Raw genomic sequence first — 57,671 nt, 5'->3', positions numbered from 1 at the left:
TCTCTTGACCGACAAGCGGCATTCCGACGTCAAGCAGGAAGAAATGCTCTATGACGGCGGCCTGGAAGCCTTCGTCTCCTATCTCGATCGCGCCAAGAAGCCGCTCGTCCAGAAGCCGGTGTCGATCCGCAGCGAGAAGGACGGCATCACTGTCGAAGTGGCGATGTGGTGGAACGACAGCTACCACGAAAATGTGCTCTGCTTCACCAACAACATTCCGCAGCGCGACGGCGGCACCCATATGGCCGGCTTCCGCGCGGCTCTCACGCGTCAGATCACCTCCTATGCCGATTCGTCTGGCATCACCAAGAAGGAGAAGGTGACGCTGACGGGCGACGACTGCCGTGAAGGCCTGACCGCCGTGCTGTCGGTTAAGGTTCCCGATCCGAAGTTCTCCTCGCAGACCAAGGACAAGCTGGTTTCCTCTGAGGTTCGTCCGGTCGTCGAAAGCCTGGTCAACGAAGCCCTCAGCACTTGGCTCGAAGAACATCCGTCCGAAGCCAAGGTTCTGGTCGGCAAAGTCGTCGAAGCTGCTGCGGCTCGCGAAGCCGCCCGCAAGGCGCGCGAACTAACGCGCCGCAAGGGCGCACTGGATATTGCCTCGTTGCCCGGCAAGCTTGCCGACTGCTCCGAGCGCGATCCCGCCAAATCCGAAGTCTTCCTCGTCGAGGGTGACTCGGCAGGCGGTTCGGCCAAGCAGGGCCGCTCGCGCGAAAACCAGGCCATCCTGCCGCTGCGTGGCAAGATCCTGAACGTCGAGCGCGCCCGCTTTGACAAGATGCTGTCGAGCCAGGAAATCGGTACGCTGATCACCGCACTCGGCACCGGCATCGGTAAGGATGAATTCAACGCCGAAAAGCTGCGCTATCACAAGATCATCATCATGACGGACGCAGACGTCGACGGCGCGCATATCCGCACCCTGCTGCTGACCTTCTTCTTCCGGCAGATGCCCGATCTCATCGAGCGCGGCCATCTCTACATCGCCCAGCCGCCGCTCTATAAGGTGACGCGCGGCAAGTCGGTGCAATATGTCAAGGATGAGAAGGCGTTGGAAGAGTATCTCATTGGCCAGGGCACCGAAGATACCAGCCTGCGCCTCGGCAACGGCGAAGTCCGTACTGGCCAGGATCTGCGCGAAGCGATCTATGATGCGCTGCGCCTGCGCACGCTGATCGATAATCTGCATTCCCGCTACAATCGCGCCGTGGTCGAACAGGCTGCAATCGCAGGGGCCCTCAACGCCGAAATGGTCAGCGATCCCACGCGGGCGGAAGCGCTCGTCAACGACGTTGCCAAGCGGCTCGACGTCATCGCCGAGGAAACCGAACGTGGTTGGAGCGGTGCTGTGACCGGCGAGGGCGGCCTGCGCTTCGAGCGCACGGTGCGTGGCGTCAAGGAAGTCGTCTTCCTCGACATGGCGCTCATCGGTTCACAGGATGCCCGCCTGATCGACCAGCTCGGCTCGCGGCTGAAGGAAGTCTATGTCACACCGCCGAAGCTTGTTCGCCGCGATGGCGAGACGGAGATTTCCGGTCCCCGCCAGCTACTGGACACGATCTTTGCCAGCGGCCGCAAGGGGCTGACGCTGCAGCGCTATAAAGGTCTTGGCGAGATGAATGCCGAGCAGCTCTGGGAAACGACGCTTGATCCGAACGTGCGCTCGCTGCTGCAGGTAAAGGTCACGGATGCGACCGATGCCGACGGTCTGTTTGCCCGGCTCATGGGCGATGAGGTCGAGCCGCGGCGCGAATTCATTCAGGATAACGCGCTGAGCGTTGCCAATCTCGACATCTGATCGTTTACATCACATGCAAAAAGGGCGCGCCGGACGTTTCGGCGGGCCCTTTTCTTTTCATCGGTTACTTGGCGATGAAGGTGCCGTTGAAAGCAAGTTCCGAAAGTGGTTTGCGCTGGCTCGGCACCTCGCGCTCGCGCAGCTTTTCCGGAAGCTGGTTCTTGTCACCGATCTTGCCAATCGCGACGGCCGCTTCGACGCGGAAGCCATCCGGAATACCGAGGACTTCATAGGATTTCTCGACGTGGAAGCCAGTCATGCCATGGGCTTCATAGCCGGCTAAATGTGCCTGTATTGCCAGGAAACCCCAAGCCGTTCCGGCGTCGAAGGAATGGCTGTAGCTCGGCTTCTGTTCGGCCGAACCAAGCTCGCCGCTGTGGGTGCGGGAAATGACGAAAAGCAGCGCGCCGGCGGATTTCACCCAACCTTGATTGAAGTCGATCAGGACGCTCAAAAACCGATCCCAATGTTCCGAGCCGCGCAGCGCATAGAGGAAGCGCCAGGGCTGCAGGTTCGAGGCGGAAGGTGCCCAATGCGCTGCTTCCAGAATGGTCAGCAGGTCTGCTTCCGGCATCGCCTCGTTGGAATAGGCGCGCGGCGACCAGCGGTCGAGAAAGAGCTTATCGATCGGATATTGGGATTCGCGGCTGTTGCTTGATGTCATGAGGGCTTCTTTCCTTGGAGATGATTGGCCGTGGGCGGTCGAAGCTGGCCGTTGGCTGGTTATGAAAGGGACGGAAACTTAAACTGGAGCAGTCCAGCTCACGTCAAGCTCCTCGCGGAAGGCGAAGCGCTTGAGGTGGTCGGCAACGACGTTCTGCATGCGCTCATGGTCTTCAGGCTTTTCGACCGTCAGCGTCATGACGAGGGTGCCGGGCTCGGCTGCCAGATCGAGGAAAGTTTCCGCGCTGAACGGCACCTTGCCGACAGCCGCATCGAATTCCACGCTGAAGCGATGGCTCCAATGCTTGCAGAGCTGCTGGAGATAGCGACTGGCATGGTCGGTCCTGACGTGGGAAACGGATTTTGCCATGGGATTTCTCCGATAAACCTGTTCGCAAACGCGTTGTTTGATACATAGAGGCATCTACATTCGCCAGGTAGACAGTCTGTTTCAAGTTTGCGTTATTCCGGTGAAATTCTGTTTCGCTATGCTGAGCGTCGATAGGAACGTGTGCGACGCGGAGATAGAGTCTTGCTGGTAAATGGAAAATGGACTGAGGATTGGCAGCCTGTCCAGGCCAAGGATGAGAAGGGCGGTTTCGTTCGCCAGATTTCGAGCTTCCGCAACTGGGTGACGCCGGATGGCCGGCCGGGGCCGACGGGCGAGGGCGGTTTCAAGGCGGAAGCTGGCCGCTATCACCTCTACGTCGCGCTGATCTGCCCCTGGGCGTCGCGTACCCTGATCGGCCGCAAGCTGAAGGAGCTGGAAGAGGCTATTTCGGTTTCCGTGGTCGAGCCGGCGCTCTCCAATCAGGGCTGGCGGTTCGGCGATTATCCCGGCGCGACAAAGGACCCTATAAACGGCGCTACCTATATGCATGAAATCTATACGAAGGCCGATCCTCACTTTACCGGCCGCGCCACGGTGCCAGTCCTATGGGACAAGCAGAATGGCACGATCGTCAACAACGAGTCCTCAGATATCCTGCGCATGCTGAATGACGGCTTCGGCGATCTTGCCCGCAACGAGATCGATCTCTATCCGGCCGGCAAGCGGGACGAGATCGACAGCTTCAATGCCCGGATCTATCCCGCGCTCAACAACGGCGTTTACCGCGCTGGCTTTGCAACGACGCAGACTGCTTATGAAGAGGCCTTCAATGAGGTGTTCGATTGCCTCGATCAGGTCGAGACGGAATTAGAGGGCAAGGACTTTCTCTTCACCGGGCATCCAACCGAAAGCGATATCAGGCTCTTCGTCACGCTCGTCCGTTTCGACGTCGCCTATCACGGCCTGTTCAAATGCAATCTCCGCCGGCTGTCGGACTATGCCAATCTCCAGTCCTTCTGTCGCCGGATGCTCGATTGGCCGGGTGTTGCCGAAACGGTGAATTTCGATCATATCAAGCGCGGATACTACTCGATTTCGACGCTCAATCCCACCGGTATCGTGCCGCTCGGACCGGCGCTGGACGAGCTGTTCTGATACTCGACCGAGTTCCAAAACCGGTCTAAGGTCCCCTCGTTCGATGGATCAGGGAGGATCGTCATGAACTGGGAAGAGTTCCGGCAGTGGTCGGAGAAAGCGGCACATTGGGGCGCGGATTACCGCGCGTCGCTTCGTGACAGGCCGGTCCGGGCGAAGATGGCGCCGGGCGAAATATCGGCGCATATAGCTGATTCTCCACCGGAATCGGGCGAAGCGATGGAGGATATCTTCAAAGATTTTGAGGATATCCTGGTGCCCGGCATGACGCACTGGCAGCACCCGCGCTTCTTTGCCTATTTCCCAGCCAACGCCGCTCCCGTCTCGGTGGTTGCCGAATATCTGGTCAGCGCCATCGCCGCTCAATGCATGCTCTGGCAGACGTCACCTTCCGCCACTGAGCTTGAAACGAAAGTTGTCGATTGGCTGCGGCAGGCCCTCGGTCTGCCGGAAAGCTTCACCGGCGTCATTCAGGATTCCGCCTCGACAGCAACGCTTGCCGCCGTCCTCGTGATGCGCGAAAGAGCGCTGGACTGGCAGGGCAACAAACGCGGACTTGCGGCCAACAAAGCGGTGCGCATCTATTCGACCGATCAGGTCCATACGTCCATTGACCGCGCCATCTGGATTGCCGGGGTCGGGCAGGAAAATCTGGTGCGGATTCCCTCTGGTGGTCCCAACAAAGCCATGGATCCGAAAGCACTTGCCGATGCGATCGAGCGTGATCGCGCTGCTGGACTGCTGCCGGCCGGCGTCATCGCCTGTGTCGGCGGCACCAGCGTCGGTGCCTGCGATGATATCGCCGCTGTCGTTAAGGTGGCCCATGCGCATGGGCTCTACGTCCATGTCGATGCCGCCTGGGCTGGCTCGGCAATGATCTGCCCGGAGTTCCGCACCCTGTGGCACGGCGTCGAGCATGCCGATTCCGTCGTCTTCAACCCGCATAAATGGCTCGGCGCGCAATTCGATTGCTCCGTCCAGTTCGTGCGCGAGCCGGAGACGCTGGTCCGCACGCTGGCGATCCAGCCCGAATATCTCCGCACGCATGGCCATGACGGTATCATCAATTACTCGGAATGGTCGGTGCCGCTTGGGCGCCGCTTCCGCGCGCTCAAACTTTGGTTCCTGTTGCGCTATCACGGCCTGGAAGGATTGCGGACGATGATCCGAAATCATGTGTCCTGGTCGCAGAATCTGGCTAAGCGTCTCGCCGCCGAGCCCGATTTCGAAATCGTCACCGAACCGTTCCTATCGCTGTTTTCCTTCGATCACAAGGCGCCCGAGGGTATCGATCAGGAAAGCCACACCCAGGGGCTACTCAATGCCATCAACAATGATGGCCGCATCTATCTGACGCAGACCCGCGTTGGCGGCAGGTTGGTCATCCGCTTTCAGGCCGGCCAGTTTGAGGCGACGGCTGATGACATCAATATGGCTTTCGATGCCATCGTCGAAATCGCCAGGTCATTATCCCCGAACTAGAAAAGCTGTTTTTCCGGCGCGAAGAGCCGAGCCGTGCTAGGCTCCTCAAAATCGATTGGTGACACTGGTGAATAACTCGTTCATATATGGTGCCGGCAATTTTATCGTAAGAGTAATATCGTCTTTGAAGATGCAGGGAAGGAAAATCCATGAAACTGTTGCGTGTTGGCGAAGTCGGCAAGGAAAAGCCGGCGCTTCTGGATAGCGACGGCAAGATCCGCGATCTGTCCGCCCACGTGGCCGATATCGGCGGTGAGGCCATTTCGCCGGCAGGTCTTGCGAAGATCGCAGCCCTCGATCCGAAAAGCCTGCCTGAATTGCCGGAAGGCCGCCTCGGTGCCTGCGTTGCGGGCACCGGCAAGTTCATCTGCATCGGCCTGAACTTCTCTGATCATGCCGCCGAAACCGGCGCGACCGTGCCGCCGGAGCCGATCATTTTTATGAAGGCAAGCTCGGCCATCGTCGGCCCGAACGACAATGTGCTGATCCCGCGCGGCTCCGAAAAGACCGACTGGGAAGTCGAGCTTGGCGTCGTTATCGGCAAGACGGCAAAATATGTCAGCGAAGCCGATGCGCTTGATTATGTCGCCGGTTACTGCGTTTCCCACGACGTCTCCGAGCGCGCCTTCCAGACCGAGCGCTCCGGACAGTGGACCAAGGGCAAGTCCTGCGACACCTTCGGCCCGATCGGCCCCTGGCTGGTCACCAAGGATGAGATTGCCGATCCGCAGAATCTCGGCATGTGGCTGAAGGTCAACGGCAAGATGATGCAGAACGGCTCGACGAGGACCATGGTCTATGGCGTTGCCCATCTCGTCTCCTATCTCAGCCAGTTCATGTCGCTGCATCCCGGCGACGTCATCTCCACCGGCACGCCTCCGGGCGTCGGCATGGGCATGAAGCCGCCGCAGTACCTGAAGCCGGGCGATGTCGTTGAGCTGGGCATAGAAGGCTTGGGCACGCAGCGCCAGACCTTCCTGGCCGACGCATAAGGCGTGCGAAGCTCAGGAACTTTAACCTTTTGAGATCATTCTTGATGCCGGGGAAGCAATTCTCCGGCGTTTTTTATCGATAAGAACCAATTGTAGTTATGTTGCTCTGCAGCAAAAACTGCTAGGTTGGATCATAGGAAGGATAATGATCGCGCACGAGGAGCCGTCATTATCCTGCTGCACAGCGCGACCGGAGGAGCGCAGCAGTGAAGGCAGCGACACGCAAGGCGCGTGCGCTTCAATGATTTAGGTGATCTGCGCGGCCGAATGCCCTCGCATCACGAAAGGTAAAGCCCCATGTTTTATCAGTTTTACGAACTCAATCACGCCGCTCTCGCACCCTTTCGCGCCGCGGCGGACATGATGCGCCTGGCCTATGCCAATCCCCTTAATCCCCTTTCGCATACGGTATTCGGCCGCACCTTGACGGCCAGTCTCGAAGTTTTCGAGCGCACCACCCGGCGCTACGGCAAGCCGGAATTCGGCCTTCCGGAGACGGTGATCGACGGCAAACCGGTCTCGGTTCACGAAAAGATCGTCTGGAAGAAGCCCTTCTGCAATCTCATCCATTTCGAGCGCAGCCTGCCCGCCGGCCACAGCGCCGATCCGCGCATCCTGATCGTCGCGCCGATGTCGGGCCATTATGCGACGCTGCTGCGCGGCACCGTGGAAGCACTGCTGCCGGGTGCCGATGTCTACATCACCGATTGGATCGATGCCCGCATGGTGCCGATGACTGAAGGCACCTTCGATCTCGACGACTATATCGATTACGTCATCGAGATGCTGCACCACCTCGGGCCGGATACGCATGTCGTCGCCGTCTGCCAGCCGTCGGTGCCTGTCCTGGCCGCCGCTGCTGTGATGGAAGCGGCGGGTGATCGCCTGGCACCCTCATCCATGACGCTGATGGGTGGCCCGATCGATACCCGCATCAATCCGACGGCGGTCAACCAGCTTGCCAAGGAAAAGCCGCTGGAATGGTTCGCCGACAATGTGGTCATGAACGTGCCCTGGCCGCAGCCGGGCTTCATGCGGCCGGTCTACCCCGGCTTCCTGCAGCTTTCCGGCTTCATGTCGATGAACCTCGACCGACACATGATCGCGCACAAGGACTTCTTTGTGCACCTCGTCAAGAATGACGGCGAACCGGCGGAGAAGCACCGCGATTTCTACGACGAATATCTGGCGGTCATGGATCTGACGGCGGAATTCTATCTGCAGACGGTCGATCAGGTCTTCATGAAGCATGCGCTGCCAAAGGGCGAGCTGATGCATCGCGGCGAGCGCGTCGATCCCTCAGCTATTCGCAACGTCGCGCTTCTAACCGTCGAAGGCGAAAACGACGATATCTCCGGCGTCGGGCAGACGCATGCGGCGCAGACCATCTGCAACAATATCCCCGACCATATGCGCATGCACTACCTGCAGCCGGATGTCGGCCACTACGGCGTCTTCAACGGCTCGCGCTTCCGCCGCGAAATTGCGCCGCGCATCCTGGCCTTTACCCGCGAACATGCCCGCACCGGCCGGTCGGTGGTCAAGCGGGTCATCAAGGGCGGAAAATCCGCTTGAAAGAAGTAAGATCAAATAGATAGGGCGGTTCGGAACTTGTTGATGAGCCGAACTGCCCTACTATGCAAAATATTAGCTTTTGTTGAATTATTCGCGCCGATTCAAGCACTTGTCCGATTCCATCACGCGATCCCATTGAAGCCTCACGAACAGGTTACCATCTCGATTCCGGCGGTACCGCAGAGATGATCGGGCCGTTTACCGCGCCGCGCGTCCTTGGAACGCGCTGAGATGCAGGTAGAGCTTTAAAAACCGCGCAGAAGCCTGACCATTGACCGGTGTCGGTCGAGGGGCAATGCGCCGTGCGAGGATACCTGACAATGAACCAATCTGCATTGCTTCGCCCGGATTGGACTCCGGCTACTATTGCCCTGATGGTGCTTGGCTTCGTGGTCTTCTGGCCGCTTGGCTTCGCCATGCTCGCATATATTCTCTTCGGAGAACGTTTGCGGGAATTCAAACGGGATGTGAATGAAAGGACCGACGGCATGTTTGCTGGCTGCGGACGCTATCGCAATCGTCATCGCCATTCCTTTTCCTCCACCGGCAACGTCGCCTTCGACGACTGGCGCCGGGCAGAGCTTGAGCGCCTCGAACAGGAGCGCCGCAAGCTGGACGAAATGCGCGCCGAATTCGATGCTTATGCTCGCGAACTGCGCCGCGCCAAGGATCAGGAAGAATTCGACCGCTTCATGCGCGAGCGCAACAGCGTCAAGCGCAATGACAATGGCGGCTCGCCAACCGAGTTCAAGACGCCGTGACGGGAGTTCCGTCACGAGGTCAAAACCGGCATCGCTCGATGCCGGTTTTTCTTTGCCAGAAATCCCCGCGAATCATATAAAACTGCCTCATGTTTCCGCTGCTCTCCAGACCCCGCAAACCGCAAGCCAAGGTGGCCGCACCGGAAACGCGTACGCTCGATGTTGCCGGCCGGTTGATGCCCCTGACGATCCGCCAGCACGAGCGCGCCACCCGCATCACGCTCCGGATCGAGCCTGGCGGGCGATCGCTGAAGATGACCATCCCGCGTGGCCTCGCGGCACGCGAGGTCAATGCCTTCCTCGATAGGCATCAGGGTTGGCTGCTGACCAAGCTCGCGAAATTCTCCGTCGACAACAGCCTGCGCGGCGGCAGCGAAATCCTCCTGCGCGGCGTGCGCCACCGGATCGAGCACACCGGAACCTTGCGGGGCCTCACCGAAGCCATCGTCGTCGAGGGCGTTCCGGTGCTGCGCGTCAGCGGCATGCCGGAACATGCCGGCCGCCGCATCGCCACTTTCCTGAAGAAAGAGGCCCGCGCCGATCTGGAAAAGCTCGTGACTGTCCACGCCAAGGCCATCCGCGCCAGCGTCACGTCCGTCACCATGAAGGATACCCGCAGCCGTTGGGGCTCCTGCTCCTCGCAAGGGAACCTGAGCTTCTCCTGGCGCATCGTCATGGCGCCGCCCCTGGTCATCGATTACCTCGCCGCCCACGAAGTCGCACATTTGCGCGAAATGAACCATGGCCCGCGCTTCTGGGCGCTCTGCCGCAAACTCTGCCCCGATATGGACGAGGCCAAAGCCTGGCTGAAGCGCCACGGCAGCCAGCTGCATGCGATTGATTTTGATTGAGCTGCATAGAGGTGCGCAAGGCAATCGCATATAGGCAGGTTGGCCCATCATCCGTCCTCTCACAGTTCGCTTCGCTCAACTGTTCGAGTCCACCTTCTCCCCGCACGCGGGGCGAAGGAGTTTTGCCAGATTGCCCCTCTTCCCGTCAAAACGGGGAGAGGGCTGGGTGAGGGGCACTTTCTATTTCATATACGATGGCCTTGGAGCCACGCAAAAATCCCGCCAACGTCGCCTTTAGGCTCGACTCTTGCGAAATTTCGTGTCACTCCGCTGCCATGAACCCCGATATCAAAATTTGTGGTCTGAAGACGCCGGAGGCGGTGGATCGTGCTCTTGAGCGCGGTGCTACCCATATCGGCTTTATCTTCTTTGAAAAAAGCCCGCGCTATATCGAGCCGGATCTCGCCGGCGAGCTTGCCGAGCGCGCGCGCGGCAAGGCGAAGGTTGTCGCCGTCACGGTCAACCCGACTAATGACGATCTCGATGAGATCATGTCGCTGGTGAAGCCGGATATGCTGCAGCTCCACGGCAATGAGAGCCCCGAGCGTGTCTTGACCATCAAAGCGGTCTATAATGTCCCGGTCATGAAGGCCATGTCGGTGCGAGACGCCGACGATCTAAAGCGGGTGGAATCCTATATCGGCATTGCCGACCGCTTCCTGTTCGACGCCAAGCCGCCTGTTGGTTCGGAGCTGCCGGGCGGAAATGGCGTATCCTTCGATTGGAGCCTGATGAGTTGGGTCGACGATCGGGTGGACTATATGCTGTCCGGCGGTGTCAACAAGGACAATGTCGCCGAGGCACTGGCCTCCACCAATGCCAGCGGTATCGATCTCTCCTCGGCGCTGGAAAGTGCGCCTGGTGTGAAGGATCTCGGCAAGATCGACCAGTTTTTCGACGCTTTTGCAGAAGCATGTCTGCCGGAACCGGCAGCAGGGAGTAGAAAGTGAACCAGACGCCTAAACTCAATTCCTTCCGCTCCGGCCCCGACGAGGATGGCCGTTTCGGCATTTACGGCGGACGTTTCGTAGCCGAAACGCTTATGCCGCTGATCCTGGATCTGCAGGAGGAATGGGCGAAGGCGAAGGACGATCCGGCCTTCCAGGCAGAGCTGAAGGCTCTCGGCACGCATTACATCGGCCGTCCCAGCCCGCTTTATTTCGCCGAGCGCCTGACGGCCGAGCTTGGCGGCGCCAAGATCTACTTCAAGCGTGAAGAGCTGAACCACACCGGCTCGCACAAGATCAACAACTGCATCGGCCAGATCCTGCTCGCCAAGCGCATGGGCAAGACCCGCATCATCGCTGAAACCGGCGCCGGTCAGCATGGCGTGGCCTCGGCGACGGTTGCCGCCCGCTTCGGCCTGCCCTGCGTCGTCTACATGGGCGCGACCGATGTCGAGCGCCAGGCGCCGAACGTCTTCCGCATGAAGCTCTTGGGCGCCGAGGTTGTTCCGGTAACGGCCGGCAGCGGCACGCTGAAGGACGCGATGAACGAAGCCCTTCGCGACTGGGTCACCAATGTCGACGACACCTATTATCTGATCGGTACGGCCGCCGGCCCGCATCCCTATCCGGAAATGGTTCGCGATTTCCAGGCCGTGATCGGCACCGAAGCCCGCGCGCAGATCCTGGAGGCCGAAGGCCGCTTGCCGGATCTCGTCATAGCGGCTGTCGGCGGCGGCTCGAATGCCATCGGCATCTTCCATCCGTTCCTGGATGACGAGGGCGTCAAGATCGTCGGCGTCGAAGCCGGCGGCAAGGGCCTGCAGGGTGATGAGCATTGCGCCTCCATCACCGCCGGTTCGCCCGGCGTGCTGCATGGCAACCGCACCTACCTGCTGCAGGACGGCGACGGCCAGATCAAGGAAGGTCATTCGATTTCGGCCGGCCTCGATTATCCCGGCATCGGCCCGGAACATTCCTGGCTGAACGATATCGGCCGCGCCGAATATGTGCCGATCATGGACCATGAGGCGCTCGAAGCCTTCCAGACGCTGACGCGCCTCGAAGGCATTATCCCGGCGCTCGAGCCGAGCCATGCGCTCGCCGAAGTGATCAAGCGCGCCCCCAAGATGGGCAAGGATGAGATCATCCTGATGAACCTCTCCGGCCGTGGTGACAAGGACATCTTCACCGTCGGCAAGATTCTGGGAATGTGAGTTAGACGCCATGACCGCACGTATGGACAAACGCTTCGCCGCTTTGAAGGCTGAAGGCCGCCCGGCACTCGTCACCTATTTCATGGGCGGCGATCCCGATTACGAGACCTCCCTCGGCATCATGAAGGCGCTGCCGGAAGCCGGCGCCGACGTTATCGAACTCGGAATGCCCTTTTCCGATCCCATGGCCGACGGTCCCGCGATCCAGCTTGCCGGCCAGCGCGCCCTGAAGGCCGGCCAGACGCTGAAGAAGACCCTGCAGCTCGCCGCCGATTTCCGGAAAGTCGATGCCGATACGCCGATCGTGATGATGGGCTATTACAATCCGATCTACATCTACGGTGTCGAAAGGTTTCTCGATGATGCGCTGGCTGCCGGCATCGACGGCCTGATCGTCGTCGACCTGCCGCCGGAAATGGATGACGAGCTTTGCATTCCGGCGATCCGCAAGGGCATCAACTTCATCCGCCTGGCAACGCCGACCACCGACGAGAAGCGCCTGCCGACGGTTCTGAAGAACACGACCGGCTTCGTCTATTACGTCTCTATGAACGGCATCACCGGTTCGGCGCTGCCGGATCCGTCGCTAGTGTCGGGCGCCGTCAAGCGCATTAAGCAGCACACCGAGTTGCCGGTCTGCGTCGGCTTCGGCGTCAAGACCGCCGAGCACGCTAAGCTGATCGGCGCTGCCGCCGATGGCGTCGTCGTCGGTACCGCGATCGTCAATCAGATTGCCACCAGCCTCACGAAGGATGGCAAGGCAACGGCAGACACCATCCAGGCTGTCGCCACCCTGGTGCGCGGCCTGTCGACGGGAACGCGTTCCGCCCGCCTTGTTGCCGCCGAATAGTTTCCCCATATAGGCCTCTCAGCAATCCCCTGCGGATTGAGGGAAAAGCCCTATGGGCATTTGGTGACGACTAGGATATCGATTAATTCGGTCGATTAGGAGTTTCGAATTGAACTGGATCACGAACTACGTCCGCCCGCGGATCAATTCCATGCTGGGCCGTCGCGAGGTTCCGGAGAATCTCTGGATCAAGTGCCCGGAAACGGGCGAAATGGTCTTCCATAAGGATCTGGAAGAGAACAAGTGGGTCATCCCCGCATCCGGCTTCCACATGAAGATGCCGGCCAAAGCCCGTCTTGCCGATCTCTTCGACAATGGTGAATACGAAGCCCTGCCGCAGCCGAAGGTCGCGCAGGACCCGTTGAAGTTCCGCGACTCGAAGAAATATACCGACCGCCTGAAGGACAGTCGCCTCAAGACCGAGCAGGAGGATACGATTCTTGCCGGCCTCGGCAAGGTCCGTGGTCTGAAGCTCGTGGCTGTCGTGCATGAATTCAACTTTATCGGCGGTTCGCTCGGCATGGCCGCCGGCGAAGCCATCGTGAAGGCTTTCGAGCGCGCTATCGCCGAAAAGTGTCCGCTGGTCATGTTCCCGGCTTCGGGCGGCGCCCGCATGCAAGAAGGCATCCTGTCGCTGATGCAGCTGCCGCGCACGACGGTCGCCGTCGACATGCTGAAGGAAGCTGGCCAGCCCTACGTCGTGGTTCTGACCAACCCGACGACCGGCGGCGTCACGGCCTCCTACGCCATGCTGGGTGACATTCATCTCGCCGAACCCGGCGCCGAAATCGGCTTTGCCGGCAAGCGCGTGATCGAGCAGACGCTGCGCGAAAAGCTTCCCGAGGGCTTCCAGACCTCGGAATACCTGCTGGAGCACGGGATGGTGGACATGGTCGTCAAGCGTCATGACATTCCGGACACTTTGGCGACGCTTCTGAAGATCCTGACCAAGGCGCCGGCAAACGACGTATCGGTCAAGAACAAGAATGGCGCGGCACTGGCGATAGCAGCGAGCGCCTGACATCATCGATTGCCGACGGGCGGAGGTGCGGGATGACGTCTATGGATCAGTCCGCAATGAGCGAGGCAGCACGCGAGATCGAGAAGCTCATGGGATTGCATCCCAAGGGCTTCGATCTGTCTCTGGAACGAATAACCCGCCTGCTCGACGTCCTCGGAAATCCCCACCAGAAATTGCCGCCGGTGATCCATGTCGCCGGCACCAATGGCAAGGGTTCGGTGACGGCCTTTTGCCGTGCGCTGCTCGAAGCGGGTGGCTATAGCGTCCATGTCCATACCTCGCCGCATCTCGTCAACTGGCACGAGCGCTACCGTATCGGCGTCAAGGGTGGCCGCGGCAGGCTCGTCGACGATACCGTGTTCGCCGATGTGCTCAGGCGCATCGCCAAGGCGAATGAGGGGCAGAAGATCACCGTCTTCGAAATCCTGACGGCCGCGACCTTTCTCCTCTTTGCCGAGCATCCGGCTGATGTCGCGATCATCGAGGTCGGACTTGGCGGCCGTTTCGATGCCACCAATGTCCTTTCCGATCCGGCCGTTTCCGTCATCATGCCGATCTCGCTCGATCACCAGCCCTATCTCGGCGACCGCGTCGAACTGATCGCAGCGGAAAAGGCAGGCATCATGAAGCCGGGCCATCCCGTCGTCATCGGCCATCAGGACTATGATGCCGCGCTCGACGTGCTGATCTCCACGGCCGAGCGGCTTCGTTGCCCGACCGCCGTCTTCGGCCAGGATTTTTCCGCCCATGAGGAATATGGCAAGCTGGTCTATCAGGACGAGTTCGGTTTGGCCGATCTGCCGCTGCCGCGGCTGCCGGGCCGTCACCAATATGGCAATGCCGCTGCCGCCATCCGCGCCGTCAAGGCCGCTGGTTTCGTCGTCACCGAAGCGATGATGGAAAAGGCGATGACATCGGTCGAATGGCCGGGCCGCCTGCAGCGGCTGACGGAAGGCGATCTGGTGGCAAATGCGCCCGAACGCGCCGAGATCTGGATCGATGGCGGCCACAATCCTGGCGCCGGCGAAGTCATCGCCGAGGCCATGGCCAATTTTGAAGAGCGTCAGCCGCGGCCCTTATTCCTGATCATTGGAATGATCAACACCAAGGATCCAATCGGCTATTTCAAGGCTTTTGCCGGTCTTGCGGAGAAAGTCTATTGCGTGCCGATTCGCGGCAGCGAAGCCATGGTCGATCCGGTCATCCTGGCGAATGCCGCCTACGATGCCGGTCTGATCGCAGAGCCCATGTCGACTGTGGGCGAGGCGCTGGATGCGATCAAGGCTATGACTGGGGCGAATTCGCCGGCACCGCGCATCCTGATCGGCGGTTCCCTCTATCTGGTCGGCGATGTTCTTGCCGACAACGGCACGCCGCCGCGGTAATTCCGGCGGGGTTGTTACTCACCACCTGCTCTCGTGCTTCGAGACGGCCCTGCGGGCCTCCTCACCATGAGGGCCGCTCCTCACCTGCTTGGCAACTCGCTCCACCTCATCCTGAGCCTGTCGAAGGATCAGGGCGGCGGCCCATGCGCGAAGCCTCGAAGGGAGAAGATGGCCTGTGCTCTCCGACCAACAAAAAACCCCGCCGAAGCGGGGCTCTTGTTCCATACAATCGATACCGATTAGGCTGCGCTGGAGATCCAGCTCTGCAGGGCCGTCTTGGGAGCGGCGCCGACCTTGATGTCAGCGACTTCGCCAGCCTTGAACATGGCGAGCGTCGGGATCGAGCGAACGCCGAACTGGGCGGCCAGTTCCGGATTCTCGTCGATGTTGAGCTTGGCAACCTTGACCTTGCCTTCGAACTGCACGGCGAGCTCTTCCAGAGCCGGGGCGATCATCTTGCACGGACCGCACCATTCGGCCCAGAAATCAACGACGACAGGCTCTGCAGACTGCAGCACTTCGGTGGCGAAGTTGGAGGTATCGACTTTAACGGTAGCCATAGGCTGCTCCTTACCAGGATTTACGGGTTGCTAGATATGTGATGGTGCGGTGCCCAGATTTCAATATCTGGTATTTCACTTTGTCTCGAGCTCCGCAAGCGCCAATGCAAGCACCTCGTCCGACAGCGTGTAGATCGAGGCATTTTCGGTATAGACCAGCATGCAGTCGATGCGCTTTCCCGGATAGAGCGGCGAAAGGATCTCGCGATAGATGGCAAGCTGCGCCTTATGCGCGAAGGGGATGTTGCTTTCCCAGTCAGGCGGCACGCGATTCGTCTTATAGTCGAGGATGACGACGCGGTCGTCCAGATCAGCCAACCGGTCGATGCGGCCGGAGACGGCATAGGATTGGTTGCCGAGCTTCAGCGTACCCATGATCGAGACTTCGGCTTGCGCATGGGTGCTGAAGGTGCCCTGCAGGTCAGGATGCGACAGCAGCGCCATGACGGACTTCACCAGCGCCTCTTGCTCGGCCTGAGGCCAGAAGCGCGCCGCTCGTTCGGCATAGCGACGGGCGGCATCGGCGCGCTCCTCGGGCGCGATTTCGGGCAAGGTCTGCAGCATGCGGTGAATGAAACGGCCTTTCTGAAGGGCGCGGTCGGTTTTGGTTTTCTCGCCGAAAAGCGCCGAAGTCACCAACAGATCGTCGGCTTCCTCGTCGATGACGGTGCCGACGCCGGAGGGGCTGAGCGGCCGCGGCAGGCTTTTTTGCGGCGGCAATGGCCGGCTGAGACCCGCCGGCAGGCCGACGCGCTCCGAACGCTTCTCATGCTCTCTTGCGGTCTCGAATTCGAGCTGGACCTGGGCAACCCGCCAGCTCAAGCCCTGCCAGTCGCCATCCGGGCCGGTGAAGGTCTTCTGCGTGCAGTGCAGTTCTTGCCCGCGCAGCGCCGCGGAAATCATCGCATGCCAGGTATCGGCATTCTCGCGGATGCCGCGGTAGCCGCAAATGATCAGCCGGTCGGCGGCGCGCGTCATGCCGACATAGAGCAACCGGCGATATTCCTCCTCCGCCAGTGCCTGCAGCCGCGCTGTATCGGCCTGCGTCAGGGAATTGGCGAGCGCCGAGATCGGCACCCAGACCGGCAGCGGGATTTCCTCCTTGCCAGTTTCGATCAACCGCATCTTCGGCAGATGCGTATGGGTAAAGGCCTTGCCGCCGCCATCGACGAGGAAGACGATCGGTGCCTCCAGCCCCTTCGAGGCGTGTACCGTCATGATCCGCACTTCGTTGCGGCCCTTGTCCTGCTCGCGCTTCACCGTCGGCGCTTCCAGCTCCAGCGTCGAGATGAAGGATTGCAGGCCGGGCAGGCCGCTCGTCTCGTGATCGAGTGTGAAGGTCAGGAATTCGTCGAGGATATCGCTGACCTCGGTGCCGAGCCGCGCCAGAAATTTCCGCCTGCCGCCGAAGCTGCCAAGCACGCGCGCATAGAAATCGTGTACGGGCAGGCTCTTGGACAGAGCAAGAAAGGTTCTCAGCCGTTCGACCACCTGCCCGAAGCGGTCATGGCCTTCGGCGGCAAATCTCTGCAGGTGGCTCCAGACGCCTTCCTCGTCATCGCGATAGGCGGCGATCGCAAAGACATCCTCTTCGCTGAGGTCGAACAAGGGGCTCTTCAGCAGCGCACAGAGCGAGAGATCGTCCTCCGGCAGCAACAGGAAACGGCCGAGCGCCAGAAGATCCTGAATGGCGATATGGCTCGTCAGCACCAGACGATCGGCGCCGGCGACCGGAATGTTGCCGCGCCGCTTCAGCGCTCGGGTCAGCGCGTTGACGAAGCTGTCGCGCTTGCGCACCAGCACGAGAATGTCGCCGGCCTCGATGAAACGCGCCTTACCCTTCTCGATGATCGTTTCCCGGCCGATGAGATTGCCGATCGTATGCGCCATCCGCCGCGCCAGGATGGCAGCAGGTGCGCTCTCCGGGGTCGAATCGAACGGTGCCGTCCAATCCTCTTCCTTGGCGGCCGGCTCCGGCGCAATCATTTCCCAGAGATCGACGGCGCCGGGGTGGCCGATGCGGCTGGAACGATGCACGACAGGCTCGTTAACGGCGCTAAGCCCCCGGGCATTCTCCGGACTGGTGAAGACATGATCGACGGCGCCGAGCACATCGGCCGTCGAGCGGAAGGACAGCGGCAGGCGGATCGATGAGAATTGCTGGCCGCTCGCCGCCACGCGCCGTCTTGTGCGATCGCTTTCCTCGGAAAACCGTTCGGGACGGGCGCCCTGGAACGAATAGATCGATTGCTTCTCGTCGCCGACGGCAAAGATCGTGCGCAGCGTCGGCCGGGCGCTGTCACCGGAGAAGAAATCTTCGGCCAGCGACTGGATGACGCTCCACTGGATCGGGCTCGTATCCTGCGCCTCGTCGACGAGAATGTGATCGATGCCCTGATCCAGCTTGTAGTGGATCCACGGCCCGACATCCTTCTTGGTCAGAAGGTCGGCCGTACGGGTGATGAGGTCTTCGAAATCGAGCTGGCTGCGCCGCTTCTTCAGTTCCTCATAGTCGCGGTTCAGACGATCGGCGAGAATAAGCGCGGCATGGGTGGCCCGATACATCCGCATCAGCTTCAGCCGGTCGCGGCTGGCAACGACATGGGCGCGCGCCTCAGCGACCGCTTCGGCGAGTGCCGGCGCATCGGCAAGCATGGCCTTGACGAAGAACTGGCTGTCCGATTTCGGTTCGCCCTTGGCGGTCAGCATGGCCTTTTCGAGGATCTCGGCACGGGCAAGCGGATCTGCCTCGCGTTTGGCGAGGCGCAGCGCATAAGCAACTTCCTGAGCCTTGGTGCCGCCCTTCTGATCGGCAAGCGTTAGGTAAAGCTCCAGCGTTGCACCAGACAGACCGGGCAACGGCCAATATTGCTCGGCAATGCTCGTTTCCGTCTCACCGGGCGGAAGGCCAAGCCGAGCAAGCAACGCAGTTTCGACGCCCCCGTTGCGTTCGGCCGTCTCGGTAAAGCGGCGGATCGCATTGCGATTGGCAATGATATCGCCAAGCAGCGTCTCAAGGCCGGATTCATCACCGAGATCGAGCACATAGTCGAAAGCACGCGCCAATTCGGCATCGCCATGCGGCGTCGTTGCCGTCAGCAAGGCGCGGCGGGCATCGTCGAGCAGCACTTCAGCGGCGCGATCGTCGAGCACGGAGAAATGGCCGGCGACATTGGCCTCGAGTGGGAACTGATGCAGCAAGGCCTCGCAAAAGGCATGAATGGTCTGAATCTTCAGCCCACCCGGCGTTTCCAGCGCCTTGGCAAAGAGCCGCCGCGCCTCGGCGAGCTTGAAGATGTCAGGCTCCTTGCCCTCGATATCGGCGATGCGTTTCTTCAATTCTTCGTCCGGCATCGTCGCCCAGGCGGCAAGCCGGTCGAAGACGCGGTTCGACATTTCGGAGGCCGCGGCCTTGGTATAGGTCAGGCAGAGGATCGCCGAGGGGCGGGCGCCGGAAAGAAGCAGGCGGATGACGCGTTGCGTCAGCACATGTGTCTTGCCGGAGCCGGCATTGGCCGAAACCCAGGCCGAGCGTTCGGGGTCGGAGGCGATCGATTGCTGAATCGTCGTCCAGCTGATCCAGACGCCGGGATCGTCGCTTTCGGGCAGGATGGCGATATCATCGGCGGGAAAATCACTCATCGCCGCCGCCTTCCTGCTCGGTCTCGGCCGTCGACCATTCCGAAACGCGGGCGAGGTGATCGTAGTCACCGCCATATTCGAACTGCTGGGCCGGGATCAGCCGCGAGGAAAACCCCTTCTCGCCCGATTGCAGCAGCGAGACGAATTTCACCAGCTGGTCCATCGATTCCTGCGCGAGATCCATAGCCGACTTGGTTTCCGTCTTGCCGCCGCGGCTGGAATGTTCGTTGTTGACCTGGTCGACCTTGAAGCGGTCGCCGGGCCGCAAGCGGACATAGAGCAGGTTTTCGGGCATGAGTGCGCCGATATTGCGGAAGGCACCGGCTTGCAACGCATAGGCTTCCAGCGCCAGCTGCGGATCGAGAAGCGCGCGCGCCTGTGGCGGTGAGGGATTGTAGCCGGTCTTGTAATCGATGAGATCGGCGCCCTTGTCGCTCTTGATGTCGATACGGTCGGCAACGCCGGTCAACCGAATGCCGATCGGCTCGATCTCGACGCCGGCCGGCACTTCCGTCGCCGTTTTGCGAACCGCCGACCGCCGGCCCGCTTCCCAGTCAAGGAAGGCGCGCGCCACCTCGCGAAAACGCGGGCGCCAGACGCTGTCGATATGGACGGGCAGCCGCTCGGCATCGAAGAGCTCGGCGATGATCCGATCCATGGCCAGCGCCGCATCCGCCGTGCCGGCCACATGCCCTTCGCGGACGAAACGATCGATGATCTTGTGATAGAGCGTACCACGTTCGGCTGGGCCGGGATCGCGATTGAACGGCTCCACAGGATCGAGCCGCAGCACGCGCCGGGCATAGATCGCATAGGGATCGCGCCGCAACCGGCCCACTTCGCTAAAGGAATAGCTCTTCGGCTGCAGCTCTGCAGGCGGCTTCGGTGCCGGGCGCAGCGCCGGCGCCTGGTTTTCTCCTTCGTCGATCATCCCTGCCCAATGGCGATACTGGTCGCCGCGCGCCTTCATTGCGTCCTCTAATTCTTTGCCGCCAAGCGCTATCAGCCGCTGCAGCCAGCGCGACGCGACTGTCGGTGTCGAGCCCTGACGCAGCGCGCGGGAATAGATCAGATCGCGCGTGCCGTTCGCCATTTCGAAATCGTGCGCGAGCTGGCCGATGCGGCGCTCCGGCGGCTCCAGGCCGATCTCTGTCTTCATGCCGCGCGAAATGAAGGGATTGTTTGCCGTCTGCCCCGGCCAGGATCCTTCGTTCAACCCGCCGAGGATCAGCGTGTCGACGCTCTGTAGGCGTGCTTCCAGCGTACCGAAGATGAAGAGGCGAGGATGGCTGAGCGCCCGCGGCTTCACCGCTTGGCCGACGCAGAGCGCGGCCATGATATCGATCCACTGCACGCCATCGGCCTCAAGCTGACCTTCGGTCTCAATGATATCCCGGAGTAGGCTGGCAAGCGTGTCCCCGGCTTCGCCCGCCCAAAGGCCTGCCAGGCTGCCACGCTCGTCGACGGCGACGGCTTCCAGGGCACGGCCGGTGCGCTCCGCCCAATCCGAAAGTGTGAGGAGGCCTTCTGACGCGGGCAGGGAAAGCGTCGATACCAGAGGTTCGCATGCCGCGGTCACTCGCTGGGCCAGCGCCCGCGCATGCTCGATGGTCTCAGGCGGCAGCGCTTTGCGCCATTGCGGCGTATGGCGGTCATTGGCCTGCTCCGCCACGCGGTCGTCAAGCAGGGCTCCCAGCCGACTGATCTCGACGTGATCGACGCCGCCCCTGAGCGCAAGAACCTCCAGCGCATCGACTCCTGGCTGGTGTATTTCCGCCGACAGGCCGAACAAGGCGAGGGGATGCTTGAGCAGTGAGACGACGGCAACGGGATCGCCAGGGCGAAGGGATGCCTCCAGCAGCAATTGCAGCAACGTACCCTGTGGCGTGGCATTCAGCGGCGTCCCGGCCGAATCGTCGGCGGTGATGCCGAAACGGGCAAGCTCGGCCGTCACACGCCGGGCGAGATTGCGGTCGGGCGTGATCAAGGCGGCCTGGCTTTCACCGCCGTTGCGCCCCGGCTTATCCAACGCCAGCCGCAAGGCGATGGCGATCGCGGTCGCCTCCTCGCGTTCATTGGCTGCTTCGATCAGCGCGACATCGGCAAATGCGCCCGAGATCGCATCGGGAGCGAGCGTCTTGCGCCAGCTTCCCCAGCCGCTCGTCGCCTTGGCCGGCGCCAGCGCTCGAGACAGGATCTGCGCCCGCATCTGCATGGTTTCAGACGCATCCGCGACAGTTTCGACATCACGCCGGGTGACCTGCAATCGTTTCAGCAGCAGCGAAAGACCATATTGCGGATGGCTGCGTGTGGTCGGATCGGCTCTCTCGCCAATCGATGTCTCCGGCGCCACCAGCTGCCAATCTTCCTCAGGCATCGAAAGATCGAGGCCGGGGAGCACGATGACACCTTGCGGCAGGGCGGCAACGGCTGCGATCAGCTCAGCCGTTGCCGGCACCGAGCCCGTCGAGCCGGCAATGATGACCGGGCCGGGATGGCGCATGGTGGACATGCGCTGCGCTTCCGCACGCAGAATGGCGTTGCGGTTGCGGGTGGGCGATGATTTGCCGAGTTCTTCGAGGCGCGCCGGCCAGAAGGCGCTTGCGATCGCCAGAAATTCGGCCGTCAGCTGCCACCAGAGCGCATGATCCTCCGCGCTGAGGCTGGCAAGCTCGCTCCATTCGCGATCCTCGGTCTCCAGCGAGTCGATGAGCTCGGCGAGATTGCGTGCGAGCCATATGGCATCCGCTGGGCTCGCGGGTGCGACTAGCGGCGAATCGGAGTGAATGTCGCGGACGATCTGCGGCAGCTTGTTGCGCCACGCAAGGATCAGCCGCGCCAGCTCAAGAAGTCGCGCCGTATTGGCAAGCGGTTGCGCGAGATCCGCCGTTTCGGGCAAGGCTTCTTCGAAATAGCCGCTGTCGTCATCGGTTTCTCCAAGAGGGCGAATGACCGGCAGGATGGCGGAGCGGCCGCCGAGCAGATCGACGAATTCCGAACGCAGCACGCGCGCCGCGCGCCGCGTCGGCAGGAAGATGCTGACCTTGGCGAGCGACAACGGGTCGCTCGGATCATGGTGGAAATGCTCGGTCAGCCGGCCATCGCAGAGAGCCGACGCCAGCGTTTTCAGGAAGGGCAGGCCTGCCGGAATCGTCAGAATGCGCTGCCGGTGTCCGCCTGCCATAGGCTCACGCAAACGCCCGGAAATTCCGGATCGCTTCCTCCGCCTCGCCGATTGCTTCCGGCGTACCGACTGTCAACCAGTGACCATCCATCAGGGTGCCGTAGAGCCGGCCGCGCTCGATGGCCTTGTCGAAGTAGATATTGACGTTGAAAGCATCATCAGGCGCATCATCGAGGAAAGAGGGGCTCATCGCAATTGCGCCGGCATAGACGACGCCCTCGCGTCCGACATCGCGGTAGCGGGCGAGCCTTCCGTCTTGCGCCATGGCGAAGTCATTCTTGCCGTTATGGCCTGTAGTCCGTTCTAGTTCGACGCAGAGCATAGCCATGTCCATGCGCTGCTCATCGTAGAATCCGGCTAACTTTTCCAGATTGGTGGGATGGCCTGGCTTCTCACCGATCCAGAACAGATCGGCGTTCATAACGAACACCGGATCGCGGCTCAGAAGTTTCAGGCCTTTGACGAGGCCGCCGCCATTGTTCATCAGCGCGTCCCGCTCGTCGGAAATCAGGATTTCAAGCCCGCGATAGCTGCGGAGATGCGCCTCCATCTGGTCGGCATGGTGATGGACGTTGACGACGGCCCGCTCGACCCCCGCCTGCACCAATGCATCCAGCGTATAATCGATCATCGGCTTGCCGGCGATCTTCACCAGTGGCTTCGGGATGGTGTCAGTGATCGGTCGCATGCGGGTTCCAAGCCCCGCGGCCAAAACCATGGCTTGCTTGATGGTCATTTCGTCTCGAACTTTCGATTCATATCTTCTTTCCATAGCACAAGGCCGGAAAGCCGTCGCCAGTCTTGGTTCGGTAGAGCAGTTCTGCTTTTCTTCGCCGCCACGCGTCGAGTCGTTTCCAGCCATTGCCGCCAATCCGGCCGTCAGAGCGATCGCATCTGAGCCAAGTGTCCTATCGAAGGTGTTGTCGCGAAGTCAGTACCAATTTTTAATGGATTGATACTCCACTTCTCGGCTAGCAGCGATGGATTATCCTCCGAGCCAAAAATCCAACGGTCGTATAAAGGATCGGATGCTTTGGTGAGATACTCCGGTGTAAGCGCCGAAATTTCCGGCAGGCCGAGATCCATTTCATCGCGCGTTGTCGCGCCAAAATTCAGAGTAACGGTACCAGAGGCTACGCTGAAAGCCCGCTCCATTGCGCCGTGGCGTGCGCGTTGCCATACTTGAGCGTTGACCACTCGATAAGAGGCAAAATACTGGGCATCGCCAAATCTATTCGACAGATCGCATAAAGCTTTCCGTAAAGCCTCGCTATCACCATCAACGTTTAGCCCTGTGACAACGAGCGTCCAGCCATTGATTGGTGGGCACACAAAAACGGGAACTCCCTTCGGGGGATAGGCATGAGTTTCTTCGAGCCCTCGTCGCCATGTCGCGGCCTGCACCTGGGTTAGTCCGAGTTGATTAATGACCGCAGTCGTATCACTGGTGCTAATTGCCAACCAACCAGTCTTGTAGCCGAAAGGCTCTGGCTTATCAGGACTGGCCAAATCGTCTCCAAAACCGCGCTTTACCAAAAACATAAAGCCGGAAAGCCAAGCAATCGAAAATAACGTCCGGCGTCCTAAAAGCATGTTCCGATTTTGCCTATTGCAAAGTCTCCATAACTCAAACCTGGCCAATGCCGGCCTTTTCGCACCATTCTCGCAGAGGTGCGAGCGCTTCGTGTTCGAGAGCGATGGCGAGGTAGGCGAGTGTGCGCGGCATGTGCTTCAGATATCCCGGCTTGCCGTCGCGCTGCAAGAGCCGGACCCAGAGACCGGCAAGCTTGCAATTGCGCTGTGCCGACATGATCGCCCAGCTCTTCAGGAATTTCGTCTCGTCGAAGTCGCCTTGGGCATGACGAAGTGCGAGATAGTCGACCAGAAGCTGGTCATGCAGGTCGCGTTCGATCGTCACGCGCGCATCCTGCACCAGCGAGGCGACGTCGTAGGAGGTCGGCCCGATCATCGCATCCTGGAAGTCGATGAGGCCGATACGCTTTATGCCCTGTTCATGCGCCCGCCAGATGATGTTTGGCGAATGCATGTCACGCAGCAGCAGGTTCTTTTCCGCATCTTCGAGCTGATCGATCAGCTTGTCCCAGATCGCGAGATAGTCGGCCCGTTCCTCATCGCTTGCCGGCGTGCCGCGCTTCCAGGGCAGATGCCAGTCGAGCAGCAGCCGCGCTTCCATCTTCATGGCGGTCCGGTCGAAATCCGGAATGTGATGGATGTGATCCGGCGTGACTGGAATATCGCCGGGAATCGAAAGGCTGTGTAGGTGCGCAAGGCAGGCAACGCTGGCCCGATAGCGCTCGGCAATCGGCTTGCCTTCGGCATCGAGAACGCCATCGGTGCCGAGGTCCTCGATCAGAAGAATGCCCTGGTCGTAATCGGCGGCAAAGATTTCCGGAGCGGCAAAGCCGTTTTGGCGGAGGATATTGGCGATCGCCACGAAGGGATAGGCATCCCAAGCGAGATGCGCGACCTTCGGATAGGGTTTCCCATCGAGCACCGGCGGCCCTTCCGGGAGGCGCGGCCAATCCATCAGGATCACGCGGCTGCCGCCATCCTTTGGATAGATGGACTCATAGGCACGCAGCGAGGCATCGCCCGTGAGGAAACGTCTGGCGGAACCGCGATAGCCATGCGAATCGAGAAAGGCGCGTATAGCCAGTACGCGCTCGATGCGTGCGATCCGCTTGGCCGGTGCCGTGATGATGGCGCGCCGTCCTTCGCCTTCATGCGTTAGCTTGAGGTCGATGCGCTCCTTCGGCAGCTCGCCTTCGGCCATTTCAGGCCATTCCACAAGGCAGATGCCGGTCTGGAGGGCCTCGTCGAAGCCGAGTTCCGTTAATTCGCTGGGATCGCCGAGGCGATAGAGATCGAAATGCGAGACGGGGATACGCAGCTCGTAGGATTGCACGAGCGTAAAGGTTGGGCTTGGCACGTCCAGTTCGGAATCGTCGGCCATGGCGCGTAGTAGCGCGCGTGCCAGCGAGGATTTCCCCGCGCCGAGATCGCCTGATAGCGCCAGACAGTCGCCGACCCTTAGGGCCAGCGCCAGATCCTCGCCGAGCTGCGCCGTGGCGGCGTCATCTGCGAGGAAAAGGGACATGCTGTTGTCGGAGGCTGTCATTCTGCTGCGACGGAGTGAGGCAGCTCGGCTGAAGGAATCCGGCAGGTGACCGTCGTTCCCTTGCCCGGCTGGCTTTCGATCGAAACCTCGCCTTCATGCAGGCTGACGAAGCTTTCGACGATGGAAAGGCCAAGGCCGGCACCGCTGCGCTTGCCGCCCTTGCCACCGGAGGCGAAGCGGTTGAAAACCGTGTTGATCAAATCCTCGGGAATGCCGGGACCCTTGTCCGAGACGGAGAAGACGAAATCCGTGCCTTCGCGTCCGCATCTCAACGAGATCGTCGATCCCTCGGGCGCGAAATTGGCGGCATTGGTCAGAAGTTTCAGCAGGATCTGCTTCAGCCGCTGCTGATCGGCAACGATAGAGCCGAGGTGCGCCGGCACGGTGATTTCAAGCATCACGCCGCTTTCCTGCAGCCGGTCGGCGATCTGCATCGAGACTTCGTCAAGCAGGTCGGAGAGCACGATCTCGGAATAGTTCAGCCGCATGATGCCGGCGTCGAGCGTGGCGAGATCAAGGATGTCGTTGACCAGCGTCAGCAGCACGGAAGACGAGGTCGAGATATGGTCGATATATTCGGCCTGCCGCTCGTTCAGCGAGCCGATGCCCGGCGTCTTCAGGAGGTCGGTAAAGCCGATGATATTGGTCAGCGGCGAACGCAGCTCGTAGGAGACGTGCTGGACGAAATCGTTCTTCAGCTCGTCCGCCTTCAGCAACGCTTCGTTCTTCTCGGTCAGGGCGCGCTCGGCGCGCACGCTGTCGGTCTTGTTGACAAATGTCAGCATGGTCTGTGCATTCGGCAGAGGAATGACGGCGTAGTCGAGTACAAGATTGGAGTAAAGTTCCAGAGTGCCCTGCGATGAGGGCCGCTCGTCGTTGAAACTGGTGATCTGCTCGGCAAACCGCTTCCACCCGTCCGGCCGGTCGTAAGAAGGCGCGCACGCCTCGGCCAGGGCTTGAATATGCGTCCCGGGCTTCGCCTGTGCCTCTGTGATGTTCCAGAGAATGCGGAAGGCCGGATTCGACAGGCGGATGCGGCCATCGGGACCGAAAACGGCGACGCCTTCGGACAGATGGTCGATGGTTTCGCCCTGAACCTTGACCAGGGTGTTGTAGCGGGTTTCGAGATCGACCTGTTCAGTCAGGTTCTCGAACACCCATGTCGCACCCCCTTGAGGATGCGCCGTGGCGAAGACCCGGAGAATCTGGCCGTTGGGCAGATGCCAGAGATCGGTCTGTGTATCGAGTGCGCGATAGACCGAAAGTACGCCGTCCTTCCATGTCTTCCAGTTCAGCTGCTCGGGCAGCTTCTTGGCGCTGCGCAGCCTGTCCAGAAGCTCGCTGTTGTCGGGTCGCTTTTCGAGGAACGCGATGTCGAGTTCCCACAACTGGACGAAAGCCTGATTGTAGAATTGCAGCCGCCGCTCGCCGTCGAAGATCGCAACCGGCGTTGCCAGATGATCGAGTGTTTCGGCATGGCTCTTCAGCGTGCGTGCGAGCTCCGCTCGAACGCCTTCTGCCTCGGAGACGTCGATGGCGATGCCGGCGGAACCGTTCGGAGCCTTCACATCGACGACATCGAAGAAAGTGCGGTTGCCATGCACGACGGTTGAAATCTTGTCGTGGAATGGCGACTCCGGCGTGGCTGCCGCACGAATGCGCTCGCGGGTCACGGTCGTCAGGAATTCCCGTCCCTCGCGCACCGCTTCATCGGTCGAAACCGCTTCCACGGCCTCGCCATAGGCCTGATTCACCCAGGTGAGCTTGCCTTCCGCATCGCGCTGCCAGACCGGCAGGTCGATGGCATCGAGCAAATTCTGGAAGGTAGAGATCGAGGTCATCAGCCGGTCGCGTTCGATCTTCAGCTCAGCGAGTTCGGCGCGCAGGTTGTTGAGCGCGATGAAGCGTACAAAAGCGCGCCCGCCGGAAATGCGGCCCTGCGCCTCCAGAATTTCGTCGCGATTGGTCTCGACCACCATGTCGAAGCTCTGGCCGCTGCTGCGCAGCGTGTCGATAGCCTTGTCAAGCTCGCCGGCCGACCATGATTTCAGCCAGCGACCGAAGGCGAGGAATTCATTGTCCTGCGGCGCGCCGGTCTCGACCGGAAGCTGTCCGAGCAGTTCGGGCCGCGCATTCGGGCCATCCCAGATGACGATGCGGCGGTTCTTGTCGGCAATCAGCGCCTGATATTGCGAAATACGCTGGTTGGCATCCGAAAGGGCCGTGCGGATCTCGCGGCTTTCGCTTTCCATGTTGCCGCGCTGTCGGACCATCCACATGGTCGAGAGGAGTGCGGCGGAGATCACGCCAATGATGACGGAGAAGATGGCCATTTCCGAAGAGGTGAAGAGGCGCATGCTCGCCTGCGCGGCATCATTGCTTTGAGCGAGAACGGGACCTGCCAGGCCGGTCACGAGACCGCCGAAAACGCTGAGCTGCAGTAAGCGGCTCAGGCGCACCAGCCAACCTTTGCCCAGCTTCGCTTTTGCCGAAAGCCAATATGCACCGCCCTGCCGCAACCGCGTCGCCACTCGATGTAGCGCTGGTTGATGCAGGTTGTCTTCCCCTTCAAACATAAGAGGTCTGTCTCCGTCCTATAATGTGCCGCATCCTGACAAGACATCCCATTTTCATGGCTCCGGGCACGCCCGGTTCGTCACGAATCAAGTGTAAAAACAATACTGCCTAGGAGAATCTGGGGGAAGGGAGCTGGCTAAAAAATAAGCCCCGGCATTTGTCAATGCCAGGGCCACAAGATGTTGTGGATACTGTTTTAATAATCAGTATCTGTAGTGGTCAGACTTGAATGGGCCCTTCGGCGTCACGCCGATATACGCAGCCTGCTCTTCCGAAAGCTCCGTCAGCTTCACGCCGAGCTTGGCAAGATGCAGACGGGCAACTTTCTCGTCGAGGTGCTTCGGCAGTACGTAGACTTCGTTCTTGTAGTGCCCGGGCTTGGTGAAGAGCTCGATCTGCGCCAGCGTCTGGTTGGTGAAGGAAGCCGACATCACGAAGGATGGGTGGCCGGTGGCGTTGCCGAGGTTCAGCAGGCGGCCTTCCGATAGCAGTATGATACGGTTGCCCTTGGCAAACTCGACCATGTCGACCTGCGGCTTAATGTTCGTCCACTTGAGGTTCCGCAGGGCGGCAACCTGGATCTCGTTGTCGAAGTGGCCGATGTTGCCGACGATCGCCATGTCCTTCATCGCGCGCATATGGTCGATGCGGATGACGTCCTTGTTGCCGGTCGTGGTGATGAAGATGTCGGCCGAGGAAACGACGTCCTCGAGCTGAACGACTTCATAGCCGTCCATGGCGGCCTGCAGGGCGCAGATCGGGTCGACTTCGGTGACCTTGACGCGGGCGCCGGCGCCGGAGAGCGAAGCGGCAGAACCCTTGCCAACGTCACCATAGCCGCAGACGACGGCGACCTTGCCGGCCATCATGACGTCGGTAGCGCGGCGGATACCGTCGACCAGCGATTCCTTGCAGCCATACTTGTTGTCGAACTTCGACTTGGTGACGCTGTCGTTGACGTTGATCGCCGGGAAGGGCAGCAGGCCCTTCTGGCTGAGCTGATAGAGGCGGTTGACGCCCGTGGTGGTTTCTTCGGTCACGCCCTTGATGGCGTCGCGCTGCTTGGTGAACCAGCCGGGCGTTGCCTGCAGGCGCTTCTTGATCTGTGCGAAGAGGATTTCCTCTTCTTCCGAATGCGGATGGGAGAGTACGTCCTCGCCGGCTTCGGCGCGGGCGCCGAGCAGGATGTACATCGTGGCGTCGCCACCGTCGTCGAGGATCATGTTGGAGAGACCGCCATCCGCCCACTGGAAGATCTTGTCCGTGTAGGTCCAGTAGTCCTCAAGGCTCTCGCCCTTGACGGCGAAGACCGGAACGCCGGAAGCGGCGATGGCCGCGGCGGCATGGTCCTGCGTCGAGAAGATGTTGCACGATGCCCAGCGCACCTGAGCGCCGAGGGCCACCAGCGTCTCAATGAGAACGGCCGTTTGAATCGTCATATGCAGGGAGCCAGTGATGCGTGCGCCCTTCAGCGGCTGCGCTTCGCCGAATTCGGCGCGGCAAGCCATCAGGCCTGGCATCTCGGTTTCGGCGATTGCGATTTCCTTGCGACCATAGTCGGCAAGGCCGATATCGGCGACGATGTAGTCCTTTTCAGCGCTCATCAATGAGTCTCCAGCCTGAACGATGCAATCGCGCCGCGGGCAGACGCCTCAGCCGAATGCAACAAGAATTGCACGCTATAGCGTGTAGGAATGATGCCGTGTAGCAGGCTTCAGGGTGGAAATCAATAATGATATAAAGAAGTCTTTATGTCTTTATATCCACAGGGGAGGAGGCGGAAAAGCCTAGATTTCCTCGCCGAACTTGTTGGCGACGAGCTGGTCGAGCGCCTCAAGCGCTTCGGCGGCCTGATTGCCGCTTGCCGTGACAAGCACGCTGCAGCCGGGGCTGGCGGCAAGCATCATGAGGCCCATGATCGAGGTGCCGCCGACGGTGGTGCCGTCCTTTGAAACGGTGATGGCGGCGTCGTAGGCTTCGACGGTCTGCACGAATTTCGCCGACGCACGGGCATGCAGACCCCGCTTGTTGATGATCAGGAGTTCCCGGGAAAGCTCGGTCATGGGGGCGGTGTTTGCCTCGTTATTTGCCACTGAGCACACGGCTGGCCACGTTGATATATTTACGCCCGGCCTCTGAAGCTTCCACCAGGGCCCTTTCCATGTTGTTGTCGCCGCGCACGCCTGCAAGCTTGATCAGCATCGGCAGATTGACGCCGGCGATAACCTCGGTGTGGCCGCTATTCATGACGGAGATTGCGAGATTGGAAGGAGTGCCGCCGAACATATCGGTGAGGATGATGACGCCGTGCCCGTCGTCGGCACCGGCAACGGCCTGCAGAATATCCTGCCGCCGCTTGTCCATGTCGTCTTCGGGACCAATGCATACCGTTTCTATGAACTTCTGCGGACCAACGACATGCTCGACAGCATGCCGAAACTCTTCAGCCAGCTTGCCATGAGTGACAAGCACAAGTCCAATCATGATATTACTGCTCCCATCGCATACGCAAACAGGTGGCCCATATCGCAATGCAGCAATGTCGTCCACCAGTGGGGGGACATCTTGGCGATGAAAAGACGAAGTGCAAGCTTAAAATACAGGATTTACGCGCCTATGCGGGCCTAAATGGCCGATTCACCAAAACTTGCGCCGGTTTTCGCCATTATTACGGCAAGCGGATTCGCAGAGGTTGCAGCCAATCGGATCAACGGCAACCGAGCAGACGCGGTAATATCGATCTGCTCATCCTCGGGTGGTAGTCTTTCCGCGGTTGTCGGGTCGACAGGGCGAACGGCAAAATGCATTTCGGCCTCGGAAATATAAGGCATGCGAACGATACCGGTGTAGCGGATTTCCATAAGCCCTGCGATCGAGGGCGGGCATTTCGCAATAATGGAGCCGTTCTGTTCGGCAATCAGCACGCGGTCGTCTGCGACCAGGCTTGCCGTCAATCCCAGCGGCTTGGCAGCCGCAAGGCAGGAGAAGGCGAGGGCGGATTTGCCGCTGCCCGAGGGGCCAAGGAACAGCAGCCCTATCCTGCCAATGACGATCGCCGTTGCGTGGGAATTGGTCGCCTCGCCCGTCATGCGGCCGCTCACGCCGTCGTCTGGGCTGGCAGCGATAGGATGAAGCGGGCGCCAAGCAGCGTCGAGCCATCGCTGTCGACGATATTCTCGGCGCGCAGCGAGCCACCATGCGCTTCGGCGATCTGCCGGCTGATCGACAGGCCGAGGCCGGAATTCTGCCCGAAACCTTCGGATTCGGGCCGGTCGGTATAGAACCGTTCGAAGATGCGGTCGATATTTTCGGCCTGAATGCCGGGACCATTATCCTCGATATAGATGACACAGCGCGTCCGCGTCCGCGTCAGCCGCACGGTGATCTTGCCGGTTTCCGCGGGGACGAAGGATCGTGCGTTTTCGATGAGATTGGTGACGATCTGGCCGATGCGCAGGTCGTGGCCGTCGACGGAGAAGTTCGCCTTATTGCCTGGCTTGCGGTCGATAATATAGTCGATCTCGACAGATTTCTTGCTGTGCCCGACCTGTCTGGAAATATCGATCATGTCGCGCAGCAATACTTCCAGATCGAGCGACTTGGCATCCGAACGTGCAAGCTCGGCATCGAGGCGCGATGCATCGGAGATATCGCTGATCAGGCGGTCGAGGCGGCGAACGTCATGCTGGATCACATCCATCAGCCGCTTCTTGGAATCGTCGCTCTTGGCGAGCGGCAGCGTTTCGACGGCGCTGCGCAGAGATGTCAGCGGATTCTTGAGTTCATGGCTGACATCGGCCGCAAAGCTTTCGATCGCATCGATGCGATCGTAGAGCGCCGATGTCATATCCCGCAGCGCGATCGACAGATTGCCGATCTCGTCCTGGCGAGCGGAAAAGTCCGGAATCTCCTCGCGCTCCTTCGCCCCGCCGCGGCGCACGCGGATGGCCGCAGCCGAGAGCCGGCGTAGCGGATTGGCGATGGTGGAGGACAAAAGCAACGATAGCACGACGTTGACGAGCGTCGCGACGCCGAAGACGCGCATGATCGCGAGGCGCTCGGCATGAACGATCTTGTCGATATCGCCGGCCTGGGTCGACAGCAGCAGCACGCCGAGCACGGCGCGGAAGCGCTGGATCGGCACGGCGACCGAGACGATCAGTTCGCCCTTCTCCGTGGTGCGGACCACGGCGCCGCGCACGCCGGTCAGCGCATTCATGACCTCGGGATAGATGGAGCCGTCGCCGCCGGGCGCTTCCTTATAGACAGGCAGGTTACCCGGCTGCAGCATCTTGTTGAGCAAGCCGCTGAACCAGTCGGACCAGCTCTGCTTCTCGTCGTCGACGGGTGGCAGATCGTAGCGCAGCACCTGGCCGCGGGAATAGAGATGGCGGCTGTCGAGCAGCAGGTTCGCGTCGGCATCGAAGATGCGTGCGCGCGTGCGCGTCGGCGAGATCAGCCGCGTCAGCACCGGCGCCACCTTTTCCGGATCGATCGGGAATTCCAGATCCTCGTCGTTCGGAACGGGCGTGATGCTCTGGCCGGCCTGCAGCTCCAGCAGCTTCTGCGGATCGATGGTGATGGAGTTGGTGTCGACCGATGCCGAAGCCGAGACGGCACCGGCGATGATCTCGCCCTGCGTCAAAAGGCTTTCGACACGGGCATCGATCAGGCCCTCGCGGAACTGATTGAGATAGAGAATGCCGCCGACCAGAACGACGAGGGCGGCCAGATTGAAGAACAGGATGCGTCGCGTCAGGCTTGAAAAGACGGCATTGCCGAAGATGCGGCGGATCAGGACGAAGGGATGGGTCCAGCGCCGGCGCGCGATTCGAGCGCCGCTCGGGCTTTCCGAGTCGTCTATATCCCTGTCCTGCACCAGCTGTGCCAAGCCTACGGCCCTTTCGAAGAACGGGGTCGGCGACCCCGTCCGCATGCTCTTAATCCATTGTCCGCCGTATGGTCCAGTTAACTATCCGTATGGTCTCGCTAACTATTATGCTGCTTCGCGGAAGCGATAGCCCACGCCATACAGCGTCTCGATCATATCAAATTCGAGGTCGACCATCTTGAATTTCTTGCGCAGCCGCTTGATGTGGCTGTCGATCGTGCGGTCGTCGACATAGACTTGCTCGTCATAAGCCGCATCCATCAGCGCGTCGCGGCTCTTGACCACGCCGGGGCGCTGGGCAAGCGAATGCAGGATGAGGAATTCGGTGACGGTGAGCGTCACCGGCTCGCCCTTCCAGGTGCAGGTATGGCGTTCCTGGTCCATCACGAGCTGCCCCCGTTCCAGCGAGCGGGCTTGCTGCACAGCACCCGGCTTGGCGGCGGCTGCGCCGCCGGCAGCGTTTGCGGCGTCTCGGGCGGAGGCACGGCGGAGAACAGCCTTGACGCGTTCGACCAGCAAGCGCTGCGAGAACGGCTTGGTGATGAAGTCGTCGGCGCCCATCTTCAGGCCGAAAAGCTCGTCGATCTCTTCATCCTTCGAGGTGAGGAAGATCACGGGCAGATCGGACTTCTGCCGCAGGCGGCGCAGGAGCTCCATGCCGTCCATGCGGGGCATCTTGATATCGAAGATCGCCAGTTGCGGCGGCCGGGCAAGCAGGCCGTCCAGCGCCGAAGCTCCGTCCGTGTAGGTTTCTACCTTATATCCCTCTGCTTCCAAGGCAATCGATACGGAAGTCAGGATATTGCGGTCGTCGTCAACGAGCGCGATTGTCAACATGGTGTTCGTCTCCGTCATCAGTGCGCGTCTCCCGGATTTGGAATCCAGCCCAGGCGGTCTGCCAGCTCGGTCGGCGGTAACCTGGCGCGCTTATGGGGATAAAGGTGGAACAAATTGTGGCAAAGATAAAGGGGAGGATTGTTGTGAGGAAAAACCCTTGCGCAGAGGTTGTGTGACATGACGTCCCTCCACCCTCTATTCAAACGATTTAAAATTGAGGAAATTTATCTAAATCGATTAAATAACTGATATCATTAAATATTTCTCGCTTCTAGCTCTTGTGCTTTTAAAAAGAGCCCTCTACGCTTTAGTTAGTTCTAACGGCCAAGCCCCTTTGTAGAGGAAAAAGTGATGGAGCAATTCGGCGTCCGCAATCCCGCGACTGAACTGGGATCGATCGGCCTGGGAGCCGCCGCCAGTGTGCGCTACAACCTCATGGAAGCTCACCTTTACGAAGAGGCGATTCGCCGCCGCGAAGCCGATCTGACCGCCCATGGCGCGCTCAGGGCCTTGACCGGCCAGCACACCGGCCGTTCTCCGAAGGACAAGTTCGTGGTGCGCAATGCCGCCACGGAAGACCAGATCTGGTGGGATAACAACAAGCCGATGTTGCCGGAGCATTTTGAGCTCCTGCATGAGGACATGCTGGCCCATGCCCGCGGCAAGGATCTCTTCGTGCAGGATCTGATCGGCGGCGCCGATGTCGACTATGCTTTGCCAACGCGCGTCATTACCGAATTCGCCTGGCACTCGTTGTTCATCCGCAACCTGCTGATCCGCCCGGATCGCGCGGCGCTGGAAAGCTTCGTGCCGCAGCTGACGATCATAGACCTGCCGAGCTTCCGCGCCGATCCGGAGCGCCATGGCTGCCGCACGGAAACGGTGATCGCCTGTGATCTCGTCAATGGCATCGTCCTTATCGGCGGCACCTCCTATGCCGGCGAAATGAAGAAATCGGTCTTCACCGTCCTGAATTACCTGCTCCCGGAACGCGGCGTCATGCCGATGCATTGCTCTGCCAATGTCGGTCCCGAAGGCGATGCCGCGATCTTCTTCGGCCTGTCGGGCACGGGCAAGACGACGCTGTCGGCCGATCCGACCCGTACGCTCATCGGCGATGACGAACATGGCTGGGGTGAAAACGGCATCTTCAACTTCGAAGGTGGCTGCTACGCCAAGACCATCCGTCTTTCGGCCGAGGCCGAGCCGGAAATCTACGCCACAACGCGCCGCTTCGGCACCGTCCTGGAAAATGTCGTGCTCGACGAGCATGGTAGGCCGGATCTTGATGACGGTTCGCTGACGGAAAACACCCGCAGCGCCTATCCGCTGCATTTCATCCCGAATGCATCGGAATCCGGCATCACCGGTCATCCCGAGACGATCATCATGCTGACGGCCGACGCTTTCGGCGTCATGCCGCCGATCGCCAAGCTGACGCCGGATCAGGCGATGTACCACTTCCTGTCCGGCTACACCGCCAAGGTCGCCGGCACGGAAAAGGGCGTCGTCGAGCCGGAAGCCACCTTCTCGACCTGCTTCGGCGCTCCTTTCATGCCGCGCCATCCGGCTGAATATGGCAATCTCCTCAAAGAGCTGATCGCCCGCCACGGCGCCCGTTGCTGGCTGGTCAACACCGGCTGGACCGGTGGCGCCTATGGCAAGGGAAGCCGCATGCCGATCAAGGCGACGCGCGCTCTGCTCGCGGCGGCTTTGAAGGGCGACCTCGATAATGTCGAATTCCGCACGGACGCGAATTTCGGCTTCGCGGTTCCGGTCGCGGTCGACGGTGTCGATACTGCGATCCTCGATCCTCGCTCCACCTGGGCCGATGGCGAAGCCTACGATGCCCAGGCCAAGAAGCTAGTACAGATGTTCGTCACGAACTTCGCCAAGTTCGAAGATCATGTGGACGGCAACGTCCGTGATGCCGCTCCGGGGATGCCGGTCGCTGCAGAATAATCATCCAGAGCGGAATGACTCACGTGAAACCCGGCGACCGATTCGCCGGGTTTCGTTTTATCCGGTAGTGGTTTTCAACCGCGCATCAATGTGGGATAGACAGGCGCGGAGAAAATCATGGCCAGCGAAGCGCTTTACATTAACGACCGGATCACGATTGCCGGCTGGGAGCTGACGGAACAATTCGTTCTGGCGGGCGGTCCCGGCGGCCAGAACGTCAACAAGGTCGCAACCGCAGTTCAGCTTTTCTTCAACGTTCAGAATTCCCCATCGCTGACGGATCGCGTCAAGGCGAATGCGGTTAGACTTGCAGGTCGTCGCGTCTCCAAGGAAGGTGTTCTGATGATCGAGGCCAGCCGCTTCCGCAGCCAGGATCGCAATCGCGAGGATGCGCGCGAGCGGCTGAAGGAACTGATCCTCGAAGCGGCCGCTCCGCCCCCGCCGCCGCGCCGAAAGACCAAGCCGACGAAGGGATCAATCGAGCGCCGGCTGAAGGAAAAATCCGGACGCTCCGAGGTCAAGAAGATGCGCGGCAAGGTCGGCGGCGACTAGGGTTGGCTTTCGGGCTGCAGTTTTGAGTTGGCTGAGTAAAATGAGGCTTGTCAGGCGCGTACGGCGTTGCTGTAGTTCTGTGCCTGGACTCTCATCCTGGCCTTCTCTCGGCATGCGGGAGAAGGGACGTCAGCGTGAAACAATAAGTCTCCCTTTGAGGCGGCTAAGTTGAGGCAGATTAGACCCCCTCGCCCTGCCGGCGGGGAGAGGGTTGGGGTGAGGGGCCATGCATGAAGGCGCGGCAATGGCGCACTGACCTGACCAGTGTTGCGCAAAGGAAGTATGGATGCTGCTCCCCAACGGAATTCGCCATCTGCCCGGATATCTCGGCCGTCCCGCCCAGGAAGCGCTCGTCGAGACGATTCGCGGTATCGTGGCCGAGGCGCCGCTGTACACACCGGTCATGCCGGGTACCGGCAAGGAAATGTCGGTGCGCATGACCAATTGCGGTTCGCTCGGCTGGGTGACGGACAAGCAGCGCGGCTATCGCTATCAGCCGACGCATCCGGTCACCGGTCGCCCCTGGCCGGCCATGCCATCGCAATTGCTGGATTTCTGGCACGATATAGCAGGCTATGAAAAGCCGCCGGAAGCCTGTCTCGTCAATTTCTATGGCGACAATGCCCGCATGGGCCTGCATCAGGATCGTGACGAACAGGATCTCAAGGCGCCCGTACTATCGATCTCGCTCGGGAACACCTGCCTCTTTCGCGTCGGTGGCCTCAACCGCAATGATCGCACGCTATCCTTCAAGCTGGCGAGCGGCGATATCGTCGTTCTCGGCGGCGAGGGAAGATTGTGCTTTCACGGTGTCGACCGCATCTATCCTGCAACCTCGACATTGCTGAAGAATGGTGGGCGGATCAACTTGACTTTAAGGCGTGTTCAGCCCTGAGCCTCAGAGTTTCCTCAACGCCACCTGCTCGATCAGATGATTCTTCCCCTTCTGCAGGATGAGGTCGGCGCGCGGCCGCGTCGGCAGGATGTTCTGGCGCAAATTCTTCAGGTTGATATTCTTCCAAAGCCCCTCGGCAATCGCCAAGGCCTCGTCCTCGCTGATCGAAGCATAGCGATGGAAGAAGGAGTTGGGGTCGCGGAAGGCCGTCTCGCGCAGCCGCATGAAGCGGGCGACGTACCAATTGTGGATGAGCTCCTCGTCGGCATCGATATAGATGGAGAAGTCGAAGAAATCCGAGACCATCGGCACGATCTTGCCGTCAGCAGGCAGATGCCGCGATTGCAGCACGTTGATGCCTTCGAAGATGAGGATATCCGGGCGATCGACCGTCTTGAATTCGTTCGGCAGCACGTCATAGACGAGGTGCGAATAGGAGGGCGCCTGCACATTCGGCTGGCCGGCCTTGATCGCCGAGAGGAAACGCAGCAGTGCCGCCGTATCGTAGCTTTCCGGAAAACCCTTGCGCTGCATCAGGTTGCGGCGCTGCAGCTCGGCGTTCGGATAGAGAAAGCCGTCCGTGGTGACGAGATCGACCTTCGGGCTCGATGGCCAGCGGCCCAGCAGCTCCTTCAGGATACGGGCCGTGGTGGATTTGCCGACAGCGACCGATCCGGCGATGCCGATGACGAAGGGCGTCTTGGCGATATCGGAAAGACTGAGGAAGCGATTGCGCTGCTCGAAAAGGATCTGCGAGGATTCCACATGCGAGGACAAAAGCCGTGACAGCGAAAGATAGATGCGCCGGACTTCGTCGAGATCGATCGGGTCGCCCATGGAGCGCAGCCGCGTCACTTCGTCGGCGGTCAGCGTCAGCGGTGTGTCGGCCCTGAATTTCGCCCATTCTTCCGAGGAGAAGAAATAGTAGGGCGAATAGGCTTTCGCCTGGAAAATATCGAGCGTCTCGTGTGTTGGCTCGGTCTTGGTCGCTATCGTCATCGGTTTTACCGGCTTGCCTTCTCTTGAAGGCCGGATTGACTGGTGCGCCTCTCAAGCTCACCCATGACATTCTCTAACGGAATGCCGGCAATCTTCAATACGACTAAAAGATGGTACAGCAGATCGGCCGCCTCATAGGTGAGGTTGTCGCGATCATTGACGACCGCCGCCATCACCGCCTCGATCGCCTCTTCGCCGAGCTTCTTCGCCGCTTTCGGCTGGCCGGCAGCAAAAAGCTTTGCCGTCCAGGATTCGCCCGGCGAGGCCTTGGAGCGTTCCTCGACGATCCGTTCGAGGTCGGAAAGGGTAAATCCGCTCATCGCTCGCTGTCTCCTAATCCAGCCGCATGGGAATGCCGCGCTCGGCCATGTAGCGCTTTGCTTCGCCCACCGAATAGGTGCCGAAGTGGAAGATCGACGCCGCAAGTACGGCCGTCGCATGACCTTCCTTGACGCCTGCGACGAGGTCGTCGAGATCGCCGACGCCGCCGGATGCAATGACGGGCACGCGCACCGCATCGGCGATCGCCCGCGTCAGCTCCAGATCGTAGCCGACTTTGGTGCCGTCCCGATCCATGGAGGTGACGAGCAACTCGCCGGCGCCGCGCTCCACCATCCTGCGGGCAAAATCGACGGCATCGATGCCCGTCGCATTGCGGCCGCCATGGGTATAGATCTCCCAAGCGCTCAGATTGTCGCCTCCGAGCGCCTCGGTGCGTCGCCGCTTGGCATCGATGGAAACGACGATGCACTGGTTGCCGAATTTGTCGGCCGCCTCGGCCACGAAATCGGGATTGTTGACTGCCGCCGAATTGATCGAAACCTTGTCGGCGCCGCAAAGCAGCAGCTTGCGGATATCGGCAATAGTGCGCACGCCGCCGCCGACCGTGACCGGCATGAAGCATTGTTCTGCCGTGCGGGCCACCACGTCGAAGATCGTGTCGCGATTGTCGGAAGAAGCAGTGATATCTAGGAAGCAGAGTTCGTCGGCGCCGGCAGCATCATAGGCCTTGGCGGCTTCGACGGGATCGCCGGCATCGACGAGATTGACGAAGTTGACACCCTTGACGACGCGGCCGTCCTTGACGTCGAGGCAGGGGATGACGCGGGCTTTCAGGGTCATTGCGCTGCCTCCTTGGCCTGTTTGATCAGCGCCAGTGCTTCCTTCGGATCGATCCGGCCATCATAAAGCGCGCGGCCGGAAATCGCACCTTCCAGTTTGCGGGCATCCGGCTGAATCATGCGGCGGATATCGTCCAGCGAGGCAAGCCCGCCGGAGGCGATGACGGGGATGGAAACGGCATTGGCCAGTTCGAGCGTCGAGTCCCAGTTGATGCCAGTCAGAACGCCGTCGCGGTCGATATCGGTGTAGATAATGGCGGCAACGCCAACGCCCTCGAATTTCTTGGCGAGTTCGATGACGCCGAGTTCGGAAGCCTCCGCCCAGCCCTCGACTGCCACTTTGCCGCCTTTGGCATCGATGCCGACGGCGATGTGACCCGGATAGCGCCTACAGGCTTCGACGACCAGCGCCGGGTCACGCACGGCAACCGTGCCGAGGATGACGCGGGCAAGCCCGCGCGACAGCCAGTTTTCGATATGATCGAGCGTGCGGATGCCGCCGCCGAGCTGCACCGGATTTTTCGTCGCCTTGAGGATGGCGTCGACCGCAGCGCCGTTCACGGTTTCGCCGGCGAAGGCACCATTGAGATCGACGACATGCAGCCATTCGAAGCCCTGGTCTTCAAAGGCTTTCGCCTGAGCGCCGGGATCGGGATTGTAGACGGTCGCCTGCTCCATGTCTCCGAGCTTGAGGCGCACGCATTGGCCGTCTTTTAGGTCGATAGCGGGAAAAAGAATCATGATGTCTATCCTTGGAGCGCGAGCCTTATGGCTTCCAGCGCAGGAAATTGGCGATCAGGGCAAGGCCGAGTTTCTGGCTCTTTTCCGGATGGAACTGAGCGCCGGCAATGTTGTCTCGACCGACGAAAGCGGTCATCGGCCCGCCATAATTCGTCGTCGCGATCACGTCGTCGCTGTGGTCGGCGGCCAGATGGTAGGAATGGACGAAATAAGCGTGCAGGCCGTCAGGCCCGGTCTCAATCCCGTCGAAGAGTGCGTGCGGATGGCGAATATCCAGTGTGTTCCAGCCGATCTGCGGGATTTTCAGGTCGAGATCGCTCGGCGTCATTTCCTTGACGTCGCCCTTAATCCAGCCGAAGCCTTGCGTGATCGTCTTTTCCAGCCCGCGCGATGACATCAGCTGCATGCCGACGCAGATGCCAAGGAAGGGGCGGGCCTTGTGTTCCACGACGTCGATGACGGCTTCCGTCATGCCGGGAACGGCATCGAGGCCGCGACGGCAATCGGCATAGGCACCGACGCCGGGAAGCACGATGCGATCCGCGGTGGCGACGCGCTCGGCGTCATCGGTGAGGTCGATCTCGGCGTCGATGCCCGCCTCGCGGGCCGCCCGCTCGAAAGCCTTGGTAGCTGAGCGCAGATTGCCGGAACCATAGTCGATAATCGCGACGCGCATGGTCAGCGTCCTCCATCATAGCCGGGAAGGCCGAAGCTCGGGCCTTGGCGGCTGGTATTCGTGTTGGTGGCCGAGATATCCCAATTTTTCACATGGATATTCGGGTTGGGCGCCTGCGCTAGTTCGGAAAAATGGATTTCCTCTGCTGTCGCCAAATCGTGTGCCGAGACGAGGTTTTCAACCGTCCAGCCGCGGGCGAGGAGATGATTGCTGATCGCGTGCCGGCCCTCAAGAGCCGCAAGGACATGCACGCCAAGCAGAAGTGCTGCCCCTGCGGCGAAAAAGCCCGGCTGCCGCATCAGCTCCAGCGCGATGCCCTGCAGCAGAAAGGCGGCGACCGCATACAGCCACAGCCGATGAAAGAGCATCCAGAGCGTCGGAAATAGAAACGCCGTCCATGAAAAGCCGTCGCGGATGAATCGCGTGTCATCGCGATACCGATCCGATGCTTCGGACCGGTTCGTCGCTCCGGGCGGAGTCAAAATCAGATAGCTTGCCATTTCCTCAATTCCCCAGTTCGGGGCTCAGGCGAGCGTGCCTTTCGTCGAAGGCACGCGGCCTGCCTGCCGCGGATCGATCTCGGTTGCGGTGCGCAATGCGCGCGCAACGGCCTTGAAGCATGTCTCGGCTATATGGTGATTGTTGGCGCCATAATGGTTGAGGATATGCAAGGTGATACCGGCATTCTGCGCTAAGGCCTGGAAGAATTCGCGCACCAGCTCGGTATCGAAGGTGCCGATCTTCGGGGCGCTGAAGGAAACGTTCCAGACGAGAAAGGGCCGGCCCGAGAGATCGACGGCCGCCTTCGTCATCGTCTCGTCCATGGCGAGGTCGATCGAGGCATAGCGGGTGATGCCGCGCCGGTCGCCCAGCGCCTTGGCAATGGCCTGGCCGATCGCGATCCCGGTATCCTCGACGGCATGGTGATCGTCGACATGCAGGTCGCCCTTGGTGTCGATCTCCATATCAATCAGCGAATGTCGCGACAGCTGTTCCAGCATATGGTCGAAGAAGCCGACCCCCGTCGAAATCGTCGATTTACCGCTGCCGTCGATGTTGACGGAAACGGAGACCGAGGTCTCGTTGGTTTTGCGGGAAACGCTTGCCGTGCGGCTCGCTGCGGTCTCTGCCATGGGCTGCTCCATCGGAATACGGCCGTTCCTTATCAGGCGTATCGGGAAATATCCAGAAGTTACGCGCGGGGCTTATGCGTTTAGCCGGCTTGACGGCATCATTCGGGCGCGGTTGCCATTTGCAATCGCAAAAACCCCTCTTACATAGGTGCTGACGGGGCCGATACGCGGCCCGGCAGAAAGCCCGCCGAAACGGGGGCAAACAGGTGTTAAATGACGACAATCGTGACTATTCGCAAGGGTGGCAAGGTGGTGATGGCTGGTGATGGCCAGGTGAGCCTTGGCCAGACCGTGATGAAGGGCAATGCGCGCAAGGTTCGCCGCATCGGCAAGGGCGATGTCATCGCCGGTTTCGCCGGCGCGACCGCCGATGCCTTCACTCTCCTCGAACGCCTAGAAAAGAAGCTCGAACAATATCCCGGCCAGCTGATGCGTGCCGCCGTCGAGCTTGCCAAGGACTGGCGCACCGACAAATATCTGCGCAACCTCGAAGCCATGATGCTGGTTGCCGACAAACAAGTGACGCTCGCCATCACCGGAAACGGCGATGTGCTTGAGCCCGAACATGGCGCCATGGCGATCGGTTCCGGCGGCAATTATGCGCTCGCCGCCGCACGCGCGCTAATGGATAGCGACAAGTCAGCTGAAGACGTCGCCCGCCGCGCTCTCGATATTGCTGCCGACATCTGCGTCTACACCAACCACAATGTGGTCGTCGAAACGCTCGATGCCGAAGCCTAAGACGTTCCTCTCTTGATAGTTTCCAGCCCTGATAGGGAACATACGAAATGACCACTTTTTCCCCCCGCGAGATCGTTTCCGAGCTCGATCGCTATATTGTCGGCCAGCACGAGGCCAAGCGCGCCGTGGCGATTGCCTTGCGCAACCGCTGGCGTCGCCAGCAGCTCGAGCCTGAACTGCGCGACGAAGTCATGCCCAAGAACATCCTGATGATCGGCCCGACCGGTGTCGGTAAGACGGAAATCTCCCGCCGCCTTGCCAAGCTCGCCGGCGCCCCCTTCATCAAGGTCGAGGCCACGAAGTTCACCGAGGTCGGCTATGTTGGCCGCGATGTCGAGCAGATCATCCGCGATCTCGTCGAAGTCGGCATCGGCCTGGTGCGGGAAAAGAAGCGCGCCCAGGTGCAGGCCAAGGCACATATGAGTGCCGAAGAGCGCGTGCTCGATGCGCTGGTTGGTGCCACCGCCTCGCCGGCAACGCGCGACAGCTTCCGCAAGAAGCTGCGTGATGGCCAGCTCGACGACAAGGAAATCGAGATCGAAGTGGCCGATACCGGCTCCGGCATGCCCGGCGGCTTTGAGATTCCCGGTATGCCCGGCGCCAATATCGGCGTGCTCAACCTCTCCGAAATGTTCGGCAAGGCGATGGGCGGCCGCACTAAGAAGGTGCGCACGACCGTCAAGGATTCCTACAAGGAACTGATCCGCGACGAGTCGGACAAGCTGATCGACAACGAGGCGATCCAGCGCGAAGCCGTGCAATCGGCCGAGAATGACGGCATCGTCTTCCTCGACGAGATCGACAAGATCGCCGCCCGCGATGGTGGCATGGGTGCCGGCGTCTCCCGTGAAGGCGTACAGCGCGACCTGCTGCCGCTTGTGGAAGGTACGACCGTTTCGACGAAGTATGGTCCGGTCAAGACCGACCATATTCTCTTCATCGCATCGGGCGCGTTCCATGTCTCGAAGCCTTCGGACCTTCTGCCGGAACTGCAGGGCCGCCTGCCGATCCGCGTCGAGCTCCGTCCGCTGACCAAGGAAGACTTCCGCCGCATCCTCACCGAGCCGCAGGCGAGCCTCATCCGCCAGTACAAGGCACTGATGGAAACCGAAGACCTGAAGCTCGACTTCACCGATGATGCCATCGACGCGCTCGCCGATGTCGCGGTGCATCTGAATTCGACCGTCGAGAATATCGGCGCCCGTCGCCTGCAGACGGTCATGGAGCGGGTGCTCGACGAGATCTCCTACAATGCCTCGGACCGCGCCGGCGTATCGGTGACCATCGATGCCGCTTATGTCCGCGAACATGTCGGCGACCTCGCCAGTAACACCGACCTGTCCCGCTTCATTCTGTAAGCGGGCCGGCAAAGGCGATCTAAACAGTAGACACTCGACAACGGGCCGTTAACTTTTTAGTTAGGGGCCCGTTTCCTTATGTCGGATGGCTTTATTCGGCCAAGATTATCCGCCAGTCCGTCGCACGGAAACATCGGTTGAAACTTCGACGGGGCAGCCATCGTGCGACGCATACTGATCACTCTCCTTCTGGCGGTCGCCAGCTTCTCCTGGATACCAGCCCATGCGGATGCGGCGACCACGGTGCCTCCGGGCAACCGCAATGCCGAGCAGCCGCCGGTTCCCGGCGCCTCCGTCCGGCGCACGCGCGGCACGAATTCGACCTTCGAACGCAAGTACCAAAAGGTCCGCGAACTGCTGGCGACCGATACGAAGCTGATGTCGAAGATCAAGTCGACGGCGCGGGCCTACGGCATCGATCCGATCCACATCATCGGCGCGCTCGTCGGCGAGCATACCTATAACGTCGATGCCTATGACGGCCTGCAGTCCTATTATGTCAAGGCTGCCTCCTATGCCGGCCAGAGCTTCCGCTTCGCTTACAACGGCGAAAACGTCGATGATTTCGTTGCCCGGCCGCAATTCGATGCCTGCAAGGGCAAGGGTGATTCCTACAGCCTCTGGACCTGCCGCGAGGATGTCTGGGAAGATGATTTCCGCGGCAAGACAGTTGGTGGCAAATCCTATCCCGACAATCGCTTCAGCGCCGTCTTCTTCCAGCCCTTCTATGCCGGCCAGACCTTCGGCCTCGGTCAGGTCAATCCGCTGACGGCGCTTGAACTCTCCGATCTCGTCAGCCGCACCTCAGGGATTCCGAAGCTGGATGAAAAGGATGCCGGCGGCGTTTACAAGGCGATCATGGATCCGGATCTGTCGCTCGCCTTTGTCGCCGCGTCGATCCGCAAGTCGATCGACGACTATCGCTCGATCGCCGGCATGGATATTTCGGGCAATCCGGGCATCACCGCGACGCTCTACAATCTCGGCAATTCCCGCAAGCGCGCTGCCGCCCTTGCCGCCAAGAACCGTGGTTCCTCGCAGCCGGTCTGGCCGGAGGAAAATTACTATGGGTGGCTCATCAATGATAAGCTCAGCGACCTAAAATCGCTTTTATAAGCGGGCAGCGCGACGTTTTATCGTCTGGATTTTGCCGGCGGCGTTCCCCATATCGGATGGGCACGCCGTTCCAGCGGCTTAGATTAAGCAACGGCTGCTTTTCGAGGAGAATTGATCTGATGGACATGATTCCGGAAGCCTTCTCCCCGCCGGCACCGATTCCGCGCACCGTGCCGCCCTCCCGTTTAACGATCATCCGCACGATCCTGCGCAATCCGCTCGAACTCTGGGGCGAGCCCTCCTACACGCTGCCCTGGATCAAGACCAAATTCTTCAACGAGCGGACGCTGATCGTCAATGATCCCGGCCTGATCAAGCATGTTCTGGTCGACAATGCCGCCAACTACCGCATGGCCGATATCCGCCAGCTCGTGCTCCGGCCGATCCTGCGCGACGGTCTGCTGACGGCGGAAGGATCGGTTTGGAAGCGCTCGCGCAAGGCGGTGGCGCCGGTGTTCACGCCGCGTCATGCCCAGGGTTTCGCCGGCCAGATGCTGAGCCAGAGTCTAGACTATGTGAAGAAATACGAGGATGTCAGCAAGGAAGGCGCGGTGTTCGATATCGCTGCCGACATGACGGAGCTGACCTTCGCCATTCTGGCGGAAACCTTGTTTTCCGGCGAGATCGTCACTGAAGGCGAGCATTTCGCCGATGAGGTCAATGAGCTCCTGCATCGCATGGGCAGAGTCGATCCCATGGATCTTTTGCGTGCCCCCGCCTGGGTGCCGCGCATCACCCGCATCGGCGGCCAGCGCGTGCTCGACAAGTTCCGCGGCATCGTCCGCACCACCATGGACCAGCGGCTGGAAAAAATGCGGAGGGACAGAGCCAGCGCACCCGATGATTTCCTGACGCTGCTTCTCGAAAAGGCCGGTCCGGATGGACTGACCATGGAAGAGATCGAGGACAATATCCTCACCTTCATCGGCGCCGGTCATGAGACAACGGCTCGTGCATTGGCCTGGACGCTCTATTGCGTCGCCAACAGCCCGCACATTCGCGAGGCCATGGAAGAGGAAATCGACCGGGTACTCGCAACCGATGCGGAGCCAGTCGCCTGGCTCGATCTCATGCCGCATGTCCGCGCCGCTTTTGAGGAGGCGATGCGCCTCTATCCGCCGGCACCCTCGATCAACCGCGCCGCGATCGCCGATGATGAATGGACAAGCGCCAAGGGCGAGCGCGTGACGATAGAGAAAGGCATTACCGTCCTGATCATGCCCTGGACGCTGCATCGCCATGAGCTTTATTGGGAAAAGCCGCGCGCCTTTATGCCGGAGCGCTTTCTTCCGGAGAATCGAACAAAGATCAATCGCTTCCAGTACCTGCCTTTTGGCGCAGGTCCCCGCGTCTGCATCGGCGCCACATTCGCGCTTCAGGAAGCGGTCATCGCCCTCGCCGTGATGATGCGCCGCTTCCGCTTCGATCTGACCGAAGAAACCAATCCCTGGCCTGTGCAGAAGCTGACCACGCAGCCGCGCGGCGGTTTGCCGATGCGGGTTACGAGACGATAGAACTGTTTTTGCCGCCTGCCAGCTAGCGGCTCGGCCCGGAAGGGTGCAATAACGGCATCGCATTGCATTCAAGAGCTGGATATTGCCGTGACATCTCATTTCCTGCTCGGCATCGATACGGGTGGAACCTACACCGATGCCGTTCTCTTCCATGAAACCGATGGCGTAATCGCCAAGGCGAAATCGCTGACCACGCGGCATGATCTGGCTGTCGGCATTGCCGGCGCCGTAGATGCCGTCATCGCCAAGGCCGGCATTCCCGTTTCGGCCATCGGCCTCGTATCGCTGTCGACGACGCTTGCCACTAATGCGCTTGTCGAAGGGCAGGGCGGTCGCGCCGGGCTGGTCATGATCGGTTTTGGCCCCGAGGATCTCAAACGTGATGGCCTTGCGGAAGCGCTGGGCTCCGATCCCGTGCTCTTCCTCCCCGGCGGTCACAATGTTCATGGCAATGAAAATCCGCTCGATTTGACGGCTCTGCGCGACGCGTTGCCGGAACTGGCGAAATCGGTCTCCTCCTTCGCTGTTGCCGGCTATTTCGCGGTCAGGAATCCGGCTCATGAAATCAAGGTGCGCGACTGCATCCGCGAGCTCTCGCATCTGCCCGTCACCTGCAGCCATGAGCTTTCTTCAAAGCTTGGCGGCCCGCGCCGCGCCCTGACGACGCTGTTGAATGCCCGCCTCGTGTCGATGATCGACCGTCTTGTCGGTGCCTGCGAAGGATTTCTGACGACGCGCGGCATCTCTGCGCCGATGATGGTGGTGCGCGGCGATGGCGCCCTCATTTCCGCCGATGAAGCCAAGCTGCGGCCGATCGAGACCATTCTGTCTGGTCCCGCCGCAAGTCTTGTCGGAGCTCGCTATCTTACCAGCCTCGACAATGCCGTCGTTTCCGACATCGGCGGTACCACCACCGATGTCGCCGTCATGGAAGATGGCCGGCCGCGGCTCGATGCCGATGGTGCTGTGGTCGGAGGCTACCGCACCATGGTTGAGGCAGTCGCCATGCGCACCTACGGCCTTGGTGGCGATTCCGAAGTCAAGATCAACGATCGCGGCCTTATCGCTGCTTTCGAACTCGGCCCGCGCCGCCTGCTGCCGCTGAGCCTTGCCGCTCATACGCATGGTGCCGTCGTGCTTGAGGTCTTGGAGCAGCAGCTGCGGGCGACGCATCTCGCCCGTAACGCCGGCCGTTTCGCGCTCCGCACCGGCGTACCCGATCATCTTGCAAGCGGCCTCACCGGGCCAGAGCAGACGCTGTTCGATCGCATCGGCAGCGTGCCTGTAGCACTCGATAAGCTTCTGGCGATGACGTCGCAGAAGGCGACGCTGGATCGGCTTGTCGCGCGCGGTCTTGTGCATTTGAGCGGCCTGACGCCTTCCGACGCCATGCATGTGCTTGGGAGGCAGGGGCAATGGAACGCTGAAGCGGCCCGCCTCGGGCTGGCCTTGGCGATGCGGCTGAAGGATGGCTCTGGCCGTCCGATCGCCGAATCCGTCGAGGAGCTGGCGAAGAAGATCGTCGATCGCCTCACTCGCCAGTCGGCCGACGTCATTCTTGCCGCCTGCTTGGCCGAAGATGGCGTAGCCGATCTCGATCCCGCAAAATCCATCTCCATCGATCGCGCGCTTCGCCGCGCGCCGGGGATCGCCCGCTTCGCCATTTCGCTCGATCGGCCGCTGGTCGGCCTCGGTGCTTCCGCTCCGGTCTATTACCCCGCCATTGCCGAGATGCTGGCGACCGAGAGTGCCATTCCCGGCGATTCGGATGTGGCGAATGCCGTCGGTGCTGTCGTCGGCCAGGTCCGCACCAGCGTCACCGTCTTCGTCACCATGCCGGAGGATGGCATTTATGTGCTGAATGGTGCCGGTGAGAGCCTGCGCTTTACCGACGAGAGCCACAGTTTCTCCGATGCCCGCGCGCGGGCGATGGAAGCTGCAACGGCGCAGGCAAGGCTGAATGGCGCGGTCGACCTCGTCGTGACAGTGGATGAGCAGGTGGATGCGCCCGAGGTGGAAGGCAGTCGCAAGCTGATCGAGGCCCGGTTCGTGGCAACCGCCACGGGCCGTCCCCGAATCGCCATGGATTGATTATTTCCATAAAGGCATAAATCTTTCGAACTATTGCCAAATTGACAGAAGTGAAACCGTGAGCAAAGTGGCAACATGTTAAAATTGAGCCGTAGCACGGCCTTGAGGAGTATATGGCATGAGCCGCATTGAAAAACACGGGCTTCAGATCGAACAGGTCCTCTACGATTTCCTCGTTAAGGAGGCGCTTCCAGGTTCGGGCGTGGATGCCGACGCCTTCTTTGCCGGTTTTTCCAAGATCGTCCATGATCTCGCGCCAAGGAACCGTGAGCTTCTCGCCAAGCGGGACCGCATGCAGGCAGCGCTTGACGATTGGTACCGCAAGAATGGCGCGCCCGTCGATCTCGCCGCCTACGAAGCCTTCCTGCGCGAGATCGGCTATATCGTGCCCGAAGGTCCGGCCTTCACGATCTCGACCGCCAATGTCGATCCGGAAATTTCAGAGATTGCCGGCCCGCAGCTCGTCGTTCCCGTCATGAATGCCCGCTATGCCCTGAACGCGGCCAATGCCCGCTGGGGATCGCTCTATGACGCTCTCTACGGCACCGATGCCATTCCGGAGACCGCTGGCGCCGAAAAGGGCAGGGGCTATAATCCCAAGCGCGGCGAGAAGGTCATCGCCTGGGTTCGGGATTTTCTTGATTCCACCGTTCCGCTTGATGGCGCAAGCTGGAAGGATGTCACAGGCTTCGCTGTGAAGGATGGCGCCTTGGCGGTTACGACCGAGGGCGGCGCCGTAAAGCTCGCCGATGGCAGCCATTTCGCCGGCTATCTCGGTGATGCCGCTACCCCCACCCATATCCTGCTGAAGCAGAACGGCATCCATATCGAAATCGTCATCGACACGAGCACCGCCATCGGCAAGTCCGACCCGGCCGGCATTTCCGATGTCCGCCTGGAATCGGCGATCACGACGATCATGGATTGCGAGGATTCGATCGCAGCCGTCGATGCCGAGGACAAGGCGGAGGTTTACCGCAACTGGCTCGGCCTGATGAAAGGCGATCTGACCGAGGAAGTCGCCAAGGGCGGCAAGACCTTTACCCGCCGGCTCAACCCCGATGTCACCTATACGGCGCCGAATGGCGGCACGTTCGATCTGCATTGCCGCTCGCTTATGCTGGTGCGCAATGTCGGCCACCTGATGACCAATCCGGCCATTCTCGACCGTGATGGCAATGAGGTGCCGGAGGGTATCATGGATGCCGCCATCACCGGCCTGATCGCGCTCTATGACATCGGCCCCAGTGGCCGCCGCAAGAATTCCCGCACCGGCTCCATGTATGTCGTCAAGCCAAAGATGCACGGGCCAGAAGAAGTCGCCTTCGCGGTGGACATCTTCTCGCGCGTCGAGGATCTGCTTGGGATGCCGCGCAATACCATCAAGATGGGCATCATGGACGAGGAGCGCCGCACGACGGTCAACCTCAAGGAAGCGATCCGCGCCGCCCGCGAGCGCGTCGTCTTCATCAATACCGGCTTCCTCGATCGCACCGGTGATGAAATCCATACTTCGATGGAAGCAGGCCCAATGATCCGCAAGGGCGATATGAAGCAGGCGGCCTGGATCGGCGCCTATGAGAACTGGAACGTCGATATCGGCCTGGAATGTGGCCTTTCCGGTCATGCCCAGATCGGCAAGGGCATGTGGGCCATGCCGGATCTGATGGCGGCCATGCTCGAGCAGAAGATTGCGCATCCCAAGGCGGGTGCCAACACCGCCTGGGTGCCATCCCCGACGGCCGCGACGCTGCATGCTACCCATTATCATCGCGTCAATGTTGCTGATGTGCAGAAGAGCCTGAAGAGCCGCGCCCGCGCCAAGCTCTCCGACATCCTCTCCGTGCCGGTCGCCTCGCGGCCGAACTGGACGCTGGAGGAAATCCAGCGGGAAATCGACAATAACAGCCAGGGCATCCTCGGCTATGTTGTGCGCTGGGTTGATCAGGGCGTCGGCTGCTCCAAGGTTCCAGACATTAACAATGTCGGCCTCATGGAAGACCGCGCCACGCTGCGCATCTCGGCGCAGCACATGGCCAACTGGCTGCATCACAAGGTCATCACGGAAGCGCAGATTCTGGAAACGATGAAGCGCATGGCGGCTGTGGTTGACCAGCAGAATGCCGGCGATCCTAACTACGTTCCCATGTCAGGCAATTTCGACGGCTCCGTCGCCTTCCAGGCCGCTCTCGATCTCGTCCTCAAGGGGCGCGAGCAGCCGAATGGCTATACCGAACCGGTCCTGCATCGCCGCCGCATCGAGCTGAAGGCAAAGCAGGCGGGGTAACTTCATCCCGTCGGAGGTCACCTCGATCGTTCGAGGCCTTGTCCTCTGCGCTGACGCTTTGACTGCAAGGCAACTTGCGATGAGGTGGAGGGGCTCTTGCGGCCAGCGGAAAAAGTGAGCCCTCATTCCGAGGCGCGCAGCCAAGGGCGGAGCCTTGAAGGATGAAGGCGAGTCCTGACGATTGGGATCGATCCAAATCCCTCAAGCAAAAAAGCCGCCGGATCAGTATCCGGCGGCTTTTTCAATTCGAATGTCCAGTGATTACTGGATAACGATAACCTTGGTGCTGCGGCCGGGAAGAACGCGGCTGTAGAGATCGATCACGTCCTGATTGATCAGGCGGATGCAGCCCGAGGAGGCAGCGGTGCCGATCGAAGCCCATTCCGGCGTGCCGTGCAGGCGGAACAGCGTGTCCTGGCCCTTTTCGTTGTAGAGATACATGGCGCGTGCACCGAGTGGGTTGGAAAGGCCCGGGTTCATGCCGCCATCGACATACTTGGCGATTTCTGGACGGCGGACAGCCATTTCCTTCGGCGGATGCCAATTCGGCCATTCCTGCTTCCAGGCGACGTATGCGGTGCCGGACCAGGAGAAGCCCTGCTTACCGACGCCGATGCCGTAACGCATCGCTTCGCCATTGCCGAGGATATAATAGAGGTGACGCTCGCGTGTATTGACGATGATCGTGCCTTCCGCTTCATCCGTCTTGTATTCGACGATCTGACGGCGGAACTGCGGCTTCACCTTCTGGATCGGGATCGCCGGCAGCTGAAAGCCATTGTCGGTCGTCACGCCGTAGTCGCCATCGAACGTCTTGATGGTTTCGGTGGCCGAATTTGCGGTGGCGGCCGGCGCTGCTGCGGCGGTGGTGGCATAGCCAGCCGATGCGAGCATTGCGACAAGGCCGAGTGCGGTCATAGCATTACGGATGCGCATGGAAGTCTCTTGAATTTTCGTGGCGGGAAATGGATGGCTGTAAACCATCTTTGTCTAAAGTTTATTTTCCATTAAACTTGGCTTTGCAAGCTGCTCTGGCCCTACAAAAATAGGGCCGGCGCGCAAATTAGAAGGACATGGTTTTTTTGCAACAACGCCAAGCCTGTCCCCGAGACAATTCATGACGATTTTGAACGTTTACAATAACAATCCGTTAATAGATGGCCGGCAGTCGGAACGGGCCATGCTTGTACGCAAAGGCGTGCAACTATTACTGCACGAAATGCGTCACGCCGTGCTACCGGAGCTGCCGCTCGCCAGCGGTCGCCGCGCCGATCTCGTCAGCCTTTCGGAGAAGGGCGAGATCTGGATCATCGAGATCAAGACCTCGATCGAGGATTTCCGCGTCGACCGCAAATGGCCCGAATACCGGCAGCATTGCGACCGGATGTTCTTCGCGACGCACAAGGATGTGCCGCTGGATATCTTCCCGGAGGATTGTGGGCTGTTTCTGTCGGACGGCTACGGCGCCCATATGCTACGCGAGGCGCCGGAGCATCGCCTGCCGCCGGCGACGCGCAAATCGGTAACGCTCAATTTCTCTCGCGCCGCCGCCCAGCGCTTAATGCTGGCAGAATGGGCGACGGGTAAAGATTTTGCCTTCTCCCCTCGGGGAGAAAGCGCCCGAAGGGCGGATGAGGGGGGTGAGACGCCTTAGCTTCGAGCGCCTTTGAAGCTTGCACTTACAGCGTCCTCTCCCGATACAATAGTATGCTCTATTTCGGCGCCCGCTTGGCAAGGATGCGCTGTAAGGTGCGGCGATGCATGTTGAGGCGCCGGGCCGTCTCGGAAACATTGCGCTCGCACATTTCATAGACACGCTGGATATGTTCCCAGCGCACGCGGTCAGCAGACATCGGATTTTCTGGCACTTCGGCCTTCTCGCCGGGGCGCTGCGTCAGCGCGGCATAAACGTCGTCGGCATCGGCAGGTTTGGCGAGATAGTCGAGCGCGCCAAGCTTGACGGCGGTGACCGCAGTCGCGATGTTGCCATAGCCCGTCAGCACCACGATATGCGTGTCGTCCCGCCGCTGACGGATGGCTTCGATCACATCGAGCCCGTTGCCGTCGCCGAGGCGAAGGTCGACCACGGCATATTTCGGCGGGGTCGCCTTGGATTTGGCAACGCCTTCCGCCACCGATTCCGCCGTCTCGACCACAAAGCCGCGTGCCTCCATTGCCCTCGCCAGCCGGCGTAGAAAGGGACCATCGTCATCGACGATCAGCAATGTAGCATCCGGGCCGATATGGGCCTCGGCATCCTTGGCCCCGACCGGCGGAGCAGCACTTTCCTTATCCGTCATGTTATCTTCTATCCCGGCGACCATCCGCCTGCGTATTCAACCGATTTTGACGATGGCAGTTTTAAGCCGCGAAAATCATTTTGTCGAATTACTGTCGATTAATACGCGCGGCCATTCGACGCGGACGCGCGCTCCCGGCGTTTCCGGATCGCGATTGCCGAAGGAAAGTGTGGCGCCCGAGCGCTCGAGCAACGTCTTGGCGATGAAGAGCCCAAGCCCAAGGCCGCCTGCCGTGTCATCCCGCTGGCGTGAGGTGACATAGGGTTCGCCGATCCGTGCCAGTATTTCAGGCGAGTAACCGCCGCCATCGTCCTCGATGATAATAGTCAGAGTTTCGGCGGTGTATTCCACCGTCACCGTCACAGTCTTGCGGGCATAATCGACCGCATTTTCGATGAGGTTGCCGAGGCCATACATCATGCCGGCATTGCGTGACAGAACAGGTTCGCCCGCCCGCGGGCTCTTCTCGATGAATTCCAGGTTGATCCCGAACTCGCGGTGCGGCGCGATCACTTCTTCCATCATCGACGACAGCGTCAGCCGCCTCATATGCGCTTCGTCCTCGGAGGAGAGCGTCGTCAGCCGCCTGAGAATATCGCGGCAGCGCTCGCTCTGGCTGCACAGCAGCGCCACATCCTCCCGGAAACGGTCGTCCTCGCGCAGTTCCCGCTCCATCTCCTTGGCGACGACGCTGATCGTCGCAAGCGGCGTGCCGAGCTCGTGTGCCGCCGCCGCCGCCAGCCCGTCGAGCTGCGACAGGTGCTTTTCCCGCTGCAGCACCAGCTCCGTCGCCGAAAGAGCATCCGCAAGCTGGGAGGCTTCCATGGAGACGCGATAGGCATAAAAGGCGGCAAAGGCCATGGTGGAGGCGATAGAGCACCACACGCCCAGCTGCATGACGCTATGCACGCTGACCGAAACGCCCTCATACCAGGGCAGGGGGAAGGGAGAGAATGCCAGACCGGTAATGCAGATCATTGCAAGTACGATGAGCGGCATACTGTAGCGGATCGGCTGCGATGCGAAGGAGATGATGACAGGCACGCAGACGAGCGCCGAGAAGGGATTGGCAAGCCCGCCGGTGATCAGCAGCAGTCCGCAGAGCTGCAGGAGATCGAGGCTGAGCAGCGCAAAGGCTGCCGGCGGCTCCAGTCGGTGCGTGGGCGGATAGCGCAGCGTCAGGAAGAAGTTGATCCAGGCAAGGCAGGCGATCAGTACGCAGCAGGGCAGCAGCGGCATGGGAAATTTCAGCCAGAAGGCGACGATCATCACGGTTACCGTCTGACCGCCGACCGCAAGCCAGCGCAGGCGCACCAGCGTCTGCAGTCTCAGCCGCCGGCTGGTATGATGGCCCTCCTGCGCCTTCATTTCGGCTTCGGAGAGCTTTTCCAGTCCCCGGAAGAAGCGTGCCATCGTCATGTCCCCCTTGGCTTGGCGCGTGTCGTCGGCAAGGCCTCGGCCGGATCTTCCGGCCAGGGGTGCCTGGGGTAGCGGCCGCGCATATCGGCGCGCACATCCTTCCAGGATCCGGCCCAGAAGCCCGGCAGGTCGCGTGTCGTCTGGATCGGGCGATGTGCCGGCGATGTCAATTCCAGCACCAGCGGCAATCTGCCGCCGCCGATGGCCGGATGCTGCTTTAGCCCGAACAGCTCCTGCACCCGAATGGTCAACAGTGGTTCCTCGCCATCATATTGAATGGGATGGCGGTGGCCGGTCGGCGCCTCGAAATGCGTCGGTGCCATTCGAGCGAGGTCGCGCTGCAGCTCGTGCGGCACGAGAGACATCAACCCGTTGGAAAGGCTGCCCGCGGAGATATCGGAGAGGCCGCGCGCGTCGGGCTGAAACGGCATGAACCATTCCTCAAGCCGAGCAAGCAGCGCCTCGTCGCTCATATCGGGCCACGGATCGCCGATCGTCCGATGCAGGAAGCCGATCCTGTCCCGCAGCTGCGTGGCTTCCTTGGAAAACGGCAGGACACCGATCCCGAGTTCCCGTATGCCGTCGGCCAGCGCCTTGGCCGCCGGCTCGCCGGTGGGCCGCGGCAGAGGCGTCTCTTCGAAGATGATGGCACCGAGCCTTGTCACCCGCCGCGCCCGCACCTGCCGGCTCGCTCTGTCGAAAAAGCTCTGGTCTTCGGTGCGAATTTCGCCCGGCAAATGCTCTTCGACATCGGCGCGGGAAATCTCCGCCGCAGCAAGAACGCGCGCGTGCGCCGCACGTCCCGTCAGGTCCGCGACGACAAGCATCTGGGAGCCGGCAAGCCGCTCGGTCTCCGGCAACTCTGCGCCGCGCCCATTGGCCATGACGAAACGTCCCCGCCCGCCACGCTGCAGCGCGATGCGGTCGGGAAAGGCATGCAGCAGCAGCGCGCCGACAAGCGGAGGAATAGAGGAAGGGGTGCCGCCGTTGCCACCGGCCGCTTGAGCGAGACGCCCGGCAAGACGACGCGCGGCCTCGGCCCGTTCACCCTTCTCGGTCTTGAAGCGCCGCAGCCGGTCTTCCACGTCGATGCTCTGCCCACCAAGCCCCTGTTCCGTCAGCAGTACCGCAAGCAGCGCCGCTTCGCGCGCCTGGCCGAATTCGCCAGCCGAAATCACCATCGCCGCCAGTCGTGGCGGCAGGGCGAGCTCGCGCATCAGCCGTCCGCGCGCCGTCAGCCCGTTTTCCGCGTCGAGCGCACCCAGCTGTCGCAGCAGGGCTCGTGCTTCGGCAAGCGTGGTCGCAGGCGGTTGATCGACGAAGGCAAGCGTCGCAGGATCTTGCACGCCCCAATGGGCCAAATCGAGTGCCAGGCCGGAAAGATCGCTCGAAAGGATCTGCGGCGGCGTGAACGCCGGAAGCGCCGCGGTCTGCCCCGGATGCCAGAGCCGGATGGCGATGCCCGGTTCGGTTCGTCCGGCGCGGCCGGCGCGCTGATCGGCCGAGGCGCGCGACACGCGCACCGTCTCGAGCCGCGTGATACCAGTGGAAGCCTCGAAAACGGGCAGGCGCTGCAATCCGCTGTCGATAATGATTCGCACGCCATCGATGGTGATGGAAGTTTCGGCGATCGAGGTCGCCAGCACGATCTTGCGCGTGCCCTGCGGCGCTGGCCGAATTGCCGCATCCTGTTCCTTCTGGCTGAGATTGCCGTAGAGCGGCGCAATCATCGTCTCCGGCCGGAAGCGGCCCTCCAGCCGCTCCACCGTGCGGGTGATTTCCGCCTGCCCGGGCAGGAAGGCGAGGATGGAGCCCTGTTCGCGCGCGTGCGCATCAAGTATTGCCCGCGTCACCGTATCCTCGATCCGCTCTCCCGCTGGCCGATCCTGATGACGGATATCGATCGGGAAGCTGCGACCCATGCTTTCGATCACGGGCGGGTGGTCGAGGAGTGCAGCGACACGCTCCACATCGAGCGTTGCCGACATGACGAGAATGCGCAGATCCTCTCGCAGCGCCGCTTGCACATCGAGCGCCAGCGCCAGGCCGAAATCCGCATCCAGCGAGCGCTCGTGGAATTCGTCGAAGATGACGGTGGAGATGCCTGAGAGTTCGGGGTCGTCGAGGATCATCCGCGCGAACACACCTTCCGTCACCACCTCAATGCGCGTCTTAGGAGAAATGCGGTTGTCGAGCCGCATGCGGTAGCCGACTGTATCGCCCACCTGTTCGCCGAGCAGTGAGGCCATGCGGGCAGCAGCGGCTCTTGCGGCCAGCCGCCGCGGCTCCAGAAGAATGATCCTGTCATCGCCGCGCCAGGCTTCGTCCAAGAGATAAAGCGGTACCAGCGTCGTCTTGCCGGCGCCGGGCGGCGCGGAGAGCACGGCACGCCGCTCTTCAGCGAGTGCCGCACCGATATCGGCGAGCACATGCGAGACAGGCAGCTCCGGCAATGAAGGTACTCTATATGTCACGCCTGCCCGCTCCGCATATGTTTATGGGCGAAAGCTGGCGTTTGCCGGTTCGACCCCGCCTGTGCCCGCCTTTTATCGAGAAGCACCATATCTGCTCCCTTCAATCTCTCGATGTCTATTAGGTCCTGGGTGTCCGGCTGGCAATGCGAGCCGGATCCAATGCTTGCAATAGGCGCAAGTGGCCCTTTAGGAGCGCTTATCTGGATGATTCCGGCAGATGGCGTAAAATGAATCCTGAAATCGTGACCAATCGCGAAAAAATCTCCAAGATTTTGATCGCGTTCACAAATCCGCTTTTTAATTCAATCACTTACAAAAATGTCAGAATTTTTACAGTTGGAGTGTTGACTATATCGGGTTGGGGGGTCTATAAGCCCGATCACTGACGAGGGCGGCGGCGCTGCTGGCGACGAAGTCTCTCGCTCTGGTGTTTCCTG

General features: G+C 60.8%; 48 protein-coding genes (1 of these 48 running past the window's edge). 22 read left to right on the top strand and 26 right to left on the bottom strand.

The window, feature by feature from the left end; all coding sequences use genetic code 11:
- Positions 1-1,798: the 3' portion of a DNA topoisomerase (ATP-hydrolyzing) subunit B gene (gyrB, locus tag FBZ97_RS20380; protein ID WP_113352863.1), read on the top strand. 632 nt of this gene lie to the left of the window's left edge; only the last 1,798 of its 2,430 coding nucleotides appear in the window; the start codon falls outside the window, past its left edge; its stop codon occupies positions 1,796-1,798.
- A 64-nt stretch (positions 1,799-1,862) separates the two neighbouring features.
- Here gyrB and FBZ97_RS20375 read toward each other — a convergent pair whose 3' ends face one another.
- On the bottom strand, positions 1,863-2,462 hold the full coding sequence (locus tag FBZ97_RS20375) for a nitroreductase family protein (protein WP_113389657.1): 600 nt from the start codon (positions 2,460-2,462) through the stop codon (positions 1,863-1,865).
- Positions 2,463-2,540: 78 nt separating this feature from the next.
- The gene (locus FBZ97_RS20370; RefSeq protein ID WP_145321709.1) at positions 2,541-2,831 is read right to left on the bottom strand and encodes a DUF2218 domain-containing protein; all 291 of its coding nucleotides are present in this window, start codon (positions 2,829-2,831) and stop codon (positions 2,541-2,543) included.
- A gap of 162 nt (positions 2,832-2,993) precedes the next feature.
- Between FBZ97_RS20370 and FBZ97_RS20365 the strand changes: the two genes are divergently transcribed.
- From FBZ97_RS20365 to FBZ97_RS20315, 11 genes are all read left to right on the top strand, one after another.
- Complete coding sequence (locus tag FBZ97_RS20365) at positions 2,994-3,947, top strand: glutathione S-transferase family protein (RefSeq protein WP_145321707.1); 954 nt, start codon at positions 2,994-2,996, stop codon at positions 3,945-3,947.
- Positions 3,948-4,010: 63 nt separating this feature from the next.
- Entirely contained in the window at positions 4,011-5,429 is a 1,419-nt protein-coding gene (locus FBZ97_RS20360) for a pyridoxal-dependent decarboxylase (RefSeq protein WP_145321705.1), read from the top strand.
- Positions 5,430-5,578: 149 nt separating this feature from the next.
- Complete coding sequence (locus FBZ97_RS20355; RefSeq protein WP_113333418.1) at positions 5,579-6,421, top strand: fumarylacetoacetate hydrolase family protein; 843 nt, start codon at positions 5,579-5,581, stop codon at positions 6,419-6,421.
- A gap of 297 nt (positions 6,422-6,718) precedes the next feature.
- Complete coding sequence (gene phaZ / locus FBZ97_RS20350) at positions 6,719-7,996, top strand: polyhydroxyalkanoate depolymerase (RefSeq protein ID WP_145321702.1); 1,278 nt, start codon at positions 6,719-6,721, stop codon at positions 7,994-7,996.
- 320 nt (positions 7,997-8,316) lie between these two features.
- Positions 8,317-8,757 carry a DUF2852 domain-containing protein gene (locus FBZ97_RS20345; protein WP_113333416.1) on the top strand — a complete coding sequence of 147 codons (441 nt, stop codon included), beginning with the start codon at positions 8,317-8,319 and terminating at the stop codon, positions 8,755-8,757.
- 89 nt (positions 8,758-8,846) lie between these two features.
- Entirely contained in the window at positions 8,847-9,608 is a 762-nt protein-coding gene (locus tag FBZ97_RS20340; RefSeq protein ID WP_113389652.1) for a SprT family zinc-dependent metalloprotease, read from the top strand.
- Between the two features lie 275 nt (positions 9,609-9,883).
- The gene (locus FBZ97_RS20335) at positions 9,884-10,558 is read left to right on the top strand and encodes a phosphoribosylanthranilate isomerase (protein ID WP_145321700.1); all 675 of its coding nucleotides are present in this window, start codon (positions 9,884-9,886) and stop codon (positions 10,556-10,558) included.
- The gene (gene trpB, locus FBZ97_RS20330; RefSeq protein WP_113352870.1) at positions 10,555-11,769 is read left to right on the top strand and encodes a tryptophan synthase subunit beta; all 1,215 of its coding nucleotides are present in this window, start codon (positions 10,555-10,557) and stop codon (positions 11,767-11,769) included. Before FBZ97_RS20335 ends, trpB begins: the two co-directional genes overlap by 4 nt.
- Positions 11,770-11,779: 10 nt before the next feature.
- Entirely contained in the window at positions 11,780-12,619 is an 840-nt protein-coding gene (trpA, locus tag FBZ97_RS20325; RefSeq protein ID WP_113352871.1) for a tryptophan synthase subunit alpha, read from the top strand.
- A gap of 109 nt (positions 12,620-12,728) precedes the next feature.
- Positions 12,729-13,640 (top strand): acetyl-CoA carboxylase, carboxyltransferase subunit beta, encoded by a 912-nt coding sequence (accD, locus tag FBZ97_RS20320; protein ID WP_069613931.1) that lies wholly within the window; start codon positions 12,729-12,731, stop codon positions 13,638-13,640.
- 32 nt (positions 13,641-13,672) lie between these two features.
- A complete protein-coding gene (locus FBZ97_RS20315) occupies positions 13,673-15,025 on the top strand; it encodes a folylpolyglutamate synthase/dihydrofolate synthase family protein (protein WP_246661816.1) in 1,353 nt (450 codons plus the stop codon).
- A gap of 239 nt (positions 15,026-15,264) precedes the next feature.
- On the opposite strand, the gene trxA is transcribed toward FBZ97_RS20315, so the two are convergent.
- From trxA to FBZ97_RS20250, 13 genes are all read right to left on the bottom strand, one after another.
- Entirely contained in the window at positions 15,265-15,585 is a 321-nt protein-coding gene (gene trxA / locus FBZ97_RS20310) for a thioredoxin (RefSeq protein WP_069613933.1), read from the bottom strand.
- 75 nt (positions 15,586-15,660) lie between these two features.
- A complete protein-coding gene (addA, locus tag FBZ97_RS20305; protein WP_145321698.1) occupies positions 15,661-19,227 on the bottom strand; it encodes a double-strand break repair helicase AddA in 3,567 nt (1,188 codons plus the stop codon).
- Complete coding sequence (gene addB / locus FBZ97_RS20300; protein WP_113389649.1) at positions 19,220-22,411, bottom strand: double-strand break repair protein AddB; 3,192 nt, start codon at positions 22,409-22,411, stop codon at positions 19,220-19,222. Before addB ends, addA begins: the two co-directional genes overlap by 8 nt.
- A 4-nt stretch (positions 22,412-22,415) precedes the next feature.
- Positions 22,416-23,147 (bottom strand): nucleotidyltransferase family protein, encoded by a 732-nt coding sequence (locus tag FBZ97_RS20295; protein WP_145321696.1) that lies wholly within the window; start codon positions 23,145-23,147, stop codon positions 22,416-22,418.
- A 143-nt stretch (positions 23,148-23,290) separates the two neighbouring features.
- The gene (locus FBZ97_RS20290) at positions 23,291-24,004 is read right to left on the bottom strand and encodes a hypothetical protein (RefSeq protein WP_145321694.1); all 714 of its coding nucleotides are present in this window, start codon (positions 24,002-24,004) and stop codon (positions 23,291-23,293) included.
- A 34-nt stretch (positions 24,005-24,038) separates the two neighbouring features.
- Positions 24,039-25,550 carry a tRNA (adenosine(37)-N6)-threonylcarbamoyltransferase complex ATPase subunit type 1 TsaE gene (gene tsaE, locus FBZ97_RS20285; protein WP_145321692.1) on the bottom strand — a complete coding sequence of 504 codons (1,512 nt, stop codon included), beginning with the start codon at positions 25,548-25,550 and terminating at the stop codon, positions 24,039-24,041.
- Positions 25,547-28,126, bottom strand: a complete 2,580-nt coding sequence (locus FBZ97_RS20280; RefSeq protein ID WP_113352878.1) for a PAS domain-containing sensor histidine kinase — start codon at positions 28,124-28,126, stop codon at positions 25,547-25,549. Before FBZ97_RS20280 ends, tsaE begins: the two co-directional genes overlap by 4 nt.
- Before the next feature lie 204 nt (positions 28,127-28,330).
- Positions 28,331-29,731: an adenosylhomocysteinase gene (gene ahcY / locus FBZ97_RS20275; protein WP_113352879.1), complete on the bottom strand. Its 1,401-nt coding sequence runs from the start codon at positions 29,729-29,731 to the stop codon at positions 28,331-28,333.
- Between the two features lie 183 nt (positions 29,732-29,914).
- Positions 29,915-30,190 (bottom strand): HPr family phosphocarrier protein, encoded by a 276-nt coding sequence (locus FBZ97_RS20270; protein ID WP_069613940.1) that lies wholly within the window; start codon positions 30,188-30,190, stop codon positions 29,915-29,917.
- A 19-nt stretch (positions 30,191-30,209) separates the two neighbouring features.
- Positions 30,210-30,611 carry a PTS sugar transporter subunit IIA gene (locus tag FBZ97_RS20265; protein WP_015338202.1) on the bottom strand — a complete coding sequence of 134 codons (402 nt, stop codon included), beginning with the start codon at positions 30,609-30,611 and terminating at the stop codon, positions 30,210-30,212.
- 140 nt (positions 30,612-30,751) lie between these two features.
- On the bottom strand, positions 30,752-31,216 hold the full coding sequence (locus tag FBZ97_RS20260; RefSeq protein ID WP_113395807.1) for an HPr kinase/phosphorylase: 465 nt from the start codon (positions 31,214-31,216) through the stop codon (positions 30,752-30,754).
- Between the two features lie 8 nt (positions 31,217-31,224).
- The gene (locus FBZ97_RS20255; protein ID WP_173002576.1) at positions 31,225-33,018 is read right to left on the bottom strand and encodes a sensor histidine kinase; all 1,794 of its coding nucleotides are present in this window, start codon (positions 33,016-33,018) and stop codon (positions 31,225-31,227) included.
- 105 nt (positions 33,019-33,123) lie between these two features.
- Positions 33,124-33,855, bottom strand: coding sequence for a response regulator transcription factor (locus FBZ97_RS20250; RefSeq protein ID WP_197044218.1), 732 nt, complete (start codon positions 33,853-33,855; stop codon positions 33,124-33,126).
- A gap of 351 nt (positions 33,856-34,206) precedes the next feature.
- Here FBZ97_RS20250 and FBZ97_RS20245 point away from each other — a divergent pair, with 351 nt between their 5' ends.
- The 3 genes from FBZ97_RS20245 (at position 34,207) to FBZ97_RS20235 (ending at position 37,264) form a co-directional block, all read left to right on the top strand.
- A complete protein-coding gene (locus FBZ97_RS20245; protein ID WP_145321690.1) occupies positions 34,207-35,817 on the top strand; it encodes a phosphoenolpyruvate carboxykinase in 1,611 nt (536 codons plus the stop codon).
- 117 nt (positions 35,818-35,934) lie between these two features.
- Complete coding sequence (gene arfB / locus FBZ97_RS20240; protein WP_069613945.1) at positions 35,935-36,369, top strand: alternative ribosome rescue aminoacyl-tRNA hydrolase ArfB; 435 nt, start codon at positions 35,935-35,937, stop codon at positions 36,367-36,369.
- A gap of 286 nt (positions 36,370-36,655) precedes the next feature.
- A complete protein-coding gene (locus tag FBZ97_RS20235; protein WP_113389644.1) occupies positions 36,656-37,264 on the top strand; it encodes an alpha-ketoglutarate-dependent dioxygenase AlkB in 609 nt (202 codons plus the stop codon).
- A 3-nt stretch (positions 37,265-37,267) separates the two neighbouring features.
- On the opposite strand, the gene coaA is transcribed toward FBZ97_RS20235, so the two are convergent.
- Genes coaA through hisB form a run of 7 tightly spaced genes read right to left on the bottom strand, consistent with a single transcriptional unit; the run spans position 37,268 to position 41,934 of the window.
- The gene (coaA, locus tag FBZ97_RS20230; RefSeq protein WP_069613947.1) at positions 37,268-38,263 is read right to left on the bottom strand and encodes a type I pantothenate kinase; all 996 of its coding nucleotides are present in this window, start codon (positions 38,261-38,263) and stop codon (positions 37,268-37,270) included.
- 5 nt (positions 38,264-38,268) lie between these two features.
- A complete protein-coding gene (locus tag FBZ97_RS20225; RefSeq protein WP_113352884.1) occupies positions 38,269-38,583 on the bottom strand; it encodes a phosphoribosyl-ATP diphosphatase in 315 nt (104 codons plus the stop codon).
- Between the two features lie 13 nt (positions 38,584-38,596).
- Positions 38,597-39,385 carry an imidazole glycerol phosphate synthase subunit HisF gene (hisF, locus tag FBZ97_RS20220; RefSeq protein ID WP_113250780.1) on the bottom strand — a complete coding sequence of 263 codons (789 nt, stop codon included), beginning with the start codon at positions 39,383-39,385 and terminating at the stop codon, positions 38,597-38,599.
- Complete coding sequence (gene hisA / locus FBZ97_RS20215) at positions 39,382-40,125, bottom strand: 1-(5-phosphoribosyl)-5-[(5-phosphoribosylamino)methylideneamino]imidazole-4-carboxamide isomerase (protein ID WP_113352885.1); 744 nt, start codon at positions 40,123-40,125, stop codon at positions 39,382-39,384. Before hisA ends, hisF begins: the two co-directional genes overlap by 4 nt.
- A gap of 25 nt (positions 40,126-40,150) precedes the next feature.
- Positions 40,151-40,801, bottom strand: coding sequence for an imidazole glycerol phosphate synthase subunit HisH (hisH, locus tag FBZ97_RS20210; protein ID WP_145321688.1), 651 nt, complete (start codon positions 40,799-40,801; stop codon positions 40,151-40,153).
- A 2-nt stretch (positions 40,802-40,803) separates the two neighbouring features.
- A complete protein-coding gene (locus tag FBZ97_RS20205) occupies positions 40,804-41,301 on the bottom strand; it encodes a DUF2628 domain-containing protein (RefSeq protein WP_113389641.1) in 498 nt (165 codons plus the stop codon).
- A gap of 24 nt (positions 41,302-41,325) precedes the next feature.
- Positions 41,326-41,934 (bottom strand): imidazoleglycerol-phosphate dehydratase HisB, encoded by a 609-nt coding sequence (hisB, locus tag FBZ97_RS20200; RefSeq protein ID WP_015338215.1) that lies wholly within the window; start codon positions 41,932-41,934, stop codon positions 41,326-41,328.
- Between the two features lie 213 nt (positions 41,935-42,147).
- Between hisB and hslV the strand changes: the two genes are divergently transcribed.
- From hslV to FBZ97_RS20170, 6 genes are all read left to right on the top strand, one after another.
- Positions 42,148-42,675, top strand: coding sequence for an ATP-dependent protease subunit HslV (hslV, locus tag FBZ97_RS20195; RefSeq protein ID WP_113333876.1), 528 nt, complete (start codon positions 42,148-42,150; stop codon positions 42,673-42,675).
- A 47-nt stretch (positions 42,676-42,722) separates the two neighbouring features.
- Positions 42,723-44,033, top strand: a complete 1,311-nt coding sequence (gene hslU / locus FBZ97_RS20190; RefSeq protein ID WP_145321686.1) for an ATP-dependent protease ATPase subunit HslU — start codon at positions 42,723-42,725, stop codon at positions 44,031-44,033.
- A 162-nt stretch (positions 44,034-44,195) separates the two neighbouring features.
- Positions 44,196-45,149: a DUF1402 family protein gene (locus tag FBZ97_RS20185; RefSeq protein WP_113389640.1), complete on the top strand. Its 954-nt coding sequence runs from the start codon at positions 44,196-44,198 to the stop codon at positions 45,147-45,149.
- A 119-nt stretch (positions 45,150-45,268) separates the two neighbouring features.
- Positions 45,269-46,663: a cytochrome P450 gene (locus tag FBZ97_RS20180; protein ID WP_113389639.1), complete on the top strand. Its 1,395-nt coding sequence runs from the start codon at positions 45,269-45,271 to the stop codon at positions 46,661-46,663.
- An 87-nt stretch (positions 46,664-46,750) separates the two neighbouring features.
- On the top strand, positions 46,751-48,754 hold the full coding sequence (locus FBZ97_RS20175; RefSeq protein WP_113389638.1) for a hydantoinase/oxoprolinase family protein: 2,004 nt from the start codon (positions 46,751-46,753) through the stop codon (positions 48,752-48,754).
- A gap of 118 nt (positions 48,755-48,872) precedes the next feature.
- A complete protein-coding gene (locus tag FBZ97_RS20170; protein WP_113352891.1) occupies positions 48,873-51,041 on the top strand; it encodes a malate synthase G in 2,169 nt (722 codons plus the stop codon).
- Positions 51,042-51,302: 261 nt separating this feature from the next.
- Here FBZ97_RS20170 and FBZ97_RS20165 read toward each other — a convergent pair whose 3' ends face one another.
- Positions 51,303-51,977: a L,D-transpeptidase gene (locus tag FBZ97_RS20165; protein WP_095436107.1), complete on the bottom strand. Its 675-nt coding sequence runs from the start codon at positions 51,975-51,977 to the stop codon at positions 51,303-51,305.
- Positions 51,978-52,158: 181 nt separating this feature from the next.
- On the opposite strand from FBZ97_RS20165, the gene FBZ97_RS20160 reads away from it, so the two are divergent.
- A complete protein-coding gene (locus tag FBZ97_RS20160) occupies positions 52,159-52,695 on the top strand; it encodes an MmcB family DNA repair protein (RefSeq protein WP_113352892.1) in 537 nt (178 codons plus the stop codon).
- A gap of 58 nt (positions 52,696-52,753) precedes the next feature.
- On the opposite strand, the gene FBZ97_RS20155 is transcribed toward FBZ97_RS20160, so the two are convergent.
- From FBZ97_RS20155 to hrpB, 3 genes are all read right to left on the bottom strand, one after another.
- Positions 52,754-53,341, bottom strand: coding sequence for an ActR/PrrA/RegA family redox response regulator transcription factor (locus FBZ97_RS20155; RefSeq protein WP_113333884.1), 588 nt, complete (start codon positions 53,339-53,341; stop codon positions 52,754-52,756).
- A 75-nt stretch (positions 53,342-53,416) separates the two neighbouring features.
- Positions 53,417-54,709 carry an ActS/PrrB/RegB family redox-sensitive histidine kinase gene (locus FBZ97_RS20150; protein ID WP_186449536.1) on the bottom strand — a complete coding sequence of 431 codons (1,293 nt, stop codon included), beginning with the start codon at positions 54,707-54,709 and terminating at the stop codon, positions 53,417-53,419.
- A gap of 47 nt (positions 54,710-54,756) precedes the next feature.
- Positions 54,757-57,234, bottom strand: coding sequence for an ATP-dependent helicase HrpB (gene hrpB, locus FBZ97_RS20145; RefSeq protein WP_113352894.1), 2,478 nt, complete (start codon positions 57,232-57,234; stop codon positions 54,757-54,759).
- Positions 57,235-57,671 lie beyond the last annotated feature (437 nt).

The sequence above is a fragment of the Rhizobium sp. ERR 942 genome, from assembly GCF_007828395.1.
Classification (GTDB): domain Bacteria; phylum Pseudomonadota; class Alphaproteobacteria; order Rhizobiales; family Rhizobiaceae; genus Rhizobium; species Rhizobium dioscoreae.
This window is presented reverse-complemented; position numbering and strand designations above follow the sequence as displayed.

Bases quoted from the DNA above. Each gene is read 5' to 3' on its own strand.
- FBZ97_RS20375 (WP_113389657.1), bottom strand. From the start codon at position 2,462: ATGACATCAAGCAACAGCCGCGAATCCCAATATCCGATCGATAAGCTC.
- FBZ97_RS20370 (WP_145321709.1), bottom strand. From the start codon at position 2,831: ATGGCAAAATCCGTTTCCCACGTCAGGACCGACCATGCCAGTCGCTAT.
- FBZ97_RS20360 (WP_145321705.1), top strand. From the start codon at position 4,011: ATGAACTGGGAAGAGTTCCGGCAGTGGTCGGAGAAAGCGGCACATTGG.
- FBZ97_RS20355 (WP_113333418.1), top strand. From the start codon at position 5,579: ATGAAACTGTTGCGTGTTGGCGAAGTCGGCAAGGAAAAGCCGGCGCTT.
- phaZ (WP_145321702.1), top strand. From the start codon at position 6,719: ATGTTTTATCAGTTTTACGAACTCAATCACGCCGCTCTCGCACCCTTT.
- FBZ97_RS20345 (WP_113333416.1), top strand. From the start codon at position 8,317: ATGAACCAATCTGCATTGCTTCGCCCGGATTGGACTCCGGCTACTATT.
- FBZ97_RS20340 (WP_113389652.1), top strand. From the start codon at position 8,847: ATGTTTCCGCTGCTCTCCAGACCCCGCAAACCGCAAGCCAAGGTGGCC.
- FBZ97_RS20335 (WP_145321700.1), top strand. From the start codon at position 9,884: ATGAACCCCGATATCAAAATTTGTGGTCTGAAGACGCCGGAGGCGGTG.
- trpA (WP_113352871.1), top strand. From the start codon at position 11,780: ATGACCGCACGTATGGACAAACGCTTCGCCGCTTTGAAGGCTGAAGGC.
- FBZ97_RS20315 (WP_246661816.1), top strand. From the start codon at position 13,673: ATGACGTCTATGGATCAGTCCGCAATGAGCGAGGCAGCACGCGAGATC.
- trxA (WP_069613933.1), bottom strand. From the start codon at position 15,585: ATGGCTACCGTTAAAGTCGATACCTCCAACTTCGCCACCGAAGTGCTG.
- addA (WP_145321698.1), bottom strand. From the start codon at position 19,227: ATGAGTGATTTTCCCGCCGATGATATCGCCATCCTGCCCGAAAGCGAC.
- addB (WP_113389649.1), bottom strand. From the start codon at position 22,411: ATGGCAGGCGGACACCGGCAGCGCATTCTGACGATTCCGGCAGGCCTG.
- FBZ97_RS20295 (WP_145321696.1), bottom strand. From the start codon at position 23,147: ATGACCATCAAGCAAGCCATGGTTTTGGCCGCGGGGCTTGGAACCCGC.
- FBZ97_RS20290 (WP_145321694.1), bottom strand. From the start codon at position 24,004: ATGCTTTTAGGACGCCGGACGTTATTTTCGATTGCTTGGCTTTCCGGC.
- tsaE (WP_145321692.1), bottom strand. From the start codon at position 25,550: ATGACAGCCTCCGACAACAGCATGTCCCTTTTCCTCGCAGATGACGCC.
- FBZ97_RS20280 (WP_113352878.1), bottom strand. From the start codon at position 28,126: ATGTTTGAAGGGGAAGACAACCTGCATCAACCAGCGCTACATCGAGTG.
- ahcY (WP_113352879.1), bottom strand. From the start codon at position 29,731: ATGAGCGCTGAAAAGGACTACATCGTCGCCGATATCGGCCTTGCCGAC.
- FBZ97_RS20270 (WP_069613940.1), bottom strand. From the start codon at position 30,190: ATGACCGAGCTTTCCCGGGAACTCCTGATCATCAACAAGCGGGGTCTG.
- FBZ97_RS20265 (WP_015338202.1), bottom strand. From the start codon at position 30,611: ATGATTGGACTTGTGCTTGTCACTCATGGCAAGCTGGCTGAAGAGTTT.
- FBZ97_RS20260 (WP_113395807.1), bottom strand. From the start codon at position 31,216: ATGACGGGCGAGGCGACCAATTCCCACGCAACGGCGATCGTCATTGGC.
- FBZ97_RS20250 (WP_197044218.1), bottom strand. From the start codon at position 33,855: ATGTTGACAATCGCGCTCGTTGACGACGACCGCAATATCCTGACTTCC.
- FBZ97_RS20245 (WP_145321690.1), top strand. From the start codon at position 34,207: ATGGAGCAATTCGGCGTCCGCAATCCCGCGACTGAACTGGGATCGATC.
- arfB (WP_069613945.1), top strand. From the start codon at position 35,935: ATGGCCAGCGAAGCGCTTTACATTAACGACCGGATCACGATTGCCGGC.
- FBZ97_RS20235 (WP_113389644.1), top strand. From the start codon at position 36,656: ATGCTGCTCCCCAACGGAATTCGCCATCTGCCCGGATATCTCGGCCGT.
- coaA (WP_069613947.1), bottom strand. From the start codon at position 38,263: ATGACGATAGCGACCAAGACCGAGCCAACACACGAGACGCTCGATATT.
- FBZ97_RS20225 (WP_113352884.1), bottom strand. From the start codon at position 38,583: ATGAGCGGATTTACCCTTTCCGACCTCGAACGGATCGTCGAGGAACGC.
- hisF (WP_113250780.1), bottom strand. From the start codon at position 39,385: ATGACCCTGAAAGCCCGCGTCATCCCCTGCCTCGACGTCAAGGACGGC.
- hisA (WP_113352885.1), bottom strand. From the start codon at position 40,125: ATGATTCTTTTTCCCGCTATCGACCTAAAAGACGGCCAATGCGTGCGC.
- hisH (WP_145321688.1), bottom strand. From the start codon at position 40,801: ATGCGCGTCGCGATTATCGACTATGGTTCCGGCAATCTGCGCTCAGCT.
- FBZ97_RS20205 (WP_113389641.1), bottom strand. From the start codon at position 41,301: ATGGCAAGCTATCTGATTTTGACTCCGCCCGGAGCGACGAACCGGTCC.
- hisB (WP_015338215.1), bottom strand. From the start codon at position 41,934: ATGGCAGAGACCGCAGCGAGCCGCACGGCAAGCGTTTCCCGCAAAACC.
- hslV (WP_113333876.1), top strand. From the start codon at position 42,148: ATGACGACAATCGTGACTATTCGCAAGGGTGGCAAGGTGGTGATGGCT.
- hslU (WP_145321686.1), top strand. From the start codon at position 42,723: ATGACCACTTTTTCCCCCCGCGAGATCGTTTCCGAGCTCGATCGCTAT.
- FBZ97_RS20180 (WP_113389639.1), top strand. From the start codon at position 45,269: ATGGACATGATTCCGGAAGCCTTCTCCCCGCCGGCACCGATTCCGCGC.
- FBZ97_RS20170 (WP_113352891.1), top strand. From the start codon at position 48,873: ATGAGCCGCATTGAAAAACACGGGCTTCAGATCGAACAGGTCCTCTAC.
- FBZ97_RS20165 (WP_095436107.1), bottom strand. From the start codon at position 51,977: ATGCGCATCCGTAATGCTATGACCGCACTCGGCCTTGTCGCAATGCTC.
- FBZ97_RS20160 (WP_113352892.1), top strand. From the start codon at position 52,159: ATGACGATTTTGAACGTTTACAATAACAATCCGTTAATAGATGGCCGG.
- FBZ97_RS20155 (WP_113333884.1), bottom strand. From the start codon at position 53,341: ATGACGGATAAGGAAAGTGCTGCTCCGCCGGTCGGGGCCAAGGATGCC.
- FBZ97_RS20150 (WP_186449536.1), bottom strand. From the start codon at position 54,709: ATGAAGGCGCAGGAGGGCCATCATACCAGCCGGCGGCTGAGACTGCAG.